This window comes from Leptotrichia sp. oral taxon 847, assembly GCF_001553645.1.
In the GTDB taxonomy this organism is placed as follows: Bacteria; Fusobacteriota; Fusobacteriia; order Fusobacteriales; family Leptotrichiaceae; genus Leptotrichia.
In genome coordinates, this window is record NZ_CP014231.1 from 634,388 (window position 1) to 692,058 (window position 57,671).

The following is a 57,671-nucleotide window of genomic DNA, read 5'->3' on the forward strand; positions in this document are numbered from 1 at the left end:
CACTCCACCTATCCCAGCAAATAAATCTATTGATTTATAGTACATCCTATCTCCATACAAGTTTTATTTTTTAATTTAAAATTTTATTCAAGATTTCTATTAATTTTTTTATATCTTCACTTTCTTTTTGTATCCATAAATTTGATAATCTCTTGATTCCAGCTTTTTTAAACTCCAAACTAGTGTATTCTTTTTCTATAATTTCATCTATTATTTTTTTTGCATTATCTTTTGCAACTTTTTGAGATTCATTATTATTACATTCAAAATTTATAGGATATTTATCAAATTTTTCTTTATAAATATTTTTTATATCATCATTTTTTAAAAGCATCAATTCTGGTGTCAAATCAGGTAAGTAATAAATACTATTGTTATGGTATTTTAAGTATTTTATATACATTTCACATTTCTGTTGTTCTTTATTATTCCCACTATCAGGAAACACATTGATTTCTTGACCAAAAGCCTTTTTAACACACTCTTTTAAATAATTAGAATTTTTACTATTTTCAACTGTCAGTTTCTTTTCATTAAATAAAAATTCTTTTTTCATATCACCATCTAATACCATAAATATTTTATTTTCAAAATCCTTATGAGAAACTATAGTTGGTAAATATTTAGCAATCAATGTAGCTTCACCACCACTAACAAAAATAACATCTAAAAAAACATCCTTTTTAATAAACTGTAATGTACTTTCTATCATACATTTTGTTGCATAATCTTCACAAAAAATTATTTTTTTATGTGCAACACTATCTTCTATATCAAAAAAAGCTTCCTCATAATTGATATTTTGTTTTATTTCAAACTTACCATCATTATTAGTTATATATAACTTTATAGCAGATGAGGGTAAATCTTTTAAAAATATAGGCGAATGAGTAGAAATTACTACCTGTAATTTTTTTTCTTTAATGTTCTCTAATAAAAATTTTTTTAGTTTTTCTTGAGCCCCTGGATGTATTGACACCTCAGGCTCATCTAATAATATTAAACTGTATTCAGGAGCTTCTGTTATTTTCTTTACTAACTGAATAACTGCTACTTCTCCACTCCCTGCATTAGCTTCCGAATAATTAGATGAAACTCTAGTTTTTACTAAAATAGATGTTCCTTTATTTTTAAAAAGAGAATGTTCTGCTATTTTTATATCTACATAATCCTTACCCAATATATAACTAATTTGCTTTATTAATTTGTCTGACACTTCAACAAGCTTTCCTATTTTTTCATCTTTAACTCCAGGAAATTTCATAGGTTTATTGTCAAATAATCTTTTTAGATATTTTGAGCGTTCTCTTAATAATTTTTTTCTCTCGTTTAATTTTTCTTTGGAAAAATGAAAAATTTTATCAAAAGCACTAACTTCAGCTCTAAAATCTAAATAAACAACTTCTTTATTTACTGGAGAATTTCTTTTTTTCCCTCCTATCATACCATCTGTTTTTTTTGGTTTTGCAGTTTCCCAATAATCTGGGTCTTCTTTTTTAGTCTTAGAACCTTTTCTTTTGCTTCTTTGTTTTTTTACTTCTTTTATATTTGAGTTACTATCTTCTCTATATCCATAAAAAAATCTATTTCTTTCTTTATCTGAATTTTCATTTATCGGATCTACTTCAGTCGAAAACCAAAAATCTGAACAACTTTTATTCAAAGGTGCACCATAAAGAGCATGTAAAGTAGAACTTTTTCCTGATCCATTCTTTCCAACTAATACTGTCAAAGGAAATTCAAAATCAATTTTTGAATTAGGAAAAAGATTTTTATAATAGGGAAAAACTATGTACTCTATATAATTTTTAAAAGCCTTTCCCTGCTTCATTCTTTGAATAGTATTAATCAATTCAATTATTCCATTTTTATTCATAAAAACTCCTATTCATTAATTAAACCCTCAATTCCTCCCTATCCTCCACAATCTCATCCTTATACTTATCCAAAATCGGATTAATCTCATTTTTCACAAAATCTTCGGTCTGCTGTCCAGCAAATCCAGTATAATTAGCTGAAACCAAGATTCCTTCCATATCTTCTGCTTTCAGACCTAATCTACCGTCTTTTATAATTCTGTCAATTAATCTGTTAGGCTTCCCATTCAATTTAATTTCCTTTGTTTCTTCCATCGAAAGTTCTCTTATGATTTCATGAACTTCTTGTCTATCCATCCCTTTTTTTACTGATTCCATAATGATGTTTTCAGTTGCCATAAATGGTAATTCCTTTTGGATGTTTGTTTCAATTACTTTTGGATAAACAACAACTCCATCCATAATGTTAAGCCAAATAATTAAAATTGCATCCACTGCTAAAAATGCCTGTGGAATTGAAAGTCTTTTACTTGCTGAATCGTCTAGCGTTCTTTCAAACCATTGTGTTGCAAAAACTAGCGCCCCTGTTTGTGAGCTTGAAATTACATATTTGGCAAGTGACGAAATTCTTTCGCTTCTCATCGGATTTCTCTTGTAAGCCATCGCACTTGAACCAATTTGATTTTTTTCAAACGGTTCTTCTAATTCTTTTAAATGTTGCAACAATCTGAAATCGTTTGTAAATTTATGTGATGATTGAGCAATATTTGACAACAAATTCAAGATTTGCGCATCCACTTTTCTATCGTAAGTTTGCCCTGAAACACCTTGTTTTTTATCAAATCCAGCTTTTTTCGTAACCAGTTCATCTAGTTGCTTTACTTTTTCAAAATCTCCTTCAAATAAGTCTTTAAAACTAGCCTGAGTCCCAGTAGTCCCTTTAACTCCTCTAAATCTCAGGTGCTCTAATCTAAATTCCAATTCCTCAAAATCAAGAAGCAACGAATGAAGCCACAAAGTCGCTCTTTTCCCAACAGTCGTAAGCTGTGCTGCCTGAAAATGTGTAAATCCTAAAGTTGGCAAATCTTTATATTCCAATGCAAAATCTCGCATTTTTTCAATTAAGACAAGCATCCTTTTTCTAATGACTAAAAGCCCTTCTTTAATTTGAATCAAATCAGTATTATCCCCGACATATGCACTTGTCGCTCCCAAGTGAATAATTTTTCTCGCATTTTTAGCCTGCTCTCCATAAGTATGCACATGAGCCATCACATCGTGTCTTAACTTTTTCTCAAATTTTGCTGCAACTTCAAAATCCACATCATCTTTATATTTTTTAAGTTCCTCAATTTGTTCATCAGTAATAAAATCAAGCCCAAGTTCCTTCTCAGCCTCCGCCAAATTTATCCACAACTTTCTCCAAGTTCTAAACTTAAACTCAGGTGAAAAAATATGCAACATTTCTTTACTCGAATATCTCTCCGCCAACGGATTTGAATATATACTCATATCTGCCATTTCTAATTCCTCCTACTTAATTTTACTTACCTTTCTCTATAAATTTATACTCTGAACCTAAATTCCAATTAAATTCAGTCCCTAATTTATCCCAATCATAATTTTTATTTTTTATTTTTGAGTTTTTATGATAACAATTTTCACAACATGTTATTATTTGAAATTCAGAAGAATATGATAAAATACTCAAAATCCCAAATAATATAATTACCATTTTATTCATAATTCTCCTTCATATACACAAATTTTACTTTTTTAATCAACCTTGATAACTTTAAAAATTTTTAACTTTTCTAATTCTTTCAAATACTTATCAGAAAGTTTTTCATCTTTTTTCCTGATTTGCATCGTTGCACTCACTAACGTTTTTATTATTACCTCATCTTTTGAAATGACATTCTTATAATTTTCGTCTTTGATTGTTTCTAAAAATATATTTAATATTTCTTCGTATTTTTCTTGTGAGTACCCTGATAAAAAAGTTCTTTCTGCTAAATTTCTTCTTCTATAATCTTCCATTTCATCTTTTGGAATGAACGTTAATTCTTTTTTCTGCTTAATATCCATTTCTATTGCTTTTTTCCCATACTCAAATGAATTTTTAAAATCCTTTTTGTAAAAATACGCAGATGAAATTCCATAATAAGCCCAATAATTAGTACTTACATTTTTTAAATTACTTTTTAAAATTCTATTATACAGCTCTATTGCTTCATCATATTTTGAATTTTTTAAATAAATCATACCGATATTAAGATATTCTGCCATATATTTGTCAGATAATTTTTTCGTAGAAGAAAATTCATTTACTGCCTTTTTATATCCTTCAATAAATTCATTATCTACTTTAAGTTGCTTCAAATTTTTTATTTCACTATTAATATCTGCAAATACATTTATTGAAATTAAAAATACGATTGAAATTAAAACTTTTTTCATTTCTCATTCCTTTCTTTAAAGTTAATTTCAAAAAATATCTTTTATTCTCTTATATTTTTATAGATTTCAATTAATTCAAAAATTTCTACTTCACAAACTCTCCCAAATCATATCTATAAATATTTTGAGTTCTTTCAGGCCCTACCGAAATCATTGAAACACGACATTTTAATTTCTTTTCAATATATTCAATATATTTTTTACAATTTTCAGGCAAGTCTTCGTAATTTTTTATTTGCGTAATATCTTCATTCCATCCGTCCAATTCATCGTAAATTATTTTCAAGTCTTTAGATTTTCTCAAGTTTCCAGGATATGAATAACAAACTTTTCCATCAATTTCATAACCAACTGCCACTTTTATTTTTTCAAATCCTGTCAATACATCCAGTTTTGTCAATACAATGTCTGTCAATCCATCAATTAACACTGCATATTTTCCGATTACTAAATCAAGCCATCCACATCTTCTAGGACGCCCAGTTGTCGCACCAAATTCGTGTCCAACTTTTCTCAAAGTTTCTCCGTCTTTATTTTCCAATTCTGTAGGGAAAGGTCCTTCTCCAACTCTTGTTGTGTAAGCTTTCATAACTCCTAGCACTCTTGAGATTTTTGTCGGTGCAACCCCTGTTCCGACTGTTACTCCACCAGATGTTGGCGATGATGAAGTTACGTAAGGGTAAGTTCCGTAGTCAATGTCAAGCATTAATGCTTGAGCTCCTTCAAAAAGCACCACTTTCCCAGTTTCAATCCCTTCGTTAATTTCTACAACCGCATCAATTATTCTAAATTTGATTTTTTCAGAAAGTTTCATAAATTTTTCGTAAAGCTCTTCAAAATCAAAAGTTTCTTTGCCATATCTTATTAACATATCATTTTTTTCTGCCACATTCCAAGCTAACTTATCTCTAAATCTTTCTGGTTCCAACAGATCTCCGATTCTGATTCCATTTCTTGCAATTTTATCAATATAGCAAGGCCCAATTCCTCTTTGAGTCGTCCCAATTTTATTTTCGCCCATAGCTTCTTCTTTCGCTTTGTCAATTGCAATATGATAAGGCATTATTATATGAGCTCTTTCATCAATAAATAAATTATCTAATTTTCTTCCTCTTTTTTCCAATTCTTCAATTTCTTGCAATAAAACTTCAATGTCGATTACAACTCCAGCTCCAATTATACATTTTCCATCCGAATTTATTATTCCAGATGGTAACAAGTGCAAAATAAATTTCTCATCGTTTACAACAACTGTATGTCCTGCGTTATTTCCTCCTTGAAATCTCACTACATAATCCGCCTTTGGAGACAGTACATCAATTATTTTACCTTTTCCTTCATCTCCCCACTGCGTTCCCACTATTACAAAAGTATTATTTCCCATATTTCCTTCCTCCAAAATTTTTAGAATTTTCTTACTTTATTTTAAAAACTGAACCATAAAAACCTAAAAAATCTACCTTACTAAAATTTTATCTTTTTACTATTTATTTTACTATATTTATTAGTTTTTTTCAATTAATTTGAATCTCTTAAAAAAAGAATTTTTATAAAAAAATAGAAGTTATCTTAATTTTCCTAAAATAACTTCTATTAATCAATTTCCATTTACTTTTTAGTAATTCATTGCTTTCCCTTAAAGTAATCAAGCACTTCCAATAAATTGTCGAATTTTTTATAAAGCAATTTTAAAATTTCATCAGTCGGTTTCAATTTATCTGGCACCATAATGGGAAATGTTCCAGCTGCGTGCGCTGCCCTTATTCCGTTGAACGAATCTTCAAATACAACTGTTTTTTCAGGAGATGCTCCAGCTTTTTTTGCACTTATTAAAAACACTTCCGGATCAGGTTTACCGTGAACGACATCTTCCGCAGTTATTAAATGAGAAAAATATTTTTTTACGTCCTTTCCTTCCGTCAACGCTTCTGCCATATGTAAATCCGATGAAGTTGCCAAAATCATCTGTTTATTATTCTTCTCCAAAAATTCAAGCAATTCCAGTGCACCAAGTTTTAGTGGAACTTCCCCTTTTAGAGCTTTTTCCAGTATATAATTTTTAACTGTCCCCATCATTTCATCATACGGGAAATCTTGTCCTAGTGCTTCCTTGAATAACATTCTTGCTTTGTCATTTGTAACACCTGTTGTTTTTCCCACAATGTCCTTTGTTATTGTATAGCCCTTTTCTTTAGCCACTTCACGTCCATATTCCACATAAATTGTTTCTGTATCGAACAGCAAGCCGTCCATATCAAATAAAAACAATTCAATTTTGTTAAAAAATTTTTCCCCCATTTCTTCCTCCTTCTTTATTTTTAAAAATTTATTTGCTTTTTTTTAACGCAAAAAAAGCATAGTAAATGAAATAGTAAATCGCACTAAAAAATGGTAATTTTTCTTCATTTCTGTAGATTTCCCATCTGACTTTTGCTGTTTTAAATTTATTACTCGAGCGAGAATTATCTAAAACTCTGTAAAATGCCAGATTTTCTTTAAGTCCATAAATTACTTTTACTTCTTTTACAATTTCCAGCCATAGCACATAATCTTCATTTTTATCTCTTTGCTTAAAATATCGTTTTCCCAATTTTTGTGTGTCATAAATTACCGTAAGACAGCCTAGATAGTTATTTTTTAGCATATCTTTGTAAGAAATCTTCTCTTTTATGACAACTTCGTTTATTTTTGTTTCATCTTCTCTAACTCTCGTATATTCTGTGCAACTTATAGCCGCACCCTTTTCTTTCATAAAATTTATCTGCTTTTCCAATTTTTTTTCGTGCCAAAAGTCATCAGCGTCAAGAAAAGCGATATATTTTCCAGTTGCTTTTTCTATCAGCTGATTTCTTCCTCTCACAACCCCAACATTTTCTTTTGAATCTACAATCTCAATTCTGTCATCTTTTTTTGCAAACTCATTTGCAATTTCAAAACTTTTGTCCTTCGATTTATCATTTATTATAAGCAGCTCCCAGTTTTGATAAGTTTGTGAGCACACACTTTCTATTGCTCTTGCAATAAATTTTTCTGCATTATACATTGGAATTATAATTGAAACTTTGTCTTTTTCCATCTTTTCTCCAAATTTTTTTATTTTTAAAAACTTTTTCAAATTATTTATTTTTGAAAAAAATTTATTTTATATTGATGCTACATTAAATGAAATAGATTCTAGCACCTTTAATAGCGCATCAGCTGTGTCAAGTGAAGTTAGACACGCAATTTCCTGTTCACTCGCAGCTCGTCTAATTTTAAATCCGTCAGTTGTCGCACTTTTTTTCTTAGCTGCGGTATTGATAATCATATCCACATGACCTTTGTAAATTACGTCAAGCACATTGTGTTTGTATTTATTTTCATTAATTTTTCCGACAGTTTCCACTCTAAGTCCTCTGTCTCTAAAGTACTGAGCTGTTTTTTCAGTCGCCATCAAATTGTATCCCAAATTTGAAAATCTTTGAGCAAGTTTATACGCTTCTTCTTTTGCCACGCCACTTATTGTAAATAGCACACTTCCTTGATCCTTTACTTTTATTCCCGCAGAAATTAATCCCTTGTAAAGTGATTTTTCAAGGCTTTCATCACTTCCCATAACTTCTCCAGTTGATTTCATTTCAGGCCCGAGTGTTGTATCCACATCTTTTAATTTTTGGAAACTAAATACCGGAACTTTTGTATAGACTTTATTTCCAGTAGGTATCAATCCAGTTTTATAACCCTTAGAAGCCAATGTTTCTCCCAAAATCCCTTTCATAGCCAATTTCGCCATAGGAACTTTTGTAATTTTACTCAAGAATGGCACAGTTCTCGAACTTCTCGGATTTACTTCCAGCACAAAAACTTCTCCGTGACTGATTACATATTGAATATTAAGAAGTCCTACTATATTAAGTCCTTTTGCAAGTCTTATTGTATAATCAACCAATGTGTCAATATGTTCTTTTGTCAAACTTTGTGGTGGATAAACGGCAATCGAATCCCCCGAGTGAACTCCTGCTCTTTCAATATGCTCCATTATTCCAGGAATTACAACAGTTTCTCCATCACAAATCGCATCCACTTCGATTTCTTTTCCAACTAAATATCTATCTGTCAAAACTGGATGATCAGGCGACACTTTTACAGCATTTTCCATATAATGTCTTAACTCTTCTTCCCTGTAAACAATTTCCATCGCACGACCTCCAAGTACATAAGACGGTCTTACTAACACAGGATAACCAATTTCCGCAGCATTTTTTACAGCTGTTTCTGTATCAAACGCGGTTTTTCCAAGCGGTTGTGGAATGTTTAATTTATGAAGTAATGCTTCAAATTTATCTCTATTTTCAGCGTTATCAATTTCTTCAAGTGCAGTTCCAAGTATTTTTACTCCGTGCTTAGCCAATTTTTCGGCAAGATTTATCGCAGTCTGTCCTCCAAATTGAACTACAACTCCTTCAGGCTGTTCTAATTCAATAATTGCCATAACATCTTCTTCTGTAAGCGGCTCAAAATAAAGTTTATCCGAAATTGAAAAGTCAGTCGAAACAGTTTCAGGGTTGTTATTTATAATAATTGCTTCGTATCCAATTTCTTTTATTGCCTTCACAGCGTGAACTGTCGCATAGTCAAATTCCACTCCTTGTCCAATTCTTATTGGACCTGATCCCAATACAACAATTTTTTTCTTATCTCCAATAATACTTTCATTTTCATCTTCGTAGCTTGAATAAAAATAAGGTGTTTCTGACTTAAATTCTGCAGCACAAGTATCTACCATTTTAAAAACTGGCTTAATATTGTATTCTTCACGAAGTTTATAAACTTCTTCTTCAGTCGTATTCCAACGATGTGCAATAACCTTGTCCGAAAATCCAAATTTTTTGGCAAATAAAAGTACATCAGGATTTCCCACATTCGCTTTTAATTCTACTTCAATATCAATAATATTTTTCATTTTGTCAAGGAAAAACATATCTATTTTTGTCATTTCGTGAATATTACCAGGTGTAACTCCCCGTCTTAGCGCTTCTCCAATGAAAAATAGTCTTTCATCTCCAGCTTTTTGAATTCTTCGCAAAATATATTCCAACTGAAATTCATCTCCGTTTGGAAGTCCTAGATGATGAACTCCATATTCAAGCGAACGAATTGCTTTTAATAAACTTTCTTCGTAAGTTCTCCCAATTGCCATAACTTCTCCAGTTGCTTTCATTTGAGTCCCCAAGTGCCTATCCGCTTTCTCAAATTTATCAAATGGAAATCTTGGTATTTTACTTACAACATAATCTAGTGATGGCTCAAAACAAGCGTAAGAATTTTTTGTAACAGGATTTATAATTTCATCAAGCGTAAGTCCAACTGCAATTTTTGCTGCAATTTTTGCGATTGGATAACCTGTAGCTTTGGAAGCTAGAGCTGATGAACGGGAAACTCTCGGATTTACTTCGATTATATAGTATTTAAATGAATTTGGATCAAGTGCCAACTGCACATTACATCCACCTTCAATTTTTAATGCTCTTATTATTTTTAATGAAACATCTCTTAACATATGATATTCTCTATCTGTCAATGTCTGCGATGGTGCCACAACTATTGAATCCCCTGTATGAATACCAACCGGATCAATATTTTCCATGTTGCAGACTACAATTGCTGTATCATTGCTGTCTCGCATAACTTCATACTCAATTTCCTTGTACCCCGCAATAGATTTCTCCAAAAGACACTGGGTTACTGGTGAATATCGAAGACCATTATTTACAATATCCTCAAGTTCAGCATCATTATGACAGATTCCTCCACCTGTTCCACCCATTGTAAAAGCAGGTCTGACAATTACTGGATACCCAATTTTTGAAACAAATTCCCTAGCCTGTTCAAGATTATGAATGATGTCCGATTCTGGCACAGGCTCATTTAACTCATTCATCAAATCTCTAAAAAGTTCCCTGTCCTCAGCCTGTTCAATAGAAGAAAGCTTTGTCCCTAAAAGTTCCACTCCACATTCCGAAAGAACTCCTGAATTATGAAGTTCCACTGCAAGATTTAGTCCAACTTGACCGCCAAGTGTGGGAAGCAGTGCATCTGGTCTTTCTTTTCTAATAATTTTTGAAACAAATTCTACAGTTAAAGGCTCGATAAATACTTTGTCCGCAATTTCCTTATCTGTCATAATAGTCGCTGGATTTGAATTTACAAGTATTACTTTGTACCCTTCTTCCCGAAGTGACAGACAAGCTTGTGTCCCCGCATAATCAAATTCTGCAGCTTGTCCTATTATTATTGGTCCTGAACCAATTACTAATATTGTTTCTATGTCTTTTCGTTTTGGCATTTTTTTAACAACTCCTAATCTTTATAAAATAGTAATTTTCAATTTTTATTTATTTACAATTTAAAAAGTTTCTCTTATATATCATATTTTATTTAAAAATGTTTTCTAAAAAATTATACCTTTTCATATTTAATATTTATATTTTTTCATATTTTCAATAAACTGGTCAAATAAATAGTTTGGATCATGTGGTCCAGGAGAAGCTTCTGGATGATATTGCACTGAAAATACCGAATACTTCTTATGTCTGACACCTTCACAAGTCCCGTCATTTACCGCAACGTGAGTAAGCTCCAAATCTGTATCCTTAAGCGAGTCAATATCAACTGCATAACCGTGATTCTGCGCTGTAATGTCAACTTTTCCAGTAAGTAAATTTTTTACAGGCTGATTAGCTCCTCTATGTCCAAACTTCAACTTATATGTCTTTGCCCCACAAGCAAGTGAAATTAGCTGATGTCCCATACAAATTCCAAAGATTGGCACTTTTCCTATTAACCCTTTTATTGTACTAATTGTTTCTGGTACATCCACAGGATCCCCAGGTCCATTACTTAACATTATTCCATCTGGTTTTTGTCTTAAAATCTCTTTTGCGCTCGCATCGTGTGGCATAACGATAATGTCGCAGCCTCTTAAATTAAGCTCTCTCATAATTCCAGATTTCATCCCCAAATCAATCAGCACAACTCTTTTTCCAAGTCCTGAAGACAAAAATGCTTTTTTTGTTGACACTTGTTCAATTTGATTAGTTGGCAAGTTATTTTTTCTCAAACTTTCTGCAACTTTTTGTGCATCTTTTTCAATCCCTGTAATAATTCCTTTTATCGTTCCATGCTCTCTAATCTTTTTTGTCAGACTTCTTGTATCAATCCCAGAAATTCCTGGAATATTCAAATCTTTTAGCACTTCATCCAAAGTAAATTCTTTTCTAAAATTAGAAGGTTTTCTGCATATTTCACGTGTAACTATTCCCTTTATGCTAGGATTAATAGTTTCATAGTCATCTCTATTTATACCATAATTTCCGATTAGTGGATATGTAAATGTAATAATTTGTCCGTTATATGATGGATCTGAAAGCGTTTCCTGATACCCTGTCATCGCTGTATTAAATACAACCTCCCCCGCCATTTCTATATCTGCTCCAATTCCATACCCTTTATACACACTGCCATCTTCTAAAACTAGCTGTTTATCCAATGAGTACATAATCTACCTCCATAATTTTTAACTTTTTTTTAACCTTGATTTTCACAAAATTTTTTTGATCAATTTTTATTTATGTGATTTTCAAATATTGAATATTTTTAATCCATTAATTATACAATATTTTTTAAATTTTATCAATATTTTGAATTTTACTTCTAAATATGTTAAAATTAAGCTACAAACTTAATATATATAACATAAAAAGAGGAGAAAAAAATATGAAAAAACCACTTATAGGTATTTCTGGGAGCACTACACATCTCGAAAATGGACTTTTTGCAGGATACAATCGCTGTGTACTAGACCAAACCTACATCGACGCTGTCATTTGTGCGGATGGAATTCCTTATATTCTACCATTTAACACGGATGATGAAATTATAGAAGAAATGGTAAAAAATGTTGATGCCATTATTTTATCAGGAGGCAATGATATTTTTCCATTACTTTATGGTGAAGAGCCTAAAGAAAAACTAGGTGAAATTTTTCCTGACAGAGATAAATTTGAAACAATTTTAATAAATACAGCGGTAAAACTAAAAAAACCAATTTTAGGAATTTGCCGTGGACATCAGCTCATAAATGTTACTTTTGGCGGAACCTTACACCAAGATTTGTCTTATGGAGAAAATGTAACAATTAAACACTTCCAAAAGGCTAAATGGAATGTTTTTACTCACTCAATTTCAATTGACAAAAACAGCTTTTTAAACGATATTTTTGAAGTGAGCGGAATCGGATTTGTAAACAGCTTTCACCATCAAATTATAAATAAAATAGCACCAGGATTTAAAGTCATTGCCAAAAGTAGCGATAACGTTATCGAAGCAATTGAAAATTTAGACTCAGAAAATCTTATTTTAGGAATCCAGTGGCATCCTGAAATGATGGCAGCTACAGATAAGTATGCTCATAAAATATTTAAAAAATTTATTGATTATATAAAAGATAATAAAAAATATAAATAAATCTAACAAAAAAACTGCACTTCTTATCTTAGATCTTTACAATTAAGACTCTAGGTGCAGTTTAAGTTCAAAGTTTAAAACAACTTTTTATTTTAATTATTTTTCATTTGACTTTTCCATTTAGCTGTTTCAACAGAAAAATAACTTAAAAAATCGTCAACTTTTTTACCTTTTATATCAATACTCAAAATTTTATCTCCCTGTCTTAAAACTTTTGCAATTGCCAAATCCCCTCCGTTTTTTAACCCACCGATTACAGTATGTTTTCCATTAAGACTTGACATTGGTTGTAATGAAATAAAAAATTGACTTCCATTCGTATTTGGTCCTGAATTTGCCATTGCTAACATTCCTTCATTATTAAAATTCAACCAATCCACAAATTCATCGTCAACATAATATCCTGCACTTCCTGTACCATCTCCAACTGGATCTCCACCTTGAACAATTGCATTTGGAACAACTCTATGAAAAGTTAAACCGTCATAGAATCCTTTTTTTGCCAAAAATACAAAATTTGCCACATTTACAGGAGCCGCTTCAGGATATAAAAATACATTAATATCTCCTTTAGACGTATGAATTGTAGCCTCTAATTCAAATTTCTTCATTATTTTTTCAAATTTCTTTTCTTCCTTTGTCTTTTTAATTGCTTCGTCTTTTGCATTTATCACGCTAAATACAAACAACATCATTATTCCAACTAAAAACGCCAGCTTTTTTGATCTCATAAATCCTCCTATTTTTTAACCTTTGATACTTTCAATAATTTTTTCCATTTCAATTCTGCTGTTAAAATTCAAGTCCAAAATTCTAAAATTAATACTTTCAATTTCCAAATCATATTTAAGAAGTTCTTTTTCAGTCAAAATATTATCGTAAATTACAAGCACCGAAAAAATATTTTCATAACTATCAACCAAATCAATAATATTAATTACTCTGTCTTTTTTATATTTAAGATTTCTTTTAACTTTGAATTAGCTATCTTTTTATTTTTTATTTCTTTGTACAGTTCTGACACAATTTCAGGCATTTTTACCGCAAATAATATTTTTAATTCTTCTCTTTTTTTTAATTTAACTATCGCCATTTCTATTCCTCATATTTAAGTTTTAAGCTTGAATCGCTTTTGTCAAAGGTGGAATAATTTGTTTTTTACGAGAAACTACTCCTTTTAAAACCACTGTATTATCTTGAACTTTTTCTGCAAAAGCTTTTTCAATAATAGCATTTCCATCACCTTCAACGATTGCAACAGAATCATTTGATAAAATATTTGTAATTACAAACATAAAAAATTTCAAATTTTCTTTAGAAATAATATTGTTAATTTCTGTTAGTAACGCTTTTTTATTTTCCAGCAATTCCGCTTCATTAACGGTATTTACTTGTGCTACACCAATTTTTTTATCATCGATTTCAAAAATTTTCATATCCATTGTAAGTAATTCAGCTTCTGTTTTATTTCCTAATGCAGTTCCAGCTTTTAACATTTCAAGCCCGTATTCATTTGGATTAACCTCTGCGATTTTAGCTAACTCAAGTCCAGCATTTGTATCTTGTGGTGTACAAGTTGGTGATTTAAATAACAATGTGTCAGATATGATGGCGCTCAACATAAGTCCTGCCACTTTCTTTGATGGCATTAAATTATTTTCTTTAAATAATTTTAAAATTATTGTAGCAGTACATCCAACTGGCTCAACTCTGGCGTACAAAGGTTCGTCCACATTAAAATTAGAAATTCTGTGATGGTCAACCAATTCCAAAACTTTTGCTTCTTCAAATCCATCAGCTGTTTGAGTTCTTTCATTGTGGTCCACCAAGATGATTTCTTTTCCCGCAACATTTGTAATAAGCTCAGGCTTGTCAACTTTGAAATAATCCAAAACAAATTTTGTTTCCTCGTTAATTTCTCCCAGTCTTGCTGCTTTTACATCTTTTCCAAGTTTATTTTTCAATTCAGCATAAGCCAATGCCGAACAAATTGTGTCCGTATCCGGATTTTTATGTCCGAAAATTAATATTGACATTATTTTCCCTCCTATTTTTTTATTAAAAAATTTTTTTATTTTATTCTTTTATATTATAACCTATTTCTCTTATTTTTAAAATAGAATTTTTTTAAATTTATTTCTTATAAAATCTTAATAAAATAAATTTTTTTATATTTTTAAAATAATAAATTTATAACTATTCTCAAAATATTTATTTTCTCTATTTATTAATCTTTTCTCTTTACTTTTTAAGCAGAAGTGCTCATCTCTATACCTCTTTCTCCCCCTAACTAGTCTTCGCCATTTTTACGTACTTCCAAAAGTGCCTAGACTTATGTGGGGATTATAAGGGGAAATGGCGGTCCTCTCCCCTTATTTAAAAAAATAAAAACTATACTAAATATAAAACATCTTGTAAACAAAAATAAATATTATAAAAAAATGACAGAGTAAAATAGTTAGGGGTAAATAAAAAATCTTATTTTAAGTTTTTCATTCAATCCAGAAAGTTACTAAAATATTTTTTTATTTTTTAAGCAGAAGTGCTCATCGCCGCACCCCTGCACCCCGGCTAGTCTTCGTCATTTTTATGCACAAACTTAAGAACTCCTCCCTTTGGTCGTCAAACAGCTTAAGTTGCACACAAAAATGCTCCGACGGTTTAAATTTTACTATTATACAAAAGTGTCGTGATTTTTTTGAAGTAAAGACGACTGTCTGAACGAAGTGAGTTTCGGCTTTGCTTCAAAAAAATTCTTAGACGAGCGTGGGGATTATAAGGGGAAATGGCGGTCCTTTCCCCTTATGTAAAAAAATAAAAAAATAATATTAAACAAAATAACATCTTGTAATCAAAAATAAGCTAAAAAATTTGAAATTAAAAAATCTGCCCCTAAAATTTTTAAACCATCATAAAAAAATTTTTTTCTTGCTAAGAATTGATTTTTTTAGTATACTAGTACTAGTGAATTAATCAATTTTTTATAACTAAATTTATTTTACAATTGAAATAACTTATAAAATGATTATTAAAAAATTGTTTTTTTAAGAAAGGAAAACTTTTATGAAAAGAAAAAAAAGAATTATAATTCAGCAAAGTGCTAAATTATTTTATTATAAAGGGTATATAAATACTAATTTAACAGATATTTTTCAAGAATGTAATATACCAAATGACTATTTTTACAAATTTTTTTCCAGTAAGGAAGAAGTTTTGTTTGAGGTAATCAAATATCACACTGAAAATTTGATAAACTTTTTTAACACAATTGTAAATGATTTATCTATTTCCAAATTTAGAGAATTTTTCCAAAAATATTTTGAAAATATAAAAAACAACAAATTTCACGGAGGAAGTCCACTTGGAAATTTATCACTGGAACTGTCTGATATAAATAATCCTATACGTGAAGAGCTTATAAAATCTTACCAAAAGATAGAATTACGATTTTCTTTTTTTATAACGACATTAAAATATTCTTCACTGGCAAAACTTTCTGATATATCGTCTGAAAGCTTAGCTAGAATACTAATAGCTCTTTTTGAAGGGACAATTCTCCTTTTGAAAACTGAAAAACAAGAAACAGCGATAAATGACTTCTTTATTTTTTTTGATCAAACATTCAAGCCTTTTGAAAAAGAAGAAGAAGAAAAAATTGAAAAAAATGAAATTGAAGCAAAGAATGAAGAATTAGAAAATAACGATGACGACGACAATTTTCCTGAAGAAATTTCCATTGCACAAAATTTTTCTGATGGCTTAGAAAGTATTGAAACACAGGAAAATAATACAAATGCTGAAGATTTTAAAGAGCCAGATATGGAAGAACTTGAAAAAATGGAAAATTTAACCAATGTTTTTGATGCTTTGAATAGTCACTTTAAAAATACTTTTGAAAAATAATAAAAATAAAAAAATTACAATTTTTAAATTATTTGACAAATATTCACATATATGATATAAATAAGTGTCTAAAAGAGACGCCCCATCTCTACATTTAGACTTCTTTCATACAAAAAAAGCGAGCACACGGCTCGTTTTTTAATACACAAACATCGAATCTCCAAAACTATAAAACCTATATTTCTCTTCAATCGCTTTTTTATACGCAAAAAATACAAAATCTTTTCCAGCGAATGCTGAAACTAACATAATAAGTGTAGATTTTGGCAAATGAAAATTAGTGATTATCGCATCTACAATTCTAAATTTATAATCTCCATAAATAAAAATATTTGTAGCTCCACTTTTTGGAAGAAGTTTACCATTTTCATCTACACAGGATTCTAACGTTCTTACAGAAGTTGTCCCAACCGCTATAACTCTATTCCCATTTTTTTTAGCTTCATTTACAATTTTTGCAGTCTTTTCAGGAATCCAGTATTTTTCACTATGCATTTTATGCTCTGTTACATCTTCAACTTGCACAGGTCTAAAAGTCCCAAGCCCAACATCCAAAAACACTTCCGTCAAAATGACGCCTTTTTTCTTTATTTTTTCAAGCAACTCTACTGTAAAATGAAGTCCCGCAGTTGGTGCTGCAACTGATTCCCCCTGTTTTGCATAAACTGTCTGATAACGATTTTTGTCTGTAAGTTTTTCAGTAATATAAGGTGGAAGTGGCATCTCACCTAATTTATCTAATATTTCTTCAAAATTTCCCTCAAAGTCAAATTTCAAAACTCTGTTTCCGTCTTCCTTAATTTCAATTAATTCAGCTTCCAATAGTCCTTCACTAAACACAATCCTTTGACCTATTTTTAGCTTCTTAGCAGGTTTTAGCAAGACTTCCCAAGTTTTCAAATCATATCTTTTTAATAAAAAACATTCCATCAAAGCCCCAATTTCATCTCCATCCAACTTTTTATGTCCAAAAATTCTTGCGGGAATAACTTTTGTCCTGTTTACAACAAGCACATCTCCTTTTTTCAGATAATCAATTATATCAAAAAAATGTCTATGCTCAAGCGTTTTTTCTTTTTTATTTAATACTAAAAGCCTGGAACTATCTCTCGGCTCCACCGCCTTTTGTGCAATTAATTCCTTTGGCAATTCAAAATCAAAATCCGATATTTTCACTTTTTTCTCCTCTTTATAAATTTTTTTATTAAATTTGAAAAAAATGGCAGAAACTAAAAAAGTCTCTGCCAAAAAAATTATAAACTACCTATTACAAATGTTTTGTAAGTATCGACTCTATTGTACCAGCCTTGTAACCATCTGCTTTCATTTCTCGGTGCATTTTTTACTCTTCTTTGCAGTACATATTTTGCAGAATTGCTAAATTCCACTAAAGCACTTTGACCTGTAGCCGTTCCTTTCATATTTTCCAATACTTGTCTTAATCCCCAGGCAACATTATTATATGAAGAAACACCTGATATTCCTTCTCCTTTAAAATTGATATAATCAATTAGTGCATAAAGTCCATTGGGAGTTTCCACCATTCTATTAAATTGATTTTTTAAATTTTCTCTATTCGATGACGCATTTAACATTTTTTCCAATGAAGATTTTAGTCTTTCATAAATAAACATAACTTGAATATCTCTTGTGTTATTAAAAAAAGAAATTAATTCTTGAATATCCTTATCACCACTAATTTTTTTGCTCATAAGCTCAGATTTACTTTGCCAAGGTGAAAATCTGTTCTCCGCTAAAATTTTTGGCAATTTGATACCTTTGCTTCTAAAATAAGCAACCATATCAGGAAGACTATCTCCAAATCCACTTCTTCCACCACTAGCTTTAAACCAAGTAAAATGACCTATTCCAAGCGAAGGAAAATTTTCTCCATCATTCCAGTCGACTAAATTACTTACCGAACCGCCTGTTTCATTCTGAAAAATTTTGTTTGCAACCGATAACAGTTGTTCCCTGGTTAATTTTAATTCAGGTATTCCATTTTGAGATTTTCCACTTGTTGTAGAAACAAATTCTGTACTGCTTGGTTTTGTGTAACTTCCAGTCTGCTGCATATTTTTTACACTTCTATTTACATTCAAATTAATACTTTGATTATTATATTGATTCTTTATTAAATTTTCTAATTGAGAATTTTTACTCGCAGATTTTACTTGTTCTCCAAACGCTGATACTGATAATGTAAATCCTAATAACAAAATTCTTGCTTTTTTTATGATTTTCCTATCACTAATCATTGACTCATCTCCTCTTTTTTACTTTTTTAATTTAATTTTTTTTGAAACTATTTTTTTATCATAAGATAAACGGCTTGTTTCTAAACCAAAATATTTATGAAATTTTTTGTCCAATTACAACTCTCTCGTTTCCATTTAAGTCTTTAACAATTTCAATATTTTTAAATCCAAATTTCTCCATAATTTCTTTTACTTTATGACCTTGTTTAAATCCAATTTCAAAAAGTAAAAAACCATTTTCTGCCAAATAATCTTTAGCTTTACTAGAAATTTCAAGATAAAAATATAATCCATCATTTTCTGCAAAAAGTGCTTCGCTTGGCTCGTGTAAAGTGTCATCAGACATTATTCCCACTTCACTTAAAGAAATATACGGTGGATTTGACACAATCATATCAAAACTCTTAAATTCAACATTTTCAAATAAATCCGATCTTATAAATTTTATATTTTTTGATTCCAATATTTTTTTATTTTTTTTAGATGTCATAAGTGCTTTTTCTGACACATCCACACCCAAAACATAACAATTTTCAATTTCTAACGCTATTGTTATTCCTATTATACCACTTCCACAGCCAATATCAAGTATTTTTTTTGAAATTTTGTTTTTATTTTCATTTTTTTTTAAAATTTCGATTGCTTTTTGAACCAAAACTTCAGTATCTTGACGTGGAATTAATACACCTTTATCTACATAAAACTTTCTTCCATAAAATTCTTGCTCATTTAAAAGATATTGTATCGGAAAGTTTTCTTTTCCAATTTTTACAATAAAATTTCTCAATTTATTTTTGTTTTCTTCTGATACTTTGTCACCATATCTAGTAAAAAGCATCATTCGTTCTATCCCTAAAACACTTGAAAATATGATTTCAGCTTTTAATTTAGCTTCATTTACATTATTCTTTTCTAAAAAAGAAATACTTTTATCTAGCAAATTTTTTAAATTATCGCCATTTTGACTGTCAAATACATAAAAAAAATTTTTATTCTTTTTTAATAACTCACTTAATTTTTTTTTTATTTCATCAATTTCTTCATTTAACAATACACTTTCAAAATTTGCATAAAGCATTATTCTTGGCATTTTCAATATTTCAGAAAAAATACTTTCCACTTTTAATCTTGCGTGTTTTATTTGTTTTCTTTCCAAATACTCAATAGATTTATTTAATATAGTCAGTAAGTTATTCATTTTCACCAACAACTTTAAGCATTTCAGCCTGGTCATAGGCAATTAGTGCATCTATCATCTCGTCCAAATCTCCGTCCAAAATAGCTTCCAATCTATGTAAGGTCAATTTAATCCTATGGTCTGTAACTCTTCCTTGTGGAAAATTATACGTTCTAATTTTTTCAGATCTATCACCGCTTCCCACTTGAGATCTTCTTTCGTTTTCCACTTCTTTTCTCTGCTTTTCGCATTCCATTTCATACAATTTTGAAACTAATACTTTCATTGCGGCTTCTTTATTTTTAATTTGTGACCGTCCATCTTGTGAAGTAACTACGAGTCCTGTCGGCAAATGTGTAATTCTAACCGCTGAATCAGTAGTATTTACATGCTGTCCACCTGCTCCACTTGATCTATAAGTATCAATTTTCAAATCACTTGGATTAATTTCTACTTCACTTACATCATCTATCTCAGGCAACACTGCAACTGTAATTGTCGAAGTATGAACTCTTCCTGAAGACTCAGTTGCTGGAACCCTTTGTACTCTATGAACTCCACTTTCAAACTTTAGTCTTGAATACGCACCGTGTCCTTTAATTAAAAATGTTACTTCTTTTAATCCACCTACTCCAATCTCATTTTTATCAATAATTTCTGTTTTCCAACGATTTCTTTCAGCATATCTCGTAAACATTCTAAATATGTCGTAAGCAAATAGTGCAGCTTCATCCCCACCTGCTCCCGCTCTGATTTCCATAATAACATTTTTATCGTCATTAGGGTCTTTAGGCAATAAAAGAACCTTTAGCTGATCTTCCAATAACGGTATTTTTTCTTCAATCAAATGAATTTCTTCAAGCATCATTTCTTTCATTTCGTGATCTTTTTCTGTTTTCAAATCTTCTTTAAGATTTTCCATTTCTTCTTTTTGCTCTTTATAATAAGTATATTTTTGAACTACTTCATCAATACTGTTCAAAGCCTTATTATATTCCATAATCTTTTTAGGATCACTGGCAACTTCAGGACTCATAAGTAGTTCTGTAAGTTCTTTATGCTTTAAAACAACATCATCTAATTTTTGAAACATATCTATCTTTCAACTCCTATTTTTTTCTCTTTCTTCTTATTATAACAACTTTGATTATAGCATATCTTTCTTTTTTTTTCAACAAAAAAAGTGGCGTCCCCGGTTGGACTTGAACCAACGGCCCTCTGATTAACAGTCAGATGCTCTAACCAGCTGAGCTACGGAGACGCAAAAAAGAAAAAGTTTGGCAATTACCTATTTTTCCTAGTAAACACTAAGTATCGTAGGCGTAAACAGACTTAACTTCCGGGTTCGAAATGTAGACCGGGTGTATCCCTGTTGCAATAGTCACCAAACAGAATATAAAGGGTATTGAAAAAAGGCAATGAGAAATAAATAGTAGGCTAAGTAAAAGATAAAAAAAGCTTAAGTAATATTAGTACTGGTCAACTGAACGCATTGCTGCGCTTACATCTCCAGCCTATCGACCACATAGTCTATGTGGATACTGGGAATACTCATCTTAAAGGGGGTTTCTCGCTTAGATGCTTTCAGCGATTATCCTAACCAAACGTGACTACTCAGCCGTGCCACTGGCGTGACAACTGATACATCAGAGGTTTGTCCATCCCGGTCCTCTCGTACTAAGGACAGAACTTTTCAGTATTCCAGCGCCTGCAGTGGATAGGGACCGAACTGTCTCACGACGTTCTGAACCCAGCTCGCGTGCCTCTTTAATGGGCGAACAGCCCAACCCTTGGGACCTTCTCCAGCCCCAGGATGAGACGAGCCGACATCGAGGTGCCAAACACTTCCGTCGATATGGACTCTTGGGAAGTATCAGCCTGTTATCCCCGGGGTAGCTTTTATCCGTTGAGCGACGGCCCTTCCATTAGGGACCGCCGGATCACTAACTCCTACTTTCGTACCTGCTCGACCCGTCGGTCTTGCAGTCAAGCTCCCTTATGCGTTTGCACTCGAAGGCTGATTTCCATCCAGCCTGAGGGAACCTTTGAACGCCTCCGTTACTCTTTTGGAGGCGACCGCCCCAGTCAAACTGCCCACCTAGCACTGTCTCCGGTAAAGGATTAGAATTCCGACAACATATGGTTGGTATTCCAACAGTGACTCAGAAAAGACTGACGCCTTAACTTCGAAGTCTCCCAACTATCCTATACACACATTGTCAAAACCCAATGCCAAGCTACAGTAAAGCTCCACGGGGTCTTTCCGTCCTACTGCAGGTAGTCGGTATCTTCACCGACATTACAACTTCACCAGGTCTCCAGCCAAGACAGCTCTCAAATCATTTCACCATTCGTGCAGGTCGGAACTTACCCGACAAGGAATTTCGCTACCTTAGGACCGTTATAGTTACGGCCGCCGTTCACCGGGGCTTCAAATTGGAGCTCTCACTCCTCCTCTTAACCTTCCGGCACTGGGCAGGTGTCAGCCCATATACGTCGCCTTACAGCTTAGCATAGACCTGTGTTTTTGGTAAACAGTTGCTTGAGACTCTTCACTGCGGCCTGTTTCCCCTTGAGGTGTTTCTCCTCTTAAGTATATCAGGCACCCCTTCTCCCGAAGTTACGGGGCTATTTTGCAGAGTTCCTTAGCTAGAGTTATCCTGTCGGCCTTAAGTTTCTCACTCTGTCCACCTGTGTCGGTTTAGGGTACGGGCACTGACGAGTCTTGTTAGAAGTTTTTCTAGGCAGTATAGGATTTGTGACTTATGCAAAAGCACTTACCCGTAGGGTCTCACCTATAGGCACGCGGATTTACCTGCGTGCCCAGGCTAGGCCTTTAGAAAGGCTATTCCGACAGCCTTCTCACATACCTTACTGCGTCACTCCGTCACTCAGACGACTGACAGTGGTATAGGAATATTAACCTATTTACCATTCGCAATCACATCTCTGCTTACGCTTAGGTCCCGACTTCCCCGGGGCGGACGAACCTTCCCCCGGAAACCTTGGACTTCCGGCCGGAGGGATTCTCGCCCTCCTTCTCGCTACTCATTCCTGCATTCTCACTTCTGATGTCTCCAGCAGGCCTTACGGCCAGCCTTCGTAGACCTACAGAACGCTCTCCTACCAAGCGGCAAAGCCGCTTCCACAGCTTCGGTTTATGTCTTTAGCCCCGTTACATCTTCGGCGCAGATACTCTCGACCAGTGAGCTATTACGCACTCTTTTAAGGAGTGGCTGCTTCTAAGCCAACCTCCTGGTTGTCTGTGAATATCCACCTCCTTTCCCACTTAGACATAATTAGGGACCTTAGCTGGTGGTCTGGGCTGTTTCCCTTTTGTCCATGGACCTTATCATCCATGGACTCACTCCGAATCAGTAATAAATGGTATTCGTAGTTTGCTTGATTTCGGTAAGCAATATGCCCCCTAGATCATACAGTGCTCTACCCCCACATATCTAAAATTCAGGCTGCACCTAAATGCATTTCGGAGAGAACGGGCTATTTCCTAGTTCGATTGGCTTTTCACCCCTAGACCTATCTCATCTCCCAACTTTTCAACGGCGGTGAGTTCGGCCCTCCACTGAGTCTTACCTCAGCTTCAGCCTGGACAGGCCTAGATCACTAGGTTTCGCGTCTATGACCAGCGACTATGTCGCCCTGTTAAGACTTGGTTTCCCTTCGGCTTCATTAATTAACCTTGCCACTGATCATAACTCGCAGGATGATTAACCAAAATCCACGCAGTCACACATAAAGTGCTCCTACCGTTTGTAAGCACACGGTTTCAAATTCTATTTCACTCCCTTGCACAGGGTTCTTTTCACCTTTCCCTCACGGTACTCTTCACTATCGGTCAATAACAGTATTTAGCCTTACGTGATATGGTCCACGCGGATTCACGCCAAATTCCTCGTGCTTGACGCTACTCGGGAGTTTCAAATCATAGCACAGCATATACGACATACAGGACTATCACCTTCTATGGTTCAGCTTCCCATCTGATTCTTCTTACTGCTATGCTACTTAGACATTATGGCATAAGTCGGATGAAATCCCACGACCCCGTACCGGCAACGCTGCCAGCTTGGCACCGGTACGGTTTAGGCATATCCCCGTTCGCTCGCCGCTACTGAGGGAATCGTTTTTACTTTCTTTTCCTCCTGTTACTTAGATGTTTCAGTTCACAGGCTTACCGCTTTCGCGCATACCATCTGGGTATGCAGGTTACCCCATTCGGAAATTCAGGTGTCATTGATTATGTGCATCTCGACCTGACTTATCGCAGCTTATCGCGTCCTTCATCGGCTGTTATTACCTAGGCATCCTCCGTGTGCTCTTAATTAGCTTTTTTTTATTAACAGAATAAACTATTTTGTTGTAATCTTTTACCTACTATTCATTTCCCATTGTCCTTGAATTGGTGGAGATAAGCGGGTTCGAACCGCTGACCTCTGCCTTGCAAGGGCAGCGCTCTCCCAACTGAGCTATATCCCCATACAGAGAATGGTGGGCATGGCTGGACTCGAACCAGCGACCCCTGCGTTATCAGCACAGTGCTCTAACCACCTGAGCTACACGCCCAAAATCTAAAAGAAGAAGAAAGTGTAGAAACAAACTCCTTAGAAAGGAGGTGATCCATCCGCACCTTCCGGTACGGATACCTTGTTACGACTTCACCCCAATCACTGTTCACACCTTAGATGCCTTCTTCCGAAAGGTTAGACCGGCAGCTTCAGGTGCAGACAACTCTCGTGGTGTGACGGGCGGTGTGTACAAGACCCGAGAACGTATTCACCGCAGCATTGCTGATCTGCGATTACTAGCGATTCCAACTTCATGAAGTCGAGTTGCAGACTTCAATCCGAACTTGGACTGGCTTTAGAGGTTAGCTAGGCATTGCTGCATTGCGTCTCTCTGTACCAGCCATTGTAGCACGTGTGTAGCCCAGATCATAAGGGGCATGATGACTTGACGTCATCCCCACCTTCCTCCTGCTCTTCGCAGGCAGTCTCGCTAGAGTCCCCAACTTAATGATGGCAACTAGCGATAGGGGTTGCGCTCGTTGCGGGACTTAACCCAACATCTCACGACACGAGCTGTCGACAGCCATGCACCACCTGTCACTCGGTTCCCGAGGGCACGGTGATATTACTATCACCTACCGAGGATGTCAAGATCTGGTAAGGTTCCTCGCGTTGCGTCGAATTAAACCACATGCTCCACCGCTTGTGCGGGTCCCCGTCAATTCCTTTGAGTTTCAGCCTTGCGGCCGTACTCCCCAGGCGGATTACTTATCGCATTAACTTCGGCACGGACACTCTTCATGCCCACACCCAGTAATCATCGTTTACAGCTAGGACTACCAGGGTATCTAATCCTGTTTGCTCCCCTAGCTTTCGCACTTGAGCGTCAGTTATCGTCCAGTGAACTATCTTCATCATCGGCATTCCTGCACATATCTACGAATTTCACCTCTACTCGTGCAGTTCCGTCCACCTCTCCAATACTCTAGCAAAGCAGTTTCCAAGGCAAGCTATTGGTTGAGCCAATAGTTTTCACCTCGGACTTGCAAAGCCGCCTAGATGCCCTTTATGCCCAATAATTCCGGATAACGCTTGCGACATACGTATTACCGCGGCTGCTGGCACGTATTTAGCCGTCGCTTCTTTAGCAGGTACAGTCAGAACTTCGTCCCTGCTGAAAGCACTTTACGATCCGAAGACCTTCATCGTGCACACAGAATTGCTGGATCAGGGTTGCCCCCATTGTCCAATATTCCCCACTGCTGCCTCCCGTAGGAGTAAGGGCCGTATCTCAGTCCCCTTGTGGCCGTCCACCCTCTCAGGCCGGCTACCTATCATAGCCTTGGTAAGCCGTTACCTTACCAACAAGCTAATAGGACGCAAAGCTCTCGGATGGCATTGCTTTTCATGAGCCGGCTATGCGGCAGGCTCATAATATCTGGTATTATCAGTCGTTTCCGACTGTTATCCCGGACCATCCGGCAAGTTCTTTACGCGTTACTCACCCGTCCGCCATGGTTAACGCGGTGCAAGCACCGTTTCCCCATAGACTTGCATGTGTTAAGCATTCTGTCAGCGTTCATCCTGAGCCAGGATCAAACTCTTCATTCAACAATATATTAAATTTCACCTTACATATTTTTTAATCTATCACACTTAAATTCTTCTTCTTTTTTCATTGTCCTTTTGCGACACTTTTTGTATCGACGAAATATATTATATCAAAGATTTTTTTCCTTGTCAACTACTTTTTTCTTATTTTTTTCATGACAAACGCATAAAAATTTTAAACTACCCTTTTTATTTTCTCATTTTTTTACAATATCACTTTCATACCTCAAAAAACAATTTTAATTCAGAAAGATGCATAGAGACTAAAGTCACCAATGATGAATAATTCAAATTTTAGAAATACTTCATAGAAAGCCTTAATTATAGGCTTTTTTCTTGACATTACTTTTAGTCCAACGATGGTCCAATTGACAAGGTAAATGGTTATTTTTACAAAATTTAGATATTTAGATACTTTATAATAAAAATTAGTACTTATCAACTCTCATAAGAAAAATTATCTCAAAATACCGTATTATTTGGCTTAGTAGAAAGAATAGCTATAAAAAAATATGCTACCCTTGTGATAGCATATTTAAAAAGGAGTTGAAGAACAAACTCTTTTTTAGCTAAAAAAGTCAGTAAAAATGGGGATAAAATATACATAAGTAACCAACGAGTAACCAACATCGAAAAATAATTAAAATAGCCTTTATTTTATAGACATTTATTATCATTTTACAAACTAAAGTAAAAAATCTAGCTATAGTATAAAAATTGATTATCTTAAAATACAGATAATCTTTTTTATTAATTTTAAAATTAAAAATTCAAACTTATATCAATTTGGGAGCATTATTTTAGTCTAGGCAAGGTATTTTATCCAAAAATTTTCTAAACACTTACCACAAGTCTAATACAAGGTTATATGAATGGATAATAAAAAGCTGTATTAGATAAGCCATCCCTATAAGCATAGCACCATTTTCCTGCTTTTACTTAGCATGGCTTTGAAATACAAATAATTTTTTTTGAGAAAAAAAATTAGCAACCATTAATTTAATCTGTATAAATTGTTGTAAAAATTATGAAATTAAAAATCTTGACTTTTATATTTTTTATTAAATAATAATTGATTTTTAAATATTTTAGATGTATAATATACATATATTATAAATTTTAAGGAGTGATAGAAATGAGTGCAACAACTATAAATATAGATGATAACACTAAAAAAGAAGCTCAAGAAATGTTAAAAGATATGGGAATGAATTTGAGTACAGCAGTAAATGTATTTTTAAAACAATTAGTAAAGGAACAAAGAATACCTTTTGAAATTAAAAATCCTCGTCCAAGACAAGAATTATTAGCTGCTATTAAAGAGGCAGAGGAAATGGAAAAAAGTGGCAATATGGGTAAAGGTTATTCTTCAGCAAAAGAAATGATAAAGGATATACTGGAAAATGAAGAATAATGATAGAATGACATACTCAATACACACAACCAAACAGTTTCGTAAGAGTTTGAAACGTGTAGAAAAACGTGGGTATAATATAAATTTATTGGATGAAATTGTAAATATGTTAGCAAAAGGGAAGAAATTGCCTGAAAAAAATAAAGACCATTCTTTGAGAGGGAACTTTATAGGACACCGTGAGTGTCATATAGCACCTGATTGGCTATTAATATACAAGATAACAGAAAAGGGGTTGATACTGTTATTGACAGATACAGGAACTCACAGCGACTTGTTTGGATAAACTGATTGAATCACGGTTATTAATTTAGCTGTGATTTTTTCTTTAAAATTATTTTCTATAAGTCAAGACCACCCTTCAAAAGGGTGGCTTGCTCTACGGCTATAAGCCGTCGGGTCTCCTACTTCGCCTAAAGACGATACTTGACCTTCGTTCAAGCTACTGTTGTATTTGACTCGTTGCTACCTCTTAAAGAGGTATCCGTACTACTTGCTACCCTTAAAAGGGTCTTCATATTCCTTTACACTTAATTTGTCCATCGCTATATCATGTTTCTCCTGTTCGGCTATATATTTTTTTATTGTTGCTTCATTTAAGCCTACTGTGCTTACATAATATCCTTCTGACCAGAAATGTCTGTTTCCAAATTTATATTTTAAGTTTGCATGCTTATCAAACATCATCAATGCACTTTTCCCTTTCAGATATCCCATAAAACTTGATACACTTATTTTTGGTGGTATGCTTACCAGCATATGCACGTGATCTTTCATCAGATGTCCTTCTATTATTTCAACTCCTTTATATTCACATAATCTTCTTAAAATTTCTCCCACACTTTTTCTGTATTGACTATATACAATTTTTCGTCTATACTTAGGTGTAAATACTATATGATACTTACACATCCATTTAGTATGAGACAGGCTATTAGTTTTATTAGCCATATAAACACCTTCCTTTCATTAATAGTAGCTTGAACAACTCTATTATAACGGAAGGTGTATTTTGTTGCAAACTTACGTTTCCGCACCCGCATAGCAGGTGGTTTTATGTTTCGCACGCTTTGCGTACTCAACTGACTAAAGTCAATAATAAAAAACAAGTAGTATCGTTTTGATAGACTTTTTTATTTCAAGGCAAGGGTTATTATCCAAAAAAATTTTTAACGAACGCCACAAGGCTGTTACACGGTTATACGAATGAATAACAAAAGGGCCTAACTCAAAAAACAGGCCCAAATTTAAAATCTATTTTTAGAAAACACATCACTATTTTCTTAATTTTATTTTTATAACTTTAAATACAATAAACTTTATTTAAACTTTTCTTTAAAAAAGGCATTTTGAATCTTATTGAACAACTCTTCTTTTTCCTTAAAATCTATATTTTCATTATTAAAAAACGATATAATAGATGATTCTAAATTGTTGGAATCTTTATTTATACCGTATAATATGTATTCAGGCGAAACATTATACAAATTAGATAACTTAATTAAACTCTCACTATTTATTTTCCTCTCATTATTCTCATATCGTGAAATAGCTCCAGCAGATGATTTTATTTTTCTAGCCACTTCCTCCAAAGAAAATTTGTACTTTTCTCTCAAACTCTTTAATCTTTTTCCTACATTTTCCATAGTAATTCTCCTTTAAAATCAACAAATTTTACCATAAAATTGATATTTTATCAATTTAATTGAAATAATAATGATAAATTTTATTTTTATGGTACAATTATTTTACTAATTACCGAATAAATGAAAGATATAAAATTTTAATAAAATCTTGACAATTACTCTTTAAAATATTAAAATTAAAGTGTATTCGTAAAGGTAGTGATAATTATGTTAAAAATTACAAATAATAAATTAAATAATTTTTTTGAAAATAATACTATAATAACAGTTAAAGAAGCAGAAAAAATCGGTATAAAAAGACAGATTCTTTCTAATTTATGTAAAAAAGGAATTTTAGAAAGAGTAAAGCAAGGGGTTTATCAGAAAAGTGATACAATTACAGATGAATTTATGAAAATACAAAAAAATAATAATGTGATTTTTTCAAACACAACTGCTCTATACTTTCATAATTTAACAGATAGAGTGCCAAATACAATTTCAATAACAGTTCCACAAGGTTACAATGTTTTACATATTACGAAAAAATTTGAAAATTTGAAAATTCATTATGTGAAAAAAGAAATATTTGAAAGTGGGAAAATTGAAACTTTGAGTAAAATGGGTGCTAAAATTTATATTTATGATAAAGAGAGAACGATATGTGATATTATAAAAAATAAAGAAAAAATTGATGTGGATGTATTTTCAAAGGCACTAAAATTATTTTTTAAAAATAAAGATATAAAAGTAAGAAAATTAATAAAATATAGTAGAGAATTGAAAATTGAAAAAAAAGTGAGAGAATATTTGGAGGTTTTGATATGACATCAGAAAAGTTAAAAGGGAAAATAAAAAGTTTTTCAGAAAAAAATAATTTAAAAGCACAGGAAGTGTTGCAAATGTATTTTTTTGAAAGATTTTTGACTCGATTAGAAAAATCAAAATATAGAACGAATTTTATAATAAAAGGTGGATTTTTAATTTCATCAATTATTGGTATACAAAATAGAACAACAATGGATATTGATACAACAATAAAAGGACTTCCAGTAAAAGAGGAAATTATTAAAGAAATAATATTAGAAATTTTAAATATTGAAGTAAATGATGGAATAGAATTTGTATTGGGAAAAATAGAAAATATAAGAGAAATATCGGAATATGAAAATTATAGATTACATTTAACAGCAAATTTTGAAAAGATAAAAAATCCACTAAAGATTGATGTTACAACGGGAGATGTCATAATTCCGTCAGAAATAGAATACTCATACGAAACAATATTTAAAGAAAAGCTAAATATTTTGGTTTATTCATTGGAAACATTGATTGCTGAAAAGTATGAAACTATAGTAAAACGAAATATTACAACAACGAGATTGAGAGATTTTTATGATATTTATATGATTTTTAAATTGAAAAATGATAAGATAGATGTAAATAACTTGAAACAAGCAATTTGGGAAACGGCAAAAAATAGAAATTCAATAGAAGAAATATTAGAAAGCAAGGAAATTTTAGAAGACGTTAAAAATGATAAATATTTGAATAAACAATGGAATATTTATAAAAAAGAAAACAAATATGTTGATAATATACAATTTTCTGAAATTTTGAAATTACTAAATAAAATAGCAGATATTGTACAAGAATAGAATACTCCATTATTTTCCTAAATTTTTCATAATAATGCTACTTTAAAATCAATAAATTTAATCATATAATTGATATTCTATCAATTTAATTGAAGTTGTCTTGACAAAAATTTAATTTATGGTATAATTATTTTACCAATTAGCAAAAGATGAGAGATTTAAAATGAGAAAAAATCTTTTAAAATCAAAAATGAGTTTACACGGAGATAACAATAAAACATTGGCACATAAACTAAAAATAACTCCTTCAGCATTTTCACGAAAAATCAATGGAAATAGTAATTTTACTATTGAGGAAATGAAGTTTATTAGGAAAGAGTATGAGTTGAGTGATGTTGAATTTTTGGATATTTTTTTTAACAATTAATTTGCTATTTGGTAAAAATTTTGGGAAGGAGATGATTTTTTAGTAAGAATTTATAATCAAAAAACGAATTAAAAGGAGAGTGAAAAAATGGATAAAAGAAAAAGATTTGAAGAATATTACAATAATGAAAATATCGAAGAAAAAAATAATGATGATAATGAAACTGAAACTAAAAGAAAAGAAAGATTAGAATAGTATTATGATGAAAAGAAAGAAGTTGAATCTGATTTATAGTGAACAGGTTACAAAAACAGTTAAAAATAATGGATATAAAATCAAATTTTAGGAGGAAATTTATGAAAAAAATTATTTTGTTAGGAATTATTATTTTATCATTTTTAATACAAGCGGAGAATCTTGGAAAAGGTGATGTTTACTGCTTAGGAATTGGTAAATCAACTAAAACAAAAGATGGAATAAAATTTAAAGCAAAATTATGTAGAATAGGAAGTGATAAACTTAGAAATGTTACAGTTTATCACAATAGTCATCTTATCTGGGATAAATATGATGTAAGTAAAAAACTGATGTATGCTGCAAATGGTTCGGAAGGTATTTTTTATAATTCAGATACTAGAATTTTAAATGTAGAAATTATAGATCCTATTTCAAGAATGGCTGCAGATACAGGTTCTATTTTTCCTATAACTGACAAAGAAATGAGAGAAGTTTGGCAAAACAGAATCGTTAAAAATGATTTAATAGAAGTATATGGAAATACTCTAGGAATTCCAACTGTTTCTGAAAAAGAATATGAAAGAGAATATGACTATGGTAATTATTAATCTAAAGATAAGAAGAAAATCAGAATGTAATAAAAAATAATCAAACTACAATTAAAATTTTGATAGAAATAATTTTTATAGAATTTTCAGAAATTCAAGAAGCATATAGAATGATTCTTGTATTGTTATTCATTATAAAAATAATTATAGAAAAATTTCAATTTCTAATTTTCATTTTCAAATTATCCAAGAATTAGATCATAAATATTTTTTGAATTAATGAAAAAAATTGAAATGTTAAAAGAATAAAAAATAGGAGAGATTAATTATGAAAAAAATATTATTTTTATTATTGTTAGTATTAGGAAATTTATCATTTTCTGAATATATAAAAGAAGGGACTTATAATAGTATAAATGATAAAAAAATTAATATTGAGCGTTATGATTATGATGGTGAAAAAGGTTATTTTATAATTGCAATGAATGGATATGTTCATACTAGCACTTTTAAAATTGATAAATACTTAGATATAGATAAAAATGAAATTATTGATTTCCCTTTAGACACTCATTATAAAGATTATGAAGGCGATGATGGATATAATTGTACTTTAAAAATTGCTTTTTTACAGAATGGTAAATTAGTAGTTGATTCTAGTGATGACTGTGGAAGATATGATAGAACATTTAAAGGAGAATATAGCTATTCTGAAAAAGATAGTTTTGTGCCTGAAAAATATATAGGTAAATGGGAAATTGAAGGAGGATGTGCTTTTATTACTAAAAATACATTTGCATACGATGACAGACATCCAAATGTTATCGTAGGAGTAAAAGAAGAAGACAATGGAAGTCTCTTATTAGATGGAGTAACAATAGATGAAGGAAGGGGAATCAGGGAACAAACTAGATTCAAATTTCTTCCAAATGGAAATGTCTCAATAGACGCTTATTTGGGAAATACTAACGACAAACTCTATGATAGCTATAATAATTTGCGAAAATTGAAAGGAAAAGAACTTTCTAAATGTGATTAAGGAGAGAATTTATAAGAAAAATAATTTTTTTAATATTAAGTATATTTGTTATTTCAAATGTAGGATTTTCAGAAATTTAAGAAGCATACGGAATGATTCTTGTATTGTTATTCATTATAAAAATAATTATAGAAAAATTTTAATTTTTAATTTTCATTTTCAAATTATCCGATACTTATACCACAAATATTTTTTGAATTAATGAAAAAAATTGGAATATTAAAAGAATAAATAAAAAAGAGGAGAAATTTTAAATGCAAGAAAAAAATAATCAAACCACAATTAAAATTCTGATAGGAATAATTATTGGATTATCTGTATTTATTTTACTTGGTGGAATATTTTATATCTTTAATATGAAAAGTAAATTAACAAAATTAGAAAAAAATCAAATGGAACAGTTAAAAAAGCAAATGGAAAGTCAAAATATGGCTTCTATTCAGTCAGTACCTAATATACAACAAATACGGAAATCTACAACTAATTCAGTAACTCCCAGAAATACTAATCCCAAAATTTCATCAAAGAAAAAATTCTCAATATATATAACAAAATCAACTTCTGGGCCTATAAATGTAAGAGAAAAAGCAACAATGAATTCTAAAATTATAGCAGAATTGCCTGATAATATAAATTTAAAATTTATTCATAGTAATGGAAATTGGTATTATGTTTCTTACAATGTAAATGGATATAAAGAATATGGATATATTAATAAAAGTCAATTAATCAATGCAAATTCAAAAAAAGATAAATTTAATCAGAATAAACAAAATGAAAACCAAAAAGTTAAAATAAATAATGAAATATTAGAGAAATGTAAAGATTATGCAATGTATTCAAACTATTCTGATTATTAAATTAACAAATCTATTGAAGCTAAGTATAATTTAAGAATAAATCCACCAGATTTTTCTGAATTAGGTCGTATGAATGCTTTACAATAAAGTACTAATGCTAAACTGGAAGCTTCAGATGAAATTTTAAAAGCTAAGATGTGCAAGATTTTAATCAATAGATATAAAAACAAATAAAATAATTTTTGAAAATAAAGAAAATAGTTTAAATGGAGGAAAAATTATGAATATAAAAAAAACTATATTTTTAATATTAAGCATTTTTGCAATATCAAATATTGGATATTCAGAAGTACAAATTGTGGGAGGAATAATTTACGATGATAGAATTTTTGGTGAAACACCTGAATGTAAAGTTATAGGGTATACTTATTTTTTAAGTGTATTATCTTTAGTTGAAAAAGAAATAGCAGGTAAAAATAGTGAAGAAACAGTAAACCGTACAGTATATATGACAGTTAATACAAACAGAGCATTAAAACAAAAGGGTTGGAATAAATCTACTTCAGAGATAGAAAATATAAATTTATATTACAAAAACAAATGTAGAAAAATAAATATGAATGAAATAAAAAGTACAAATAATACTCTTGCAGATAAAGAATTGGGATATATCTTTTTATCGCATTTTTTTCGATATATGAAAGGGATAGAAATGTTAGAATATTAAAAAATTACAGAAATTTGAATTAATTTAAAAATATGTTGAAAGGGAAAAATATGATGACAGAAGAAAAAAATAATAAAGTAATAAAAATTTTAATTATTGTTGTAATCAGTCTATCTATAATTATATTTTTTAGCGGAATACTTTATATTTTTAATATACAAAATAAAATAACAAAATTAGAAAAAGAACAACAAGAGTATCAGAAAAGACAATTAGAAACCCAAAATATTCCTTCTATACAATCTGTTCCTATAATACAATCACAGCCTAAGAAAACATTAGGAGGAAACCAAATTAGAAGGACACAAGTACCTTCACCTAGAAAAGTAAAAAATAAAAAATCATTAGAAAAAAAGAAGAAAAAAATGTAATACAAGAAAAAAATACAAAAGAACAAGTTAATCAAAGTCAAGAACCTGTAAAAATTTCTAATCAAAATAAAAATAAAATATTTGATGATATAATGAAATCAATAGAAGAAACTCAAAAGTAAAAATTAAAAAAATTGTTATAATTAAATTTCAAATTTTTCGTTAAAAATAAATAGAAAAATTTTTAAAATCAAAGGAGATAGTTTAAAATGTCAGAAACAAATAACAATGAAAAATTAATAAAAATTTTGACTGGTGTAATAGTAGTATTATCAATAATTATATTGTTATCTGGAATACTTTATATTCATAATATGAAAACTAAAATTAATGAATTAGAAAAAAACAGGAAGAGATATTAAAAGAAGAAGCAGTACAAGATAATGCAACTTCAATGCAAAGTATTCCAGAACAGACAGATAATACAAAAACAGAAGTTCAAGAAAAACCTAAAAATAGCAATAACAATACAAAACCATTAAGAAATAATAAAAAAATAAAAAAACAAACTAATGAAATAAATAGGACTGGAATAGAAAAAGCAATTGATGATACAATTAATAAAATTGACAATACTAAAACTGAAGACAATTCAAATTCTAATGATTCTAAAAGTGATGAATAAAGGAAATTTAACTGATTTAAAATTTTAAATAAAAAACATTCTAATGTTACAGGGCATAAAAACAATTTTTGGTATATTTTATCGAAAAACTTTTTTAATAGCGTAATTACCCTATAATGTATTTTAAAAGGGCCTACATTTAAAAAGTAGGCCCTGTATTTAAAAAAGTTATCTCTATAAAATTCTATATCAGTTAAAAAACATCACTCATCATCTTCTTCATCTTCAATTATTTCATATTCTTCATCTTGTTCTTCTTCAAATTCATTGGAAAAACGATAATCTAATAAACTAAAGAAATTGTGTATTAATTCATCATTTAAAAAAGTTAAAAATTCTTCAAACTCTTCAGTACTCAATTCGTATTTTATTTTTAGTTTCTCACTATAAATTTTTACATATGGAGAATGTTCCATTTCTCTATTAATTTCAATATCTAACTCAAAATAAGACATCAAAAATCGTATAAGTGGAAATAAATTTTTAAATTCCAATTGATTTATTTCTAAACTTTCTTCATAGTAGTAAAAATCTTCAAATGTTTCCATTTTTTCATTAATTTCACTTGTTCTATAATCAGATAATTTAATTTGTCTTTGTTTTTCTATTTCTTCCTTTTTTTGTATATCTTTTCTTATTTTTTCAATGACAAGCAATGCTTTATTTTTTCTATATTCTTTTTTTTCAAATTCGTCTAATTCCTTTAATATATTATTTGTCTCATCATTGAAAAATACATTAGGCGAAATTTTAAAAATCTCACATAATGCTAATATAATTTCATTTTTTATTTTTAGTGTACCGTATTCATATTTTTGTAATGTAGGGATAGAAATACCCAGTTTATTGGCTAATTCTCTCTGTGTCATTTTATTTTCAATCCTCAATTTTTTCAATTTTTCATTTAATTTCATATATAAATAATACTCCTCTCTGCTATTTATTTATTATATCATAAATTATTTAATATTTAAACACTTGACATATAAAAAATTATATGTTATTATATACACGTACAAATATTTATATGTCTTAAATGTTAAATTTTTTACTTTCTTCTATTATTTAAATAGTAAGATAGAAAAAAATACAAATTAAAAGACATACACTAATTTATTTTAACAAGTATGAGAAGTTAAAGGGGTAGAAATTTTATTTAGAAAGGAGGGAAATAATAATTGACCTATAAAGAAAGGTATATTTACTATTATAATAAAGCTATTGAATTATATGGGAGAAAAGATTTTAAAGATATTATTTCTGAAAGGAAACTTCTAAATATAAAAAATTGTTATAATGAATATTCATATTGGTATAAACATCCTGAATGGGATCATAAATTTTTTAGATGTAAGAAAGCCGTTTGTCCTGTATGCGATATGAAAAATAAAGCAATAAAATATTTTAAATTTATAGATAAAATCTTAGAATTAAGAAAAAATTATGAAGTATTCTGTTTAACTTTGAATGGAAATAATGTTGAAATTAATGTAGATAAAATAAATAGAGAAATTGAAAATAACAATAATAGTTTTCAAAAATTGTTAAATAAAGCCTTTATGAAAAAGATTGTGAGAAAATATCTCAAAGTTACAGAAATTAAGTATACTTATTACGATTCACTTCCACATATACATATTATTTTATTTGTAATAAAAGGGATATACAAACATTTTAAAATTAAAGAATTAAAAGATTTAATCACAAAAGAATGGACAAAATTAAAAGGATTTAATGCTAATGTATTTTTAGAAAAATTGGGAACAGAGAAAAAATTGAAAAAGACAATTAGTTATTTAACAGTAGCAAGAAAAAAACAATTGTATACTTTATTTGATTATGCAGAAACTCTAAAAGTACATTTGAAAGTTACTAATAATAAGAGATTATTTGTTTGGAGCAGGAAAGATAGAGGAAACTAAAATGGACAAAAACAAGAATATAAAAAAGGCTGTTGAAAAGCACTGTCTTGAGTGCTGGGATGATGATAAAGAAAAAGTTGTAAATTGTCCTTATAAAACTTGTCCTTTGTGGAAATATAGGCTAGAAGAATTAAAAAAATCAAGACAATAATAATTATTATGCGACTTATATCTAATTTTCAAAAAATTATTTATATAATTAAATTAAACAGTAAAAGGCATTGTTTGGATAATAATAGTTGTAAATTGCCAAAAAAAAATGCTTTAAATTACTAAATAAATTAGTTAGGAGTTGAAAATAGAATGAGTGTTGATAAAAAATAAAAGGAAGGACTTTATAAAAGCCCCTCGCAACCACTTTTATTCTATCACACTCTTCCAATTTAATAAAGAAATTTTTGAAAATGAAATGGAGAGTGATTTAATTGAATTTAGAATCAAAAAAAGAAATGTATAATATTTTGAAAGAAAAGATTAGAGATAAAAAATTGAGTTATAAAAAATTGTCTGAAAAAATGAGAATTTCAGAGAGTGGATTTAATAAGAAAATAAATGGAAAGTATTTTTTTACACAGGAAGAAATATTTTTGTTGAAAAAGATATTGAAATTAAAAAATTCTGAATTAATAAAGATATTTTTTTAAATAAATATATTGCAATAAAAGAAAAATAATATTAAAATTATAGGGTAGAATGATACTGCCCTATAGCTAGATTTTAGAATGGGGAAGAAATGGCAAAAAATAGAACTAAGAAAGGAAATGGTAGAGGTAGTATAACAAAAACTAAAAAGAATAAACCTTACTGGGTACGAGTTACAGACCCAGTAACAAAAAAACGAGTATCGTTAGGACTGTATAAAACGAAAAAAGAAGCACAGCAAAAATTAGATGAATATTTATTTAATCCTTATAATTTAGAAACACATACAATGACATTTTAGGAAATATTCAATTTATTTAAAGGAGCTCAAGAAAAAAATGTTGCTAAGGCAACTTTTAAATCTTATATAAACAGTTATAAGAGATGTAAACCATTATATAACCTGGTATTTAGGGATATAAAAGCTCCACAATTACAAAGTCTTATAAATAATTTAAATTGTAGCAAAGGAACAAAAAGTATTACTAAAGGATTTTTAAGTGTACTTTATAAATATGCTATAGAAATGGAAATACTAACTATAAATAGAGCGGAACATATAAAATTACCAAAAGAAAACAAACATAAAGAAATAAATATATTTAATGGTTATGATATTAAAAAACTGTGGGATAATATTAAAATCGATTGGGTAGAATACATTTTAATTATGATTTATACAGGAATGCGGATTGGGGAAGCTGTTAATTTAAAAAAAGAGAATGTTGACTTGATAAATGGAATCATATCTGGTGGAAATAAGACAGAAAAAGGAATGAATAGAAAAATACCGATTCGTGATGATATTTACCCAATCATACAAAATCTTTATGAAAATAGTCCTACAGATTATTTATTTTACAATAAGAATTGGGTATTTAAGAAAAAAAATAATGAAAATAAGCCAATTCGAGAAAATTATTTTCGTGAAAAATTTTATAAAACACTTGAAACATTAGGGATGGAAAAACATCAAACTCACGATTGCAGAAAAACATTGGCATCTTTTATGAGAAAATATCAATTAAATGAAGTTCAAATAACAGATATATTAGGACACGAAAGTATAAACACAACAATAGATTATTATATTAAAAAAGAAGATGAACAGGAATTAAAAAAATCAATTAACAGAATAGATTTTTTAAGGATGTAGTATAAAAATATTATTTAAAAGTCTAAAAATCATACTTTGAATATATCAAAAAAGGTAACCAATAGGTAACCAATGCATAAGGTAAATGGTTATTTTGACAAAATTTAAATACTTTATAATAAAAATTAGTACTTATCAACTCTCATAAGAAAAATTATCTCAAACTACTGTATTATTTGGATTAGTAGGAAGAATAGCTATAAAAAAATATGCTACCCTTGTGATAGCATATTTAAAAAGGAGTTATGAAGAAAAAAGTTTTCACTTTTTCTATTGGTCACCGATAATTATATACTACTATTATTAGAAACATTTTTTTTATTTATTTGTTTTTAGTTTGAACATGAGTTTTTTTTGGTCGTCCACAAGTTGAAGTTCCTGAACATCTGCAGCAATCTGTTCCACATAAATTTTTATTTTTTTTATAATCTTTATAAATTTTTCTAAATACTGAAAAAGCTACTAAAAGTGCTATTATTCCAACTATTATTGTTTTTATCATCATAATATTTCCTCTTTTCTAAATTAATAATTTTGCAATATTGAAAAATAATGTTGATACCACATATGGTAACACTAACAACATTGATACTTGAAATGCTAATAATTTCCATCCAAACTCTTGTTTTAAAGCTCCCATTGCTACAGCACATGGCACTACTAGAAGGACATACAACATAAATGAATATGCCCTTAGTTGACCATATTTGTCATTCCACAAGCTTCTAATTGCTGGAACGATATTTCCACCTGCATCTTGGTCAAGTTCCTCCTGACTTTTCATTTCCAATGTTGCAATTTTAAAGGTTGCAATATGTCCTAATGATTTTACCGACTCTACTGCTGCTCCTCCCAATCCAACTACTTGATCTTTTAAATCTGATACAAAATTATATTCTTTTTTCTCGTCATCTTTTTGAGATAATAAAATTTGTCCTAAAAATCCAACTACTGTTTCTTTAGCTATAATACTTGGCACAATAGAAGCTACAGGTTCCCATCTGTTACCAAAACCAGTTGGCTTGAATACAGGCTGAACTATTTTTGCTGCTTGACCTATGTATGAACTTTCAGCATCTCCTTTATTTGGGAAATATTGAAAGAACCAAATAATTAATAAAATTCCTAAAACTATTGTAGTTGCTTTTTTTATATAAGAAAAAGTTCTTGATTTCATATTGTTCCAAACAGCTTTTGCACCTGGAAGTCTGTATGGTGGCAATTCTATAAGTAACTCTGTGTTATTTCCTTTAAAGTATTTAAATCTTTTTAATATAAAAGCTACCAAAAGAGCCATAAATACACCAAAAACATAGATTGAAACTACAACTAAAGCTGCATTTTTACTGAAAAACGCTGCCGCAAGTAATGAATAAACTGGTAATCTTGCTCCACATGACATAAATGTTGCGATAACTCCTGTCAATCTTCTTGTTTTTTCATCTTCCAATGTTCTTGTTGAATAAATTGCTGGAACTGTACATCCAAATCCGATTAACATTGGGATGAATGCTTTTCCTGAAAGTCCAACTTTTGTCATCATTTTGTTTAAAATAAATGCAACACGAGCCATATATCCGCTTTCTTCAAGAATCGCCATAAAGAAGTAAATAAAAAACATAAGTGGAACGAATGTCAATACTGAACCTACACCAGCCAAAATTCCATCAAGTATAAAGCTGCTTAACCAATCTGGCACTCCTTCGATGGCGTGACCCACATATTTTATGACAAAGTCACTAAAGAAACCGTCAATCCAGTCGATAAACGGCGAACTTCCATCAAATACGATTACAAAAACGGCATAAATTATGGCAAGAAATGCTATTCCACCGAAAAACTTATTCAAAAGAACTTTGTCAATTTTATCAGTTAATGCAAATTTATCTCCAGTACCTCTTTTTAGGTTCATTGAGATAATTCCACGAACGATTCCATATCTCTGTCTTGCCAAAGCATCTTGAGGCTCAAGTCCATAACGATTTTTAATATTTTCCTTTTCAGTTTCTCCAATATTTGAAACACTTACTCCAAATTCAGTTTTTACTCTTGCTGCTACATTAGTGTCATCTTCCAAGATTTTAATTGCTAGCCATTCTACTGGATATTTTTTCAAAACCTTTTCGTAAGATTTATCATTTTCCAATTTATCTTTCAAACTTTTAATATTATCTTCGATTTCCTTTTCAAATGGCAATCTATGCTGTATTTTTTTAGCTGAAGAATTTTTTTTATAAAGTTCTACAGCTTTTTCCATAAGCTTGTCTACTCCGGCTCCAGATCTTCCACTTGTGAAAATAACTGGAACTCCCAATTGCTTTTCAAATTTTTCTACATCTAACTCATAGCCAATTCTTTTAAATTCATCTTCAAAGTTAAGTGCCATTACAACTGGAATATCAAGTTCCTTTAACAAAGCTGTCAAATAAATATTTTTTTCAAGCGATGTGGAATCTAACACATTAATTATCACATCAACTTCTTCATCCAGCAAAAAATCTCTTGAAACTCTTTCTTCTGCCGTACTTATTGATAAATTGTAAATTCCTGGTAAATCAATTAATTTTACATCTTCATCTTCGACTTTAAAAAAGACTTCTTTTTTTTCAATTGTTACCCCTGGCCAGTTTCCCATTTTTAGACTGGCGTGTGAAATTTGGTTTATTAACGCTGTTTTTCCAACATTTGGGTTTCCGACAAATGCTATATTTATCATTCTACCACCTCAATCTCTACCTTTTCTGCCAAATTTTCACTAAGCACAATTTTTGTTTCCACTGTTTTAATCAAAATATTTCCATTTGCAATATTTTCGATTTTACAGACATCTCCTCTACAAACTCCTAAACTAAGCAATCTTGTGTCAAGTTTTTTTTCAATAATGTCTTTTAAAAAAAATTTTTCTCCCACTTTTCCTTGCAATAAAGTCATCATAATCACTCCTCTAAAAATAAAAATCAAATTTCTCTAAAATATTTTTATCCTCAAAATATAAATTATTTACATAGTATTATATTTTGTATATCAAATTTATTTTATACTTTTTTTTAATTTTTGCAAGTAATTTTTAAAAAAATTATACATTTACAATAAAAATATAATAATCTAAAATTTTTGAATATAAAATATTTTTGTATCAATTTTTTTATTTTAAAAATATTTTACATAATATTGTATAAATTTAAGATTTATAAAAGAAAACAGCTACTTTCATATTTCTTTTTTTCTTTAATCTGTTCTTTTTATGGAAAAAATGGAAGAATATTATTAAAAACGATGACGTTTTGTAACCAAAAAGAATAAATATCACAAAAAATATCTATTAAAATTCTTATTTTTGTTGAAAAATAATAAAATTTGCAATTAAATGAAAAAAGATATAAAATAGATTGCATAAGAATTCAAAAAAGGAAAGGGAAAATACTATGATTATAGGTATTACTGGGGGAATTGGAAGTGGAAAAAGTACTGTTAGTCGTATTTTAAGAAATAAAGGTTTTTATTTTGTCGATTTAGACTCGATTTCTCACGATGTTATTCAAAATCCGAAAATAAAAAAACAGCTTTTAGAAAATTTTGGAAATGAAATTTTTGATAAAGAAGAGGTTTTGCGAAAAAAATTAGGAGAGATTGTTTTTAAAAACAAAAAAAATTAGAAAAATTAAATTCTATTATGCATCCAGAAATTTTGAAAGAAATGAGAAAAAAATTAAAGAAATAAAAAAAGTTGTTGTATTTGTGGAAATTCAACTGCTTTTTGAAGTTGGCTGGGAAAGTGAATTTGATTTAATTTTACTTATTTGGTCTAAAAAAAATATTCAAATTAAACGAATTTTAGAAAGGGATGGAAGAAGTAAAGATGAGGCAATAAATATAATAAATTCTCAAATTTCACTGGATGAAAAAAGAAAAAAAAGTGATTATGTTATCGAAAACAACGATGATAATTTGGAAAAACTTGAAAATAAAGTAAATGAATTTATTGATTTTTTGAAAATCAAATTAAATTCAGGAAAAAAAGAGGTGTAAAATGAAAAAAATAATGTTTTTAATTATGTTTGTTATATTAACTGGGCTAGCCGGTTTTATAGCATGGTTGTGTGTGCCATTTAATATTCTTATAATTGGAAGTGATGCTTATGCGAATCAGCCTACAAAAGGTTCGAGAAGTGACGGATTAATTCTTGTCAAGGTTGTACCACTTTTGGCACAGATTAAAATGGTATCAATTCCTCGTGATTCTTATGCTGAAATTCCTTGTGAAAATTTTAAAATGGATAAAATTACGCACTCCCACGCATTTGGTGGGACTCCGTGTACAATTGAAGCTGTCGAAAAACTGCTGGATGTAAAGATTAACTATCATATTTTATTTAGATTTGAAAATGTTATGGATATTACAACAATGATTGATGGAGTCGATGTTGTTTCTAACCACACTTTTAATCAAGACTACTTTGACCAGGAAGTATTTCACTTTAACCAAGGACAAGTTTATAACTTGAAAGGAAGACAGGCTCTTGCTTACACAAGACATAGAAAAAGTGACACAGCTTTTAAGCGGGATGAAAGACAAAGACAGGTCATTCAAGCAATTATACAAAAACTTGCAGCTCCTTCAGGATGGAAGTATATTCCAAAAGTTTTAGATTATGCAAAAAAAAATATGGAAATTGATGCAAATCCTCTAAAGGCTTTAGGTGCTGCGCCAGCAATCTTATTACATCATCCAGTTGAACAGCATGAGCTAAAAGGCGACGGTCGAATGATTAACGGTGTTTATTACTATATTTTGGACGATAATTCACTAAATGATATAATTAATGAATTTCAAAATTAAAATATTATTATTTCATAAAAATGCACATTTTGTGATATAATAACTATCAATAATGGAATTTTTAAAGAAAAAAAACAAAAAGAAAGGAGAAAAATGGAAATAAAAAAAGCTGAATTTATAAAATCTGCTGTTTATGAAAATGAATATCCAAAATTTAATAATATTACAGAATTTTCTTTTATTGGTCGTTCAAATGTTGGAAAATCTTCTTTGATAAATTCTTTGACAAAACGAAAAAATCTTGCCAGAACAAGTAAAACTCCAGGAAGAACACAATTAATTAACTACTTTTTGATAAATAGCAAAATTCATTTTGTTGATTTACCAGGTTACGGATTTGCAAAAGTTCCTCAAGCTGTAAAAAAAAATTGGGGAAAAATTATTGAAACTTACTTAACTTCAGAAAGAAAAAAAATTGTATTTTTACTTTTGGATTTGAGAAGAGTTCCATCAAATGAAGATATGGAAATGCTAAAATGGATGGAGCACTTTAAAATAGAATATTACATAATTTTTACAAAATCTGATAAATTATCAAATAACGAAAAATTTAAACAGTTAAAAGAAATTAAGAAAAAATTGGTGTTTGATAATGAAGATGTATTTTTTTACTCGTCATTAAAAAATACCGGAAGAGAAGAACTTCTCAAATTTATTGAAGAAAAAGCTCAAAATTATGAATAAAAAATTTTCAAAAAATATTTCTCCAAATTTTTAGAGAAATATTTTTTATTTTCAACGATGGTTTAAAAATTTTAGGGGCAGATTTTTAATTTTAAATTTTTTAAGTTATTCTTGATTACAAAATGTTATTTTGTTTAATATTATTTTTTTATTTTTTACATAAGGGGAAAGGACCGCCATTTCCCCTTATAATCCCCACGCTCGTCTAAGAATTTTTTTGAAGTAAAGCCGAAACTCACTTCGTTCAAACAGTCGTCTTTACTCCAAAAAAATCACGACACTTTTATATGGTAGTAAAATTTAAACCGTCGGAGCATTTTTATGTGCTGACAAAACTGTTTGAGCACGATTAGTGCGAGTTTTTTGTCAGTGCATAAAAATGTCGAAGACTAGCCGGGGTGCAGGGGTGCGGCGATGAGCACTTCTGCTTAAAAAAGAAAAAATTATTTTAGTAACTTTCTGGATTGAATGAAAAACTTAAAACTAAGATTTTTTATTTACCCCTAAATATTTTACTCTGTCTATTTTCAACTATTTTTTGACAATTTCATTATTTCATCTTCACATTTTTTTAAATTTAAAATTTCTTTTTCAATTTCTTTAAAGTATCTATAAGTCTTCACCTTAATATCTGATGCTGCTTTTTCATCAATGACTAATAATGAATTTTTGTGCAATTGCAACGCTGAAATTGTCCAAAGATGATTTACTCCTCCTTCAATCCCGTGATAAACCGCTCTTGCCTTTTTATAACCGTCTGCAAGTATTATGACCTCGTCAGAGTCAGTTAATGTGCCAACTCCGATTGTAAGTGCAGCAGTTGGAACTTTTTTTATATCATTTTCAAAAAATCTTGAATTTGCCAAAATTGTATCATAAGTCAAATCTTTTTTTCTAGTTCTGGAAGAAAGCGAAGAACCTGGCTCATTAAAAGCTATATGTCCATCTTCTCCAACACCACCTAAGAACAAATTAATTCCTCCAACTTTTTTTATTTTTTCCTCATATTCACGACATTCTTTTTCCACATCTTGCGCCATCCCATCCAAAATATTAATATTTTCCTTTTTTATATCAATATATTTAAAAAAATTTTCATTCATAAAATAATGATAACTATTTTTATGATTTGCACTTAATCCAACATACTCGTCCATATTAAAAGTTACTACATTTTGAAATGAAATTATTTTTTTCTCATTTAACTCTATTAATTTCCTATAGGTTTTAAGCGGCGTTGCTCCAGTTGGAAGTCCCATTACAAAAGGTTTTTCTTTTGTAGGATTGAATTTTAAGATTCTTTTTGCTATTTTATAAGCAGTCCATTTTCCAATTTCTTCACTATCTTTTAAAATTATTACTTGCATTTTCTTCACCTCAATTTTTACATTTTATGCTATTAATAGTATAATCCATATTTTATGATTGTCAATAATTAATTATACTCAGATACAATAATTTTTTTACTTTTTTATAAAAATAGAGTATAATTGTTAAACTAAAAAATATTTTTAAGAAAAAGGATAAATTATGAATATAAAATTAGCCAGACTTTTTGAAATTGTACAAATTTTATTGACGGAAAAGAAAGTGACAGCAGAAAAATTGGCACGTCATTTTGAAGTGTCCAAAAGAACGATATATAGAGATATTGAAACTTTGACATTAGCACAAATTCCAATTTATTCGGAAAAAGGAAGATATGGGGGAATTGGACTTATAAAAAATTTTACGATAGATAAATCTTTTTTATCTCAGAATGAGCAAAATGAGATTTTATTTGCTCTGCAAAGCTTAAATGCGATTCAAGATTCTAAAAACAACATCACTTTAACAAAATTAAACTCCATTTTTAATAGAAAGGCTGATGACTGGATCGAAGTTGATTTTTCAAGATACGGTGAAAATGATAGTATTTTGTTTGAAAAAATTAAAAATTCAATACTTGAAAAAAAAGTTATAGAATTTATCTATTTTAATACAAAAGGAAAAAATTCCAAAAGAACAGTAGAACCGCTAAAATTGTGGTTTAAAGAAAAAGCGTGGTATCTTTTTGCATATTGTCATAAGAAAAAAGATATTAGGCAGTTTAAAATAGCTAGAATAAAAAATTTGGAATTGACTTGTGAACATTTTGAAAGAGAACTTAAAAAGGAAGATTTGAAAAATCAAAATAATATGAATGGAAAAGGCACAAAAATAGTGATTGAAATTGATAAATCTCAAGCTTACCGTGTATACGATGAATTTTTTGAAGAAAGCATCACAAAAAAAGAAAACGAAAATTTTGAAATAACTACAGAAATTTTTGAAAATGAATGGTTATACGGATATTTACTGTCTTTTGGAGAACACTTAAAAGTTTTGAAACCTGCAAGAATCAGAGAAATTTTGGCAAAGAAAGTTGAAAAAATGAGAGAAAATTATAAAATATAAATTTTTAATATGACATACTGTTGTCATATTTTTTTTGCTATAATAAATTTGAAAATAAATTTATTTGAAAAAAACATTAAAAAAATTGTAATTATGATTTTAGAAAAATTTGCAGAATAGGAAAAATTTTTTGTAGCATTGGCACTGAATGAAAGAAAAATATTAAAGAATACAGGAGGACAAAAATGACTAAAAACAAAATAAATAATATTGATAAACTGGGAAGTTTGGTTTTTATTTTATTAACAATTTTATTTATATGTTTGCTTTTTTTTAATAAATCTTTTTTAAATTGGACATTTGAACGGCATCATAATATTTTAAGCTGGTATATAAGGCCTTTATTTCTAATACCTTTTTGTTATTTTTCATACAAAAGAAAATTAACGGGCATTTTTATGACAATCTTTTTTCTTTTGACAAGTATGTTTTGGTTTCCCAAACCAACGAATGTTAGCACACAAGTAAATGAATTTTTAAATTTAGAGCAAAAATTTCTTTTAAATAGTCCTTTTTATACAAAATTAATAGGAATTTTTATAGTCTTCATTTCTCTATGGGGATTGTCAAAAGCACTGTGGAAAAGAAATTTAAAATTAGGAATTGCAGTTTTAGTGTTAATTGCTATAAGTAAAATGTTTGGAAGTGTTATTTTTGCAGGAGAAGTAGGAAAATCTATTTTTATACCCGCAATTATTGGACTTGTAGTCTGTATTTTAGGTATTTATATATTATTTTACACTTCTAAAAAAAATGATTAATTTTTAAAATATAAATATTATCATTATTTAAAATTAAAAAGTTTTTTTATAAATTGAAAACTTTTAAAAAATAAAAAGTACAAAGGAGATCGATTAAAATGAAATATGAAATAGTGAAAATTAAAGAAAAAACAGTGGTTGGATTGTCTGAAACAATGAGAAATGACAAAAATACATCAAAAAAAATTGGAAAAATGTGGAATGAGTTTCGCTACGAAAATGGAGGAGAAATAAAAAATATAAGAGACAGAGTAAATAAAAATACAATGGCAGTTTATTTCGATTACACTAATAAAAATGGTTTTGAATATAGAAATCTTGTGGGTTGTGAAGTGAAAAAGGAAAGTAAAAATATTAATGAAAAATTGACAAAAATATTCATTCCAAGCGGAAAATACGCAAAATTTTCTCTTTTTGGAAATCCACAGATAGAAGTTACTAATTTCTGGATTAATTTTTGGAAGAATTTTGGAGAACAGGGAGAAAAATTAGAAAGAACTTATACTTATGATTTTGAAGAATATATAGCTGGAGGCGATCCTAAAAATATGGAAATTAATATTTATATTGCAGTGAAATAGTTCTTGGGATCTTATTTCAAAAACGAATAATTTTGAAAAAATTTAAAATTATGGATATTACATTAATAATATTCATAAGCGTTTATTTAAGTAATAAAAAAAATTTAGAACAAAGGAGAATGATTAATTATGACATTTGATTTTAAAAAAGAAGAAAAACAATTTTACAATTCTGGGAAAAAACCTGTTATAGTAGAAATTCCTGAAATGAATTTTCTTTCCGTCAGAGGGAAAGGCAATCCAAATGAAGAAAATGGAGAATACAAGAAAGCACTTGAATTAATATATGCTATCGCCTATACATTAAAAATGAGTTATAAAAGTGATTACAAAATCGAAGGATTTTTTAATTATGTTGTTCCACCGCTTGAAGGATTGTGGTGTTCGGAAAAAGAACAGGAAAATAATAAATTGGAAAAAGAAAAGTTAAACTGGATTTCCTTAATAAGATTGCCTGATTTTATTAAAAAAGAAGATTTTGAATGGGCTATAAAAGTAGCAACTGACAAAAAGAAAAAAGATTTTTCCAAAGTTAATTTTTTTACTTATAAAGAAGGAATTTGCGTACAATGTGTACACATAGGTTCTTATGATGACGAGCCTAAAACTATTTCATCAATGGAGGAATATGCCAGAAAAAAAGGTTACGCTTTTAATATAACAGAAAAAACACCTCATCATGAAATATATTTGAGCGATCCCAGAAAAGTTGACATAAGTAAAATTAAAACGGTCATTCGGTATCCAATAAAAAAGATAAAATAGTCTGTAAAAATTAATAGAAAAAAGAAAATTATTCAGAGAGTGTCTAGATTTTTTTATAAATATATACAAATTCAGTAATGTAGGAATTCTTTGCTGTATTTACATAAAAAAAATTTACACTCTCTAATTCCCCCAAAATAAGATTTTTTAATCATATTTTATTAATAAGTTTTAATCATTTAAATTATCATATATATAAGCTAAATTTAAAGTTCGTTCTTTCACGGTTCTTATTTTTGCTGAAATTGCACGATTAATTCCAAGTGTTCCACCTTCTTCATTTTCTATACAATATCTGAAAGTTCCGTCATCATCTCTATATTCTATCCAGTCTTTTTGTGCTTGAATCAAACGTTCTTTCGCTTTAGGATTCAATTTTTTCATCAACTTATTATAAATAATATTTAATTCTTTGTCCCAATAATCATAAATTTCTTGAGCTGCTCTTCTAAAATTATAGTCATTTCCACTCACATCTTTATATTTTGAAATAACATTTTTTTCAATTTTACTCATTCTTAATTTTAGTTCATTGGTATAACTTCCTGTCATTTCATTTGTATCGCTATATATCACATTTTTTGAAAAGATTAGTGAAGAAACTGTTAAAAATAATATAATTACCGTATTAAAAAAATTTTTTTTCATTCTTATCACCTCATTTTTAATTCTTCCATAATTAGTTATTTTCGTAATCTCCTTTCGTTAATATTATACCTTAATAAACTATGGGAATTTTGGTTTTATAAAAAATTTCAATTCTTCAAGTAATAAAAAATCAAAAAAAGAACTAGATATTTCCAGTTCTTTTTATATTATGATGATTTTAGTAAATCAGTTATTTAGTAATAGTTGCAACTACTCCTGAAGCTACTGTTCTTCCACCTTCTCTTATAGCAAATCTCAATCCTTCTTCCATCGCAATTGGGTGAATTAATTCCACTGTCATTTCAATGTTATCTCCTGGCATTACCATTTCTACTCCTTCTGGTAGTTTTACTTCTCCTGTAATGTCAGTCGTTCTGAAATAAAATTGTGGTTTGTATCCTGTAAAGAATGGTGTATGTCTTCCACCTTCATCTTTTGTAAGTACGTATACTTCTGATTTGAATCCTGTATGTGGTGTGATTGTTCCTGGTTTTGCTAACACTTGTCCTCTTTCCACTTCTTCTTTCTTAGTTCCTCTTAGCAATGCTCCTATATTATCTCCAGCTTGTCCTGAATCCAATAACTTTCTGAACATTTCCACTCCTGTTACTGTAGTTTTTGAAGTCGGTTTGATTCCTACTATTTCTACTTCTTCCCCAACTTTTACTACTCCTCTTTCTACTCTTCCTGTTACTACTGTTCCTCTTCCTGTAATTGTGAACACATCTTCAATCGGCATAAGGAATGGTTGGTCAATTGGTCTTTCTGGTGTCGGAATATATGTATCTACCGCATCCATTAATTCCATTATTTTTTCTACCCATTTTGCTTCCCCATTTAATGCTCCTAATGCTGATCCAGCTATTATTGGTACGTCATCTCCTGGGAATCCGTATTCGTTTAATAGTTCTCTTACTTCCATTTCTACCAATTCTAGTAATTCTTCGTCGTCTACCATATCAACTTTGTTTAAGAATACTACAATGTAAGGTACTCCAACCTGTCTTGCCAATAGAATATGTTCTCTTGTTTGAGGCATTGGTCCATCAGCTGCTGATACTACTAGGATTGCTCCATCCATCTGAGCTGCTCCTGTAATCATATTTTTTACATAATCCGCATGTCCTGGACAGTCTACGTGTGCGTAGTGTCTTTTTGCTGTTTCATACTCAATATGAGCTGTGTTAATTGTGATTCCTCTTTCTCTTTCTTCAGGAGCTTGGTCGATATTTTCAAAATCAACTTTTTCTGCAAGCCCTTTATCAGACAACACTTTTGAAATTGCTGCTGTCAAAGTAGTTTTTCCGTGGTCTACATGACCAATTGTTCCTATGTTTACGTGTGGTTTACTTCTGTCAAATTTAGCTTTTGCCATATTTCTCTTTTTCCTCCATATTTTTTTATTTCTTGTCTTAATATTAGCATATTTACAAAAAAAATGCAAGTATGATAAATCATTTTTTCAAAAAATTTATTAAATTTTTATAAAATTTTATTTTAAAAAGAGAGCATAAGAAGCATTTTCTCGCTAAAGATCCAGTTGCAAAACAGATTTTTTATTTTAATTTCCAAGTTAGTGGTGAAAATAATATTAACATCGGAAAAATTTCCAATCTTCCAGCAAGCATTGCAAAACTTAATACAATTTTAGAAAAATCATTTAAGTTGGCAAAGCTGTATGCAGGACCCACTTTTCCAAGTCCTGGACCTATGTTATTAAAAGTTGCAGCAACTGCGCTAAATGCTGTTAAAAAATCATCTGTGGAAAATGAAATCAATAAAAGCATCGCCATAAAAACTACTGCATAAACTACAAAATACACTGCTATACTTTTTTGCATTTTCAAACTTACTGGTTTGTCTTCGTAAGAGATTGAAATAACACGGTTGGGACTTATCATTTGTCTTATTTCTGCAAAGTGTATTTTTATCATTAGAATTACCCTGGAAATTTTTAATCCGCCTGCGGTAGAACCAGCACACGCACCAAAAAACATAAGTATCAACAAAATTACTTGCGAAAAAAGTGGCCATTTTCCAAAATCTGCCGTTGAGTATCCCGTTGTTGTCATCACAGAAGATACAGAAAATAACACATCTCTTATACATTGTAATATCGAACTGTATGATTTTGAAATATTTATGACTATTAGCGCAACCGAAACAAATACAATGAGTAAATAATATTTTAACTCTTCATTTTTTAGCACATCTTTTACTTTCCCGATTAAAATAAAATAATAAACATTAAAATTTACTCCAAAAACTAACATTCCAATCGACAGTACAACATCAATATAAGCGCTGTGATACGGCAAAATACTTCCATTTCTTATACCAAAGCCACCTGTCCCAGCTGTTCCAAATGCAAGTAAACTTGCTTCAAATAAATTTAGACCTCCAAATAGCAGTAAAATTATCAAAACTATTGTCATAACTGTATATATTTTGTACAACACTCTTGCGGTAGACGACAATTTTGAAACTATTTTACCAAATGTCGGTCCTGGAACTTCAGCTTTCATTACATAGACAGAAGTTGGAGAATATTTTGGCAAAATTGCAAGTGCTAAAACTAGAACCCCCATTCCTCCTACAAAGTGAGTAAAACTTCGCCAAAATAAATTTGAGTGACTAATTTTGGTCAAGTCTGTAATTATGCTCGAACCTGTTGTCGTAAAACCGCTGACAACCTCGAAAAAGGCATCTACAAATGACGGTATCTCTTTCGATATTACAAACGGGAGTGCTCCGAAAGCTGACATAAATATCCAAGATAAAGCCACTATTACGAAACCTTCTCTCCCTTGAATATTTTTATCAATTGGAATTTTTAGCGACATTAGAAGACCTACTGCCAAAAGTAGTAAAATCACTATTCCATATGACATCTTATGTAAAATATCCTCTTTGTATAAAAAGCTTATAATTAATGGCAAAAACATCAGTCCAGCTTCTAGTATTAAAATTTTTCCAATTACAAAACTTATCATTTTTTTGTTCATTTTCTTGCTCCTTGTAATTAATTTGTTATTTAATTATTTATTTTAAAACAATTCCTTCAAAGTCATCTATTGGAGTTGTCGTTATAATCATTACATAATCTCCAGTTTCTATCGTATCATTTCCACCAGGAAAAATTAAATTGTCATTTCTAAAAATACCTGCAATTATTACACTTGTCTTTAATTTTAAATCTTTTAGTGGAATTCCAACTATATGGCTTTCTTTTTTTATTTCAAAAATAATAAGTTCTACTCTATTTTCACACAATCTGTGGAGCGTTTTCATTTTTGAGCCTCTTGTATTTATTCTAGCTCTGACTACTCTTATTATGATGTCAGCGATAACTTTTTTAGGAATTACAGTTGATTTTACCCCGTAATCTTCAATAATTGGAAGAAGTAATGTCCTGTCTATTTTTGTAACTATTTTTGAAGCTGTGAGTGATCTTGCAAACATTGATAAAACCATATTTTCTTCATCACTGTCACTAAGCATAACAATGGAATCAAAATTTTTAATTCCTTCATCTATTAAAAATTCGTGATCTGTCTCATCTCCATAAATTGCGCAAACATTTGGAAATGTTTGACTTAGATGTTCTAATTTTTGCATATCGCTGTCAATGACTTTCACTTGTTTTTTTTCTCTTAAAAGAATGTCTATCAAATAATGAGAAATTGTTCCTCCACCAATGATCATCGAAGAATTTACATATCGACTGTATCCCATTTTTTTGTAAAATTTTCTAACGGCTTCTGTCGGTCCCATAACATAAATTACGTCATTTTCCAAAATTTGAAAATCTCCAGATGGAATAAACACATCGTTTCCTCTTTCAACAATACAGATTATAACTTTTTCACTTTGATCTACATCCAAGTCTTTTAGGTGCATATCCTTTAGAAAACTGTTTTCTTCAATTTTTAGTGAAATCATATTCGCTCTTTGCCAAAAAAAACTTTCTGCACTTAAGGCATTTGGAAAGAATAATTTATTTGCTATGTTTTTAGCTGATTCCATTTCTGGATTTACTATTAGCGAAATACCTAAATCATCTCTGACAAAACTCAAATTTGAACCGTATTCAGGATTTCTTACCCTTGAAATCGTATATTTTGCTCCCATTTTTCTTGCAATAATACAAGCCATTATGTTTAATTCATCAGTTGGCGTTGTTGCGATGAAAATGTCCGCTGTATCAGTTCCAGCTTCAAGCAGTGTTTCATATGAGGCTCCGTTTCCTATATATCCTGTTACATCATTTGTTTCAACTATTTTATTCAGTCTTTGCTCTTCCTTTTCAACTAATATGACATCATTTCCGACTTCAGATAATTCGCTACAAAGCGCTTCACCCACAACACCGGCTCCAACTATAATTATTTTCATAAATTTTCCCACTTTCTCCTTGTCTACAAACATATGAATTTTTAGTATATTACAGATAAAAATTTTATTTTTTTAGATTTTTAGCCACTTCTTTTGCATAATAAGTTATTATAGCAACGGCTCCTGCTCTTTTCATCGCGTACATTTGCTCCATTACAACTTTTTCCTCATCTATCCAACCATTTTGTGCCGCAGCTTTTGTCATAGAATATTCCCCTGAAACGCTGTATGCCACTGTTGGCACTTCAAATGAATCGCTTACTTTCTTTAACACGTCAAGATAAGCAAGTCCTGGTTTTACAATTACAATGTCCGCTCCCTGTTTTAAATCCTCATTGACTTCGCTAATTATATCTCTATTTCGTCTAAAATCCATCTGATAAGATTTTCTATCACCAAATTGCGGTGCTGAATCAGCTGCATCTCTAAAAGGTCCATAAAATGCTGAAGAATATTTCACAGAATAAGCCATTATCGGTACATTCTCAAAATGATTTTTTTCTAAAACTTCTTTAATTTTTTCAATCCTTCCGTCCATCATATCTGACGGAGCCACAATATCCGCTCCCGCTTTTACATATGACAACGCAATTTTTCCAATTATTTCTATCGTTTCGTCATTTTTCACATATCCATTTTTGTCTAAAATTCCACAATGTCCATGACTTGTGTATTCACAGCAACAAACATCACAAATTACCAAAAAATTATCATAATTTTTTTTAATAAATCTTACCGCGTTTTGAATAACACCATTTTCATCATAAGCCTGCGATGCACATTCATCTTTGTGTTTCGGTATCCCAAAAAGCAAAATAGAATTTATCCCCAATTTTACAAGTTCATCTAGCTCTTCCGAAAGTCTATCTACTGAGTATCTAAAAATTCCTGGCATTGATGGAATTTCATTTTTAATGTTTTCCCCCTCTTCAATAAAAATTGGATAAATCAAATCAGATTTTTCCAAATACACATCTTTTACAAGGTTTCTAATTATTTCATTTTTTCTCAATTTTCTGTGTCTTTTAAACATTTTCTTCTCCATTCTCTAAATTTTCAATTTTATTCAAAACTTTTTTTATCTCTTCCTTCATCGCTCGACTTCGCTTACAGTTTTTCCCATTCGTAGAAATTGAAATTTGAAACTCACTATTTTTCACAACTCCAGTAAACATTGTATTCATCATGGTTTTTGAAGAAACGTTGTTCACTAAAATATTATTTCTATCACAAATCAACGCAATTTTTTCATTCAAATCCGCATCATCAGTTGCAGTTATTACCAAAAAATAATTTTTTACGATTTTTTCAATTTCATTTTGACTATTTTCCAAATTTTTTTTATAATTTTTAAATTTTTAATTTTCAAAATTTCACTTTCTTTTATTTCTTTTCCTAAAACTGTAATGTCCGTGCCGTATTCTGTAATTTTTTTTATTTTTCTTTTTGCAACTTTTCCTGCACCAATTACCAAAATTTTTTTATCTTTCAAATTAACACACATTGGGAAAAACATTTTATCTCCTTTTTTTGTTTATTTTCCAAACTTTTTTAATTTTTATTTTTTACTTTCTAAAATCTTATTTTATTTTTATTTTTTTACTACAAAAATTATAGATATATTTTTTATTTTACTACATCTTAATTTTTTATGATTAGTTTTTTTTAAAAAAATAAAAAAAACTTATTTTTCAAAGTTTTTTTATTTCTCCACCACCGATTAATTCATTCTCCAAATAAAAGACAATATGTTGTCCCTGCGAGTTTTCATGCGTTTTTTCATCAAATGTAAAATACAACTTCCCATTTTCAAAACTTAGTTGTCCCTTTAATCCTTTTGATGAAAATCTTGGTCTTGCGATAATTTTTTTTTGCATAATTTTTTCCATTTCATAATGAAATTTATAATTTATAACCTCGATTTTATCCACCAAAATTTCTTCAAAATCTCCAACAACAACTTCATTTGTTTCGGGTCTTATTTCCACAACAAAGAATGCTTTTCCTAAATTAAGTCCCAGTCCTCTTCGTTGTCCAACTGTGTAAAACTGGTAACCAATGTGTTTCCCAATTATTTTCCCATTTTTATCTATAAAATTTCCTTCTTTAATTTCATTTCCTAAAAATTTTTTTAAATAAGAAATATAGCCGTTCGGCGCAAAACAAATCCCTTGACTGTCTGGCTTATTGTGTGTATGAATCCCGTGTTGCCGAGCGATTTCTCTAACTTGTGGTTTCTCGTATTCTGATAGTGGGAACAAAAATCTCTCAATAATATTTTTATCAAGTCTGTAAAGCATGTATGACTGGTCTTTTCGATTTTCCTTATCCCACATTAAAAGTCCATTCATACTTTTTTTGGAATAATGCCCAGTTGAAATATATTTTATCCCCATTTTATCCGCAAACTCCACTAATTTTTTAATTTTCACTTTCTCATCACAAATCACGCAAGGTGAAGGCGTTTTACCTTCATTATATATTTTTACGAAATATTCCATTACTTCTTTTTTGAATTCATCTACAACATTTATCACATAATGTGGAATTCCCAAATTATAGCAAGTATATCTCGCATCATTTATATCATCTAGTGAACAACATGTTTTACCAGGATTTTCTGACAATTCATCTGGCAAATGTTTCAATGTAACTCCTATCACTTCATATTCTTGCTGCTGCAACAATAACGCTGCTACCGAACTATCTATTCCTCCACTCATTCCAACTACTACTTTTTTATTTTTCATTTTTACCTTTCAAATTTTATTATATTCAAAATAAAAAATTTCTCAAAAACTCATATCATAAATAAAAATTTAGATTTGACACAACTATTCAAATTTTTCATAACCTTTATCTATCCATGAAAGTTTTTCCAAATTTTTAATTTATTTTATCATATTTCTTGAGAAATTTCATTTTTTATTATGATGGTTTAAAAATTTTAGGGGCAGATTTTTTAATTTCAAATTTTTTAGGTTATTCTTGATTACAAGATGTTATTTTGTTTAATATTATTTTTTTATTTTTTACATAAGGGGAAAGGACCGCCATTTCCCCTTATAATCCCCACGCTCGTCTAAGCATTTTTTTGAAGCAAAGCCGAAACTCACTTCGTTCAGACAGTCGTCTTTACTCCAAAAAAATCACGACACTTTTGTATGATAGTAAAATTTAAACCGTCGGAGCATTTTTATGTGCTGACAAAACTGTTTGAGCACGATTAGTGC

At 30.0% G+C, this 57,671-nt stretch carries 60 protein-coding genes, 3 tRNA genes and 3 rRNA genes (1 of these 66 cut by a window edge); 27 read left to right on the forward strand and 39 right to left on the reverse strand.

The features are described 5' to 3' along the window. From AXF11_RS02860 to carA, 10 genes are all read right to left on the reverse strand, one after another. Positions 1 to 45 carry the start of a DNA cytosine methyltransferase gene (locus tag AXF11_RS02860; RefSeq protein ID WP_068154761.1) on the reverse strand. 945 nt of this gene lie to the left of the window's left edge, so only the first 45 of its 990 coding nucleotides appear in the window; it begins with the start codon at positions 43 to 45; its stop codon lies beyond the left edge, outside the window. Positions 46 to 70: 25 nt separating this feature from the next. Then, on the reverse strand, positions 71 to 1,876 hold the full coding sequence (locus AXF11_RS02865; RefSeq protein ID WP_068154763.1) for an ATP-dependent nuclease: 1,806 nt from the start codon (positions 1,874 to 1,876) through the stop codon (positions 71 to 73). A 19-nt stretch (positions 1,877 to 1,895) separates the two neighbouring features. After that, positions 1,896 to 3,338: an adenylosuccinate lyase gene (gene purB, locus AXF11_RS02870; protein ID WP_068154765.1), complete on the reverse strand. Its 1,443-nt coding sequence runs from the start codon at positions 3,336 to 3,338 to the stop codon at positions 1,896 to 1,898. 22 nt (positions 3,339 to 3,360) lie between these two features. Further along, entirely contained in the window at positions 3,361 to 3,561 is a 201-nt protein-coding gene (locus tag AXF11_RS02875) for a hypothetical protein (protein WP_068154768.1), read from the reverse strand. A 32-nt stretch (positions 3,562 to 3,593) separates the two neighbouring features. Next, on the reverse strand, positions 3,594 to 4,277 hold the full coding sequence (locus AXF11_RS02880) for a tetratricopeptide repeat protein (protein WP_068154770.1): 684 nt from the start codon (positions 4,275 to 4,277) through the stop codon (positions 3,594 to 3,596). An 85-nt stretch (positions 4,278 to 4,362) separates the two neighbouring features. After that, entirely contained in the window at positions 4,363 to 5,661 is a 1,299-nt protein-coding gene (locus AXF11_RS02885) for an adenylosuccinate synthase (protein WP_068154771.1), read from the reverse strand. A 239-nt stretch (positions 5,662 to 5,900) separates the two neighbouring features. Next, positions 5,901 to 6,575 carry an HAD family hydrolase gene (locus AXF11_RS02890; protein WP_068154773.1) on the reverse strand — a complete coding sequence of 225 codons (675 nt, stop codon included), beginning with the start codon at positions 6,573 to 6,575 and terminating at the stop codon, positions 5,901 to 5,903. A 28-nt stretch (positions 6,576 to 6,603) separates the two neighbouring features. Continuing rightward, a complete protein-coding gene (locus AXF11_RS02895; RefSeq protein ID WP_068154775.1) occupies positions 6,604 to 7,353 on the reverse strand; it encodes a glycosyltransferase family 2 protein in 750 nt (249 codons plus the stop codon). 66 nt (positions 7,354 to 7,419) lie between these two features. After that, positions 7,420 to 10,602, reverse strand: a complete 3,183-nt coding sequence (gene carB, locus AXF11_RS02900) for a carbamoyl-phosphate synthase large subunit (protein WP_068154776.1) — start codon at positions 10,600 to 10,602, stop codon at positions 7,420 to 7,422. 129 nt (positions 10,603 to 10,731) lie between these two features. Beyond that, a complete protein-coding gene (carA, locus tag AXF11_RS02905) occupies positions 10,732 to 11,814 on the reverse strand; it encodes a glutamine-hydrolyzing carbamoyl-phosphate synthase small subunit (protein ID WP_068154778.1) in 1,083 nt (360 codons plus the stop codon). Between the two features lie 218 nt (positions 11,815 to 12,032). On the opposite strand from carA, the gene AXF11_RS02910 reads away from it, so the two are divergent. Beyond that, positions 12,033 to 12,782 carry a gamma-glutamyl-gamma-aminobutyrate hydrolase family protein gene (locus tag AXF11_RS02910; protein WP_068154779.1) on the forward strand — a complete coding sequence of 250 codons (750 nt, stop codon included), beginning with the start codon at positions 12,033 to 12,035 and terminating at the stop codon, positions 12,780 to 12,782. Between the two features lie 92 nt (positions 12,783 to 12,874). Here the strand turns inward: AXF11_RS02910 and AXF11_RS02915 are convergent, their stop codons facing one another. The 4 genes from AXF11_RS02915 to AXF11_RS02925 are packed head-to-tail and all read right to left on the reverse strand — an operon-like array spanning position 12,875 to position 14,818. After that, positions 12,875 to 13,513, reverse strand: coding sequence for a peptidylprolyl isomerase (locus tag AXF11_RS02915; protein ID WP_068154781.1), 639 nt, complete (start codon positions 13,511 to 13,513; stop codon positions 12,875 to 12,877). Positions 13,514 to 13,528: 15 nt separating this feature from the next. After that, the gene (locus AXF11_RS10790) at positions 13,529 to 13,705 is read right to left on the reverse strand and encodes a hypothetical protein (protein WP_231724746.1); all 177 of its coding nucleotides are present in this window, start codon (positions 13,703 to 13,705) and stop codon (positions 13,529 to 13,531) included. Between the two features lie 14 nt (positions 13,706 to 13,719). Further along, positions 13,720 to 13,875, reverse strand: coding sequence for a hypothetical protein (locus tag AXF11_RS10795; protein ID WP_231724747.1), 156 nt, complete (start codon positions 13,873 to 13,875; stop codon positions 13,720 to 13,722). A 22-nt stretch (positions 13,876 to 13,897) separates the two neighbouring features. Then, positions 13,898 to 14,818, reverse strand: coding sequence for a manganese-dependent inorganic pyrophosphatase (locus AXF11_RS02925; protein ID WP_068154783.1), 921 nt, complete (start codon positions 14,816 to 14,818; stop codon positions 13,898 to 13,900). 1,027 nt (positions 14,819 to 15,845) lie between these two features. Between AXF11_RS02925 and AXF11_RS02930 the strand changes: the two genes are divergently transcribed. Beyond that, positions 15,846 to 16,685, forward strand: a complete 840-nt coding sequence (locus tag AXF11_RS02930; RefSeq protein WP_068154785.1) for a TetR/AcrR family transcriptional regulator — start codon at positions 15,846 to 15,848, stop codon at positions 16,683 to 16,685. Between the two features lie 138 nt (positions 16,686 to 16,823). Here AXF11_RS02930 and queA read toward each other — a convergent pair whose 3' ends face one another. The 10 genes from queA to AXF11_RS02980 all read right to left on the reverse strand — a co-directional run bounded on the left by queA (position 16,824) and on the right by AXF11_RS02980 (position 26,257). Then, on the reverse strand, positions 16,824 to 17,861 hold the full coding sequence (queA, locus tag AXF11_RS02935; RefSeq protein WP_068158176.1) for a tRNA preQ1(34) S-adenosylmethionine ribosyltransferase-isomerase QueA: 1,038 nt from the start codon (positions 17,859 to 17,861) through the stop codon (positions 16,824 to 16,826). Positions 17,862 to 17,938: 77 nt separating this feature from the next. Then, positions 17,939 to 18,943, reverse strand: coding sequence for a hypothetical protein (locus AXF11_RS02940; RefSeq protein ID WP_068154786.1), 1,005 nt, complete (start codon positions 18,941 to 18,943; stop codon positions 17,939 to 17,941). Positions 18,944 to 19,037: 94 nt separating this feature from the next. Then, on the reverse strand, positions 19,038 to 20,141 hold the full coding sequence (gene prmC / locus AXF11_RS02945; RefSeq protein ID WP_068154788.1) for a peptide chain release factor N(5)-glutamine methyltransferase: 1,104 nt from the start codon (positions 20,139 to 20,141) through the stop codon (positions 19,038 to 19,040). After that, a complete protein-coding gene (gene prfA / locus AXF11_RS02950) occupies positions 20,134 to 21,213 on the reverse strand; it encodes a peptide chain release factor 1 (RefSeq protein WP_068154790.1) in 1,080 nt (359 codons plus the stop codon). The genes prmC and prfA overlap by 8 nt, the downstream gene beginning before the upstream one ends. Positions 21,214 to 21,304: 91 nt before the next feature. Further along, positions 21,305 to 21,381, reverse strand: a tRNA-Asn gene (locus tag AXF11_RS02955). 14 nt (positions 21,382 to 21,395) lie between these two features. After that, positions 21,396 to 21,509 (reverse strand): 5S ribosomal RNA (gene rrf / locus AXF11_RS02960). 60 nt (positions 21,510 to 21,569) lie between these two features. After that, positions 21,570 to 24,474 (reverse strand): 23S ribosomal RNA (locus AXF11_RS02965). Positions 24,475 to 24,541: 67 nt separating this feature from the next. Further along, positions 24,542 to 24,617, reverse strand: a tRNA-Ala gene (locus AXF11_RS02970). 10 nt (positions 24,618 to 24,627) lie between these two features. Continuing rightward, positions 24,628 to 24,704 (reverse strand) — tRNA-Ile (locus AXF11_RS02975). A gap of 42 nt (positions 24,705 to 24,746) precedes the next feature. After that, a 16S ribosomal RNA gene (locus AXF11_RS02980) occupies positions 24,747 to 26,257 on the reverse strand. Together the 16S, 23S and 5S rRNA genes with 3 tRNA genes alongside form the textbook arrangement of a ribosomal RNA operon. 1,135 nt (positions 26,258 to 27,392) lie before the next feature. Between AXF11_RS02980 and AXF11_RS02985 the strand changes: the two genes are divergently transcribed. Both AXF11_RS02985 and AXF11_RS02990 read left to right on the forward strand, forming a co-directional pair. After that, positions 27,393 to 27,671: a type II toxin-antitoxin system RelB/DinJ family antitoxin gene (locus tag AXF11_RS02985; protein WP_068154792.1), complete on the forward strand. Its 279-nt coding sequence runs from the start codon at positions 27,393 to 27,395 to the stop codon at positions 27,669 to 27,671. Further along, a complete protein-coding gene (locus AXF11_RS02990; RefSeq protein WP_197416844.1) occupies positions 27,661 to 27,957 on the forward strand; it encodes a type II toxin-antitoxin system YafQ family toxin in 297 nt (98 codons plus the stop codon). Before AXF11_RS02985 ends, AXF11_RS02990 begins: the two co-directional genes overlap by 11 nt. A gap of 203 nt (positions 27,958 to 28,160) precedes the next feature. Here AXF11_RS02990 and tnpA read toward each other — a convergent pair whose 3' ends face one another. Both tnpA and AXF11_RS03000 read right to left on the reverse strand, forming a co-directional pair. After that, positions 28,161 to 28,622, reverse strand: a complete 462-nt coding sequence (gene tnpA / locus AXF11_RS02995; protein ID WP_068154106.1) for an IS200/IS605 family transposase — start codon at positions 28,620 to 28,622, stop codon at positions 28,161 to 28,163. Between the two features lie 368 nt (positions 28,623 to 28,990). Next, positions 28,991 to 29,317, reverse strand: a complete 327-nt coding sequence (locus AXF11_RS03000; protein ID WP_068154794.1) for a helix-turn-helix domain-containing protein — start codon at positions 29,315 to 29,317, stop codon at positions 28,991 to 28,993. Positions 29,318 to 29,524: 207 nt separating this feature from the next. On the opposite strand from AXF11_RS03000, the gene AXF11_RS03005 reads away from it, so the two are divergent. From AXF11_RS03005 to AXF11_RS03045, 10 genes are all read left to right on the forward strand, one after another. Further along, complete coding sequence (locus tag AXF11_RS03005; protein WP_068154796.1) at positions 29,525 to 30,124, forward strand: type IV toxin-antitoxin system AbiEi family antitoxin domain-containing protein; 600 nt, start codon at positions 29,525 to 29,527, stop codon at positions 30,122 to 30,124. Next, on the forward strand, positions 30,121 to 30,954 hold the full coding sequence (locus AXF11_RS03010) for a nucleotidyl transferase AbiEii/AbiGii toxin family protein (protein WP_068154798.1): 834 nt from the start codon (positions 30,121 to 30,123) through the stop codon (positions 30,952 to 30,954). Before AXF11_RS03005 ends, AXF11_RS03010 begins: the two co-directional genes overlap by 4 nt. A 163-nt stretch (positions 30,955 to 31,117) precedes the next feature. Further along, a complete protein-coding gene (locus tag AXF11_RS03015; RefSeq protein ID WP_068154799.1) occupies positions 31,118 to 31,321 on the forward strand; it encodes an XRE family transcriptional regulator in 204 nt (67 codons plus the stop codon). A 296-nt stretch (positions 31,322 to 31,617) separates the two neighbouring features. Continuing rightward, on the forward strand, positions 31,618 to 32,106 hold the full coding sequence (locus AXF11_RS03020) for a hypothetical protein (RefSeq protein WP_068154801.1): 489 nt from the start codon (positions 31,618 to 31,620) through the stop codon (positions 32,104 to 32,106). Between the two features lie 268 nt (positions 32,107 to 32,374). Next, positions 32,375 to 33,085 carry a hypothetical protein gene (locus AXF11_RS03025; protein ID WP_068154803.1) on the forward strand — a complete coding sequence of 237 codons (711 nt, stop codon included), beginning with the start codon at positions 32,375 to 32,377 and terminating at the stop codon, positions 33,083 to 33,085. A 254-nt stretch (positions 33,086 to 33,339) separates the two neighbouring features. Beyond that, a complete protein-coding gene (locus AXF11_RS03030) occupies positions 33,340 to 33,945 on the forward strand; it encodes an SH3 domain-containing protein (RefSeq protein ID WP_068154806.1) in 606 nt (201 codons plus the stop codon). 220 nt (positions 33,946 to 34,165) lie between these two features. Then, positions 34,166 to 34,612, forward strand: coding sequence for a hypothetical protein (locus AXF11_RS03035; RefSeq protein ID WP_068154809.1), 447 nt, complete (start codon positions 34,166 to 34,168; stop codon positions 34,610 to 34,612). 50 nt (positions 34,613 to 34,662) lie between these two features. Further along, positions 34,663 to 34,983, forward strand: a complete 321-nt coding sequence (locus AXF11_RS03040; RefSeq protein WP_156440371.1) for a hypothetical protein — start codon at positions 34,663 to 34,665, stop codon at positions 34,981 to 34,983. Between the two features lie 209 nt (positions 34,984 to 35,192). After that, on the forward strand, positions 35,193 to 35,345 hold the full coding sequence (locus AXF11_RS10560; protein ID WP_156440372.1) for a hypothetical protein: 153 nt from the start codon (positions 35,193 to 35,195) through the stop codon (positions 35,343 to 35,345). 32 nt (positions 35,346 to 35,377) lie between these two features. Continuing rightward, positions 35,378 to 35,608 carry a hypothetical protein gene (locus AXF11_RS03045; protein WP_068154813.1) on the forward strand — a complete coding sequence of 77 codons (231 nt, stop codon included), beginning with the start codon at positions 35,378 to 35,380 and terminating at the stop codon, positions 35,606 to 35,608. Positions 35,609 to 35,811: 203 nt separating this feature from the next. Here AXF11_RS03045 and AXF11_RS03050 read toward each other — a convergent pair whose 3' ends face one another. Further along, positions 35,812 to 36,522, reverse strand: coding sequence for a helix-turn-helix domain-containing protein (locus tag AXF11_RS03050; RefSeq protein ID WP_068154815.1), 711 nt, complete (start codon positions 36,520 to 36,522; stop codon positions 35,812 to 35,814). A 264-nt stretch (positions 36,523 to 36,786) separates the two neighbouring features. Between AXF11_RS03050 and AXF11_RS03055 the strand changes: the two genes are divergently transcribed. The 5 genes from AXF11_RS03055 to AXF11_RS10805 all read left to right on the forward strand — a co-directional run bounded on the left by AXF11_RS03055 (position 36,787) and on the right by AXF11_RS10805 (position 39,328). After that, positions 36,787 to 37,530: a protein rep gene (locus AXF11_RS03055; RefSeq protein ID WP_068154817.1), complete on the forward strand. Its 744-nt coding sequence runs from the start codon at positions 36,787 to 36,789 to the stop codon at positions 37,528 to 37,530. Position 37,531: 1 nt separating this feature from the next. Next, positions 37,532 to 37,681: a hypothetical protein gene (locus AXF11_RS10710; RefSeq protein WP_197416845.1), complete on the forward strand. Its 150-nt coding sequence runs from the start codon at positions 37,532 to 37,534 to the stop codon at positions 37,679 to 37,681. A 274-nt stretch (positions 37,682 to 37,955) separates the two neighbouring features. Continuing rightward, positions 37,956 to 38,174 (forward strand): transcriptional regulator, encoded by a 219-nt coding sequence (locus AXF11_RS03060; RefSeq protein ID WP_231724748.1) that lies wholly within the window; start codon positions 37,956 to 37,958, stop codon positions 38,172 to 38,174. An 89-nt stretch (positions 38,175 to 38,263) separates the two neighbouring features. Further along, positions 38,264 to 38,473, forward strand: coding sequence for a hypothetical protein (locus AXF11_RS10800; protein WP_231724749.1), 210 nt, complete (start codon positions 38,264 to 38,266; stop codon positions 38,471 to 38,473). 225 nt (positions 38,474 to 38,698) lie between these two features. Further along, positions 38,699 to 39,328 (forward strand): tyrosine-type recombinase/integrase, encoded by a 630-nt coding sequence (locus AXF11_RS10805; protein ID WP_231724750.1) that lies wholly within the window; start codon positions 38,699 to 38,701, stop codon positions 39,326 to 39,328. Positions 39,329 to 39,650: 322 nt separating this feature from the next. Here the strand turns inward: AXF11_RS10805 and AXF11_RS03070 are convergent, their stop codons facing one another. Genes AXF11_RS03070 through AXF11_RS03080 form a run of 3 tightly spaced genes read right to left on the reverse strand, consistent with a single transcriptional unit; the run spans position 39,651 to position 42,262 of the window. After that, on the reverse strand, positions 39,651 to 39,833 hold the full coding sequence (locus AXF11_RS03070; protein WP_068154820.1) for a FeoB-associated Cys-rich membrane protein: 183 nt from the start codon (positions 39,831 to 39,833) through the stop codon (positions 39,651 to 39,653). 15 nt (positions 39,834 to 39,848) lie between these two features. After that, on the reverse strand, positions 39,849 to 42,044 hold the full coding sequence (gene feoB, locus AXF11_RS03075; protein WP_068154822.1) for a ferrous iron transport protein B: 2,196 nt from the start codon (positions 42,042 to 42,044) through the stop codon (positions 39,849 to 39,851). Then, on the reverse strand, positions 42,041 to 42,262 hold the full coding sequence (locus AXF11_RS03080; RefSeq protein ID WP_231724751.1) for a FeoA family protein: 222 nt from the start codon (positions 42,260 to 42,262) through the stop codon (positions 42,041 to 42,043). Before AXF11_RS03080 ends, feoB begins: the two co-directional genes overlap by 4 nt. Before the next feature lie 491 nt (positions 42,263 to 42,753). Between AXF11_RS03080 and coaE the strand changes: the two genes are divergently transcribed. From coaE to yihA, 4 genes are all read left to right on the forward strand, one after another. Then, positions 42,754 to 42,984 (forward strand): dephospho-CoA kinase, encoded by a 231-nt coding sequence (coaE, locus tag AXF11_RS10985; RefSeq protein ID WP_250635735.1) that lies wholly within the window; start codon positions 42,754 to 42,756, stop codon positions 42,982 to 42,984. Beyond that, a complete protein-coding gene (locus tag AXF11_RS03085) occupies positions 42,959 to 43,357 on the forward strand; it encodes a dephospho-CoA kinase (RefSeq protein WP_250635736.1) in 399 nt (132 codons plus the stop codon). The genes coaE and AXF11_RS03085 overlap by 26 nt, the downstream gene beginning before the upstream one ends. 1 nt (position 43,358) lies before the next feature. Continuing rightward, complete coding sequence (locus tag AXF11_RS03090; RefSeq protein ID WP_068154826.1) at positions 43,359 to 44,168, forward strand: LCP family protein; 810 nt, start codon at positions 43,359 to 43,361, stop codon at positions 44,166 to 44,168. Positions 44,169 to 44,261: 93 nt separating this feature from the next. Beyond that, positions 44,262 to 44,852, forward strand: coding sequence for a ribosome biogenesis GTP-binding protein YihA/YsxC (gene yihA, locus AXF11_RS03095; protein ID WP_068154828.1), 591 nt, complete (start codon positions 44,262 to 44,264; stop codon positions 44,850 to 44,852). A gap of 527 nt (positions 44,853 to 45,379) precedes the next feature. Here the strand turns inward: yihA and nagB are convergent. Then, the gene (gene nagB / locus AXF11_RS03100) at positions 45,380 to 46,219 is read right to left on the reverse strand and encodes a glucosamine-6-phosphate deaminase (protein WP_068154830.1); all 840 of its coding nucleotides are present in this window, start codon (positions 46,217 to 46,219) and stop codon (positions 45,380 to 45,382) included. 163 nt (positions 46,220 to 46,382) lie between these two features. Between nagB and AXF11_RS03105 the strand changes: the two genes are divergently transcribed. The 4 genes from AXF11_RS03105 (at position 46,383) to AXF11_RS03120 (ending at position 49,395) form a co-directional block, all read left to right on the forward strand. Beyond that, entirely contained in the window at positions 46,383 to 47,288 is a 906-nt protein-coding gene (locus AXF11_RS03105) for a helix-turn-helix transcriptional regulator (protein WP_231724752.1), read from the forward strand. A 185-nt stretch (positions 47,289 to 47,473) separates the two neighbouring features. Then, complete coding sequence (locus AXF11_RS03110) at positions 47,474 to 48,049, forward strand: hypothetical protein (RefSeq protein ID WP_068154832.1); 576 nt, start codon at positions 47,474 to 47,476, stop codon at positions 48,047 to 48,049. 98 nt (positions 48,050 to 48,147) lie between these two features. Next, positions 48,148 to 48,630, forward strand: a complete 483-nt coding sequence (locus AXF11_RS03115) for a GyrI-like domain-containing protein (RefSeq protein WP_068154834.1) — start codon at positions 48,148 to 48,150, stop codon at positions 48,628 to 48,630. Positions 48,631 to 48,759: 129 nt separating this feature from the next. Beyond that, positions 48,760 to 49,395, forward strand: a complete 636-nt coding sequence (locus AXF11_RS03120) for a GyrI-like domain-containing protein (protein WP_068154835.1) — start codon at positions 48,760 to 48,762, stop codon at positions 49,393 to 49,395. 171 nt (positions 49,396 to 49,566) lie between these two features. Here AXF11_RS03120 and AXF11_RS03125 read toward each other — a convergent pair whose 3' ends face one another. The 8 genes from AXF11_RS03125 to mnmA form a co-directional block, all read right to left on the reverse strand. Next, positions 49,567 to 50,043, reverse strand: coding sequence for a lysozyme inhibitor LprI family protein (locus tag AXF11_RS03125; RefSeq protein ID WP_068154837.1), 477 nt, complete (start codon positions 50,041 to 50,043; stop codon positions 49,567 to 49,569). A gap of 190 nt (positions 50,044 to 50,233) precedes the next feature. Next, complete coding sequence (gene tuf, locus AXF11_RS03130; protein WP_068154840.1) at positions 50,234 to 51,418, reverse strand: elongation factor Tu; 1,185 nt, start codon at positions 51,416 to 51,418, stop codon at positions 50,234 to 50,236. Positions 51,419 to 51,599: 181 nt separating this feature from the next. Next, a complete protein-coding gene (locus tag AXF11_RS03135; RefSeq protein ID WP_068154842.1) occupies positions 51,600 to 53,048 on the reverse strand; it encodes a TrkH family potassium uptake protein in 1,449 nt (482 codons plus the stop codon). Between the two features lie 37 nt (positions 53,049 to 53,085). Further along, entirely contained in the window at positions 53,086 to 54,438 is a 1,353-nt protein-coding gene (trkA, locus tag AXF11_RS03140) for a Trk system potassium transporter TrkA (protein WP_068158191.1), read from the reverse strand. A 64-nt stretch (positions 54,439 to 54,502) separates the two neighbouring features. Beyond that, positions 54,503 to 55,471, reverse strand: a complete 969-nt coding sequence (hemB, locus tag AXF11_RS03145; protein WP_068154845.1) for a porphobilinogen synthase — start codon at positions 55,469 to 55,471, stop codon at positions 54,503 to 54,505. Then, on the reverse strand, positions 55,464 to 55,772 hold the full coding sequence (locus tag AXF11_RS10810; RefSeq protein ID WP_231724753.1) for an NAD(P)-dependent oxidoreductase: 309 nt from the start codon (positions 55,770 to 55,772) through the stop codon (positions 55,464 to 55,466). The genes hemB and AXF11_RS10810 overlap by 8 nt, the downstream gene beginning before the upstream one ends. Beyond that, a complete protein-coding gene (locus AXF11_RS10815) occupies positions 55,736 to 55,954 on the reverse strand; it encodes an NAD(P)-dependent oxidoreductase (RefSeq protein ID WP_231724754.1) in 219 nt (72 codons plus the stop codon). The genes AXF11_RS10810 and AXF11_RS10815 overlap by 37 nt, the downstream gene beginning before the upstream one ends. A 175-nt stretch (positions 55,955 to 56,129) precedes the next feature. Beyond that, the gene (gene mnmA / locus AXF11_RS03155) at positions 56,130 to 57,188 is read right to left on the reverse strand and encodes a tRNA 2-thiouridine(34) synthase MnmA (RefSeq protein ID WP_068154847.1); all 1,059 of its coding nucleotides are present in this window, start codon (positions 57,186 to 57,188) and stop codon (positions 56,130 to 56,132) included. Positions 57,189 to 57,671 lie beyond the last annotated feature (483 nt).

Bases quoted from the DNA above. Each gene is read 5' to 3' on its own strand.
- AXF11_RS02865 (WP_068154763.1), bottom strand. From the start codon at position 1,876: ATGAATAAAAATGGAATAATTGAATTGATTAATACTATTCAAAGAATG.
- purB (WP_068154765.1), bottom strand. From the start codon at position 3,338: ATGGCAGATATGAGTATATATTCAAATCCGTTGGCGGAGAGATATTCG.
- AXF11_RS02875 (WP_068154768.1), bottom strand. From the start codon at position 3,561: ATGAATAAAATGGTAATTATATTATTTGGGATTTTGAGTATTTTATCA.
- AXF11_RS02880 (WP_068154770.1), bottom strand. From the start codon at position 4,277: ATGAAAAAAGTTTTAATTTCAATCGTATTTTTAATTTCAATAAATGTA.
- AXF11_RS02885 (WP_068154771.1), bottom strand. From the start codon at position 5,661: ATGGGAAATAATACTTTTGTAATAGTGGGAACGCAGTGGGGAGATGAA.
- AXF11_RS02890 (WP_068154773.1), bottom strand. From the start codon at position 6,575: ATGGGGGAAAAATTTTTTAACAAAATTGAATTGTTTTTATTTGATATG.
- AXF11_RS02895 (WP_068154775.1), bottom strand. From the start codon at position 7,353: ATGGAAAAAGACAAAGTTTCAATTATAATTCCAATGTATAATGCAGAA.
- carB (WP_068154776.1), bottom strand. From the start codon at position 10,602: ATGCCAAAACGAAAAGACATAGAAACAATATTAGTAATTGGTTCAGGA.
- carA (WP_068154778.1), bottom strand. From the start codon at position 11,814: ATGTACTCATTGGATAAACAGCTAGTTTTAGAAGATGGCAGTGTGTAT.
- AXF11_RS02910 (WP_068154779.1), top strand. From the start codon at position 12,033: ATGAAAAAACCACTTATAGGTATTTCTGGGAGCACTACACATCTCGAA.
- AXF11_RS02915 (WP_068154781.1), bottom strand. From the start codon at position 13,513: ATGAGATCAAAAAAGCTGGCGTTTTTAGTTGGAATAATGATGTTGTTT.
- AXF11_RS10795 (WP_231724747.1), bottom strand. From the start codon at position 13,875: ATGGCGATAGTTAAATTAAAAAAAAGAGAAGAATTAAAAATATTATTT.
- AXF11_RS02925 (WP_068154783.1), bottom strand. From the start codon at position 14,818: ATGTCAATATTAATTTTCGGACATAAAAATCCGGATACGGACACAATT.
- AXF11_RS02930 (WP_068154785.1), top strand. From the start codon at position 15,846: ATGAAAAGAAAAAAAAGAATTATAATTCAGCAAAGTGCTAAATTATTT.
- AXF11_RS02940 (WP_068154786.1), bottom strand. From the start codon at position 18,943: ATGATTAGTGATAGGAAAATCATAAAAAAAGCAAGAATTTTGTTATTA.
- prmC (WP_068154788.1), bottom strand. From the start codon at position 20,141: ATGAATAACTTACTGACTATATTAAATAAATCTATTGAGTATTTGGAA.
- prfA (WP_068154790.1), bottom strand. From the start codon at position 21,213: ATGTTTCAAAAATTAGATGATGTTGTTTTAAAGCATAAAGAACTTACA.
- AXF11_RS02985 (WP_068154792.1), top strand. From the start codon at position 27,393: ATGAGTGCAACAACTATAAATATAGATGATAACACTAAAAAAGAAGCT.
- AXF11_RS02990 (WP_197416844.1), top strand. From the start codon at position 27,661: ATGAAGAATAATGATAGAATGACATACTCAATACACACAACCAAACAG.
- tnpA (WP_068154106.1), bottom strand. From the start codon at position 28,622: ATGGCTAATAAAACTAATAGCCTGTCTCATACTAAATGGATGTGTAAG.
- AXF11_RS03000 (WP_068154794.1), bottom strand. From the start codon at position 29,317: ATGGAAAATGTAGGAAAAAGATTAAAGAGTTTGAGAGAAAAGTACAAA.
- AXF11_RS03005 (WP_068154796.1), top strand. From the start codon at position 29,525: ATGTTAAAAATTACAAATAATAAATTAAATAATTTTTTTGAAAATAAT.
- AXF11_RS03010 (WP_068154798.1), top strand. From the start codon at position 30,121: ATGACATCAGAAAAGTTAAAAGGGAAAATAAAAAGTTTTTCAGAAAAA.
- AXF11_RS03015 (WP_068154799.1), top strand. From the start codon at position 31,118: ATGAGAAAAAATCTTTTAAAATCAAAAATGAGTTTACACGGAGATAAC.
- AXF11_RS03020 (WP_068154801.1), top strand. From the start codon at position 31,618: ATGAAAAAAATTATTTTGTTAGGAATTATTATTTTATCATTTTTAATA.
- AXF11_RS03025 (WP_068154803.1), top strand. From the start codon at position 32,375: ATGAAAAAAATATTATTTTTATTATTGTTAGTATTAGGAAATTTATCA.
- AXF11_RS03030 (WP_068154806.1), top strand. From the start codon at position 33,340: ATGCAAGAAAAAAATAATCAAACCACAATTAAAATTCTGATAGGAATA.
- AXF11_RS03035 (WP_068154809.1), top strand. From the start codon at position 34,166: ATGAATATAAAAAAAACTATATTTTTAATATTAAGCATTTTTGCAATA.
- AXF11_RS03040 (WP_156440371.1), top strand. From the start codon at position 34,663: ATGATGACAGAAGAAAAAAATAATAAAGTAATAAAAATTTTAATTATT.
- AXF11_RS10560 (WP_156440372.1), top strand. From the start codon at position 35,193: ATGTCAGAAACAAATAACAATGAAAAATTAATAAAAATTTTGACTGGT.
- AXF11_RS03045 (WP_068154813.1), top strand. From the start codon at position 35,378: ATGCAAAGTATTCCAGAACAGACAGATAATACAAAAACAGAAGTTCAA.
- AXF11_RS03050 (WP_068154815.1), bottom strand. From the start codon at position 36,522: ATGAAATTAAATGAAAAATTGAAAAAATTGAGGATTGAAAATAAAATG.
- AXF11_RS10710 (WP_197416845.1), top strand. From the start codon at position 37,532: ATGGACAAAAACAAGAATATAAAAAAGGCTGTTGAAAAGCACTGTCTT.
- AXF11_RS10800 (WP_231724749.1), top strand. From the start codon at position 38,264: ATGGCAAAAAATAGAACTAAGAAAGGAAATGGTAGAGGTAGTATAACA.
- AXF11_RS10805 (WP_231724750.1), top strand. From the start codon at position 38,699: ATGGAAATACTAACTATAAATAGAGCGGAACATATAAAATTACCAAAA.
- AXF11_RS03070 (WP_068154820.1), bottom strand. From the start codon at position 39,833: ATGATGATAAAAACAATAATAGTTGGAATAATAGCACTTTTAGTAGCT.
- feoB (WP_068154822.1), bottom strand. From the start codon at position 42,044: ATGATAAATATAGCATTTGTCGGAAACCCAAATGTTGGAAAAACAGCG.
- AXF11_RS03080 (WP_231724751.1), bottom strand. From the start codon at position 42,262: ATGATGACTTTATTGCAAGGAAAAGTGGGAGAAAAATTTTTTTTAAAA.
- coaE (WP_250635735.1), top strand. From the start codon at position 42,754: ATGATTATAGGTATTACTGGGGGAATTGGAAGTGGAAAAAGTACTGTT.
- AXF11_RS03090 (WP_068154826.1), top strand. From the start codon at position 43,359: ATGAAAAAAATAATGTTTTTAATTATGTTTGTTATATTAACTGGGCTA.
- yihA (WP_068154828.1), top strand. From the start codon at position 44,262: ATGGAAATAAAAAAAGCTGAATTTATAAAATCTGCTGTTTATGAAAAT.
- nagB (WP_068154830.1), bottom strand. From the start codon at position 46,219: ATGCAAGTAATAATTTTAAAAGATAGTGAAGAAATTGGAAAATGGACT.
- AXF11_RS03105 (WP_231724752.1), top strand. From the start codon at position 46,383: ATGAATATAAAATTAGCCAGACTTTTTGAAATTGTACAAATTTTATTG.
- AXF11_RS03110 (WP_068154832.1), top strand. From the start codon at position 47,474: ATGACTAAAAACAAAATAAATAATATTGATAAACTGGGAAGTTTGGTT.
- AXF11_RS03115 (WP_068154834.1), top strand. From the start codon at position 48,148: ATGAAATATGAAATAGTGAAAATTAAAGAAAAAACAGTGGTTGGATTG.
- AXF11_RS03120 (WP_068154835.1), top strand. From the start codon at position 48,760: ATGACATTTGATTTTAAAAAAGAAGAAAAACAATTTTACAATTCTGGG.
- AXF11_RS03125 (WP_068154837.1), bottom strand. From the start codon at position 50,043: ATGAAAAAAAATTTTTTTAATACGGTAATTATATTATTTTTAACAGTT.
- tuf (WP_068154840.1), bottom strand. From the start codon at position 51,418: ATGGCAAAAGCTAAATTTGACAGAAGTAAACCACACGTAAACATAGGA.
- AXF11_RS03135 (WP_068154842.1), bottom strand. From the start codon at position 53,048: ATGAACAAAAAAATGATAAGTTTTGTAATTGGAAAAATTTTAATACTA.
- trkA (WP_068158191.1), bottom strand. From the start codon at position 54,438: ATGAAAATAATTATAGTTGGAGCCGGTGTTGTGGGTGAAGCGCTTTGT.
- hemB (WP_068154845.1), bottom strand. From the start codon at position 55,471: ATGTTTAAAAGACACAGAAAATTGAGAAAAAATGAAATAATTAGAAAC.
- AXF11_RS10815 (WP_231724754.1), bottom strand. From the start codon at position 55,954: ATGTTTTTCCCAATGTGTGTTAATTTGAAAGATAAAAAAATTTTGGTA.
- mnmA (WP_068154847.1), bottom strand. From the start codon at position 57,188: ATGAAAAATAAAAAAGTAGTAGTTGGAATGAGTGGAGGAATAGATAGT.